The sequence below is a fragment of the Streptomyces sp. NPDC089424 genome (assembly GCF_044749345.1).
Taxonomy (GTDB): domain Bacteria; phylum Actinomycetota; class Actinomycetes; order Streptomycetales; family Streptomycetaceae; genus Streptomyces.
The window spans coordinates 56,223-111,097 of sequence record NZ_JBIVHU010000012.1; the positions used below are offsets into that span (position 1 = coordinate 56,223).

A 54,875-nucleotide genomic window follows, 5' to 3' on the forward strand; every position below is an offset into this window, starting at 1 on the left:
GCGGTCGCCCTCGGAGACCAGACCCGAGTGCTCCCCGACCACCCCGGGCGCGGCGGCCTCCTCGGCCGCGGCACGGGCTAGGTCCACTGCCTCGGCGCACAGGCGGTCGGTGGTGCGGCTTCGCGTTGTCGCTGCGCTCACAGGTATCGCTTCTCTCCTACGCCGTCGCTCGGTGCGCCTGCCTGAAGGCGACGGGCCGGACGGAGCGGACCTGGGGACCGCGTCGACGTCCGCGCCCTGTCGCGCTCGGGCGCACCTGTGTCATCCATTCTGCGGGATGGCCGAGAGGCGCGCGGCCGAGAACGTTCGCCACGGCGCGCTACGCACGCTACCCCTTCACCGCCGCTGGGCCTACACCGACGGGACATGATCGCCACTAAGTGCGCGTCCATACGCGCCGGAACCGCACTACTGACGCCCATCTCAGGGCACTATGAACGTCGTGGCAACCGCAAGGTCGCACCAAGGCACCTCCAGGACCGGGGGAGTCGAGGGGCACCACCGAAGCGGCGGAACGGGCCGTAGGGGCGGCCGGCTCCGCTCGTTCACCCGTGCTCTGCACTTCCCGGTGACCGGCACCGCCCGCGGAATCCGCAAGGCCACGCACGCCCACGGCGCCGGCGAGTCCGGCCTCGGCAAACTGATCGAACTGCACGCCGTGAACGGCGCGGGCGACGTCATGATCACGATCGCCCTCGCCTCCACCGTCTTCTTCTCGGTCCCCACCGACGAGGCGCGCGGCCGTGTCGCGCTCTATCTGGCGATCACGATGGCGCCGTTCACCCTCCTCGCCCCCGTGATCGGCCCCCTGCTCGACCGCGTCCCGCACGGCCGGCGCGCGGCGATGGCGGGCGCGATGCTGGCGCGGGCGCTGCTCGCGCTGGTGCTGTCGGGCGCGGTGATCACCGGTGGCATCGAGCTGTATCCGGCGGCGCTCGGCGTGCTGGTCGCCTCGAAGGCGTACGGCGTGGTCAGAAGCGCCGTCGTGCCCCGGCTGCTGCCACCCCGGTTCTCCCTGGTGAAGGCCAATTCCCGGGTCACGCTCGGCGGCCTGCTGGCCACCGGCGTCGCCGCGCCGATCGGGGCGGGGCTCCAGGCGCTCGGTCCGCGCTGGCCGCTCTACGGCGCCTTCGTCATCTTCATTGCCGGAACGGTTCTCTCCTTCACCCTGCCGCACACGGTCGACTCGGCGAAGGGCGAGGACACGGCGCTGCTCGCCGCGGACGAGGAGCATCTGCACGGCCCGCACCGCAAGCCCGTCAAACGGCCCGGTCTGCGCACGGTCGGCATCGCGGTCACGCACGCCCTCGGCGTCAACGCGGCGATCCGCTGCCTGGCCGGGTTCCTGATCTTCTTCCTGGCGTTCCTGCTCCGTGAGCACCCGCTGGCCGGACAGAGCGCCGCCGTGTCACTGGGCATGGTGGCGGTCGCCGCGGGGGTCGGCAACGCGCTCGGCACGGCGGTCGGGGCGTGGCTGAAGGCGCGCGCGCCGGAGCTGATCATCGTGACGGTCGTCGCGGTCGAGCTGGCCGTCGCGGTCACGGCGGCGCTGTTCTTCAGCGCCTTCCTGGTGGCCTGCCTGGCGGCGGTGGCCGGGTTCGCGCAGGCGCTGGCCAAGCTGTCGCTGGACGCGCTGATCCAGCGGGACGTGCCGGAACTGGTGCGCACCTCGGCGTTCGCCCGCTCGGAGACCCTGCTCCAGATGGCGTGGGTGCTGGGCGGCGCGATCGGCATCGCCCTGCCGCTGAACGGCACCCTCGGCATGTCGGTGGCCGCCGTCGTACTCGCCGCCGGCTGGCTGACCACCGTCCGCGGACTGCTCAGCTCCGCGCGTCACGGCGGGCGCACCCGACCGCGAGTGGCCTAACCCACGGCACGCCCCGTACCCCGCATGGGGAGGCGGCCGGGCCTGCCCGATAGCCTTCGCCCATGACCACGCAATCCGCTGTGCGACGCCGCCGCGCCGTCGCCGCCGCCGGCGCCGTTTCCGCCGGACTGCTCGTCCTGTCGGCGTGCGACAAGCCGTCGCCCATGTCGACGATCACCGTCGGTTCCAGCTCGGTCAGCGCCGAGGCGAGCTGCTACGACGACGGTGCCGCCCTGAAGACCACGGAGCTGGCCGGGTGTCTGAAGGACACCGGCATCAAGACCATCTCCGTCGACCCCGACGAGACCGTCCGCTTCGGGGTCGACCCGAAGATCGCGGACCAGGGCTGGACGATCCTGATGAACGGCCAGCCGCTCACCGACGCCAGCACCAAGACCTACCGGACCATCCCGGGCAGCGTGTTCTTCAACGCCCAGTACGGCGCCCAGGGCAACTCCACGCTGGTCTCCATCAAGGAGGGCGAGCAGGACGTCACCGGCCTGTGGTCGTTCAAGCTGAAGAAGGACGCCTGACCACGTCCACCGCAAGGATCCTCGTAGCCACCGCGGTGCCCGCCGAACGGGACGCGGTGGCACGGGCGTTCCCGGGCGCCGCCACCGAGGTCCCGCTGCCCGGCGCGGGCGCCCTGCACCGCCTGGCGGGCGGACCCGACCTGCTGGCCGCGGGTGTGGGCCCCGCCCTGGCCGCGGCCCGCACGGCGACCGCACTCACCGCCGCCGCCCTGGGCGACAGCCCCTACGCCCTGGTCGTCTCGGCCGGCATCGCGGGCGGCTTCGCCCCGCCGGCACCCGTCGGGTCGCTGGTCGTCGCCGACGAGATCACCGCCGCCGACCTGGGGGCGGAGACCGCCGACGGTTTCCTCCCGGTCACCGAACTGGGATTCGGCACCGTCACCCACCGTCCGCCGGAAGCACTCGTACGGGACGCGGCGACCGCCACCGGTGCCCGGACCGGCGCGATCCTCACCGTCTCCACGGTGACCGGCACCGCCGCCCGCGCCGCCGCCCTGCGGGCACGCCACCCGCGTGCCCTCGCCGAGGCCATGGAGGGCTTCGGGGTCGCCGAGGCCGCCGCCGCGCACGGCACGCCCGTCCTGGAGCTGCGCGCGATCTCCAACCCCGTCGGCCCGCGCGACCGCGCCGCCTGGCGGATCGGCGAGGCGCTCGCCGCGCTCACGGACGGCTTCGGGAAGCTCGCCCCCGTACTGGAGAGTTGGAGAACGGCATGAGCCGACTGCACATCGCGTACTCGCCCTGCCCCAACGACACGTTCGTCTTCGACGCCCTCGCCCACGGCCGGGTCCCCGGCGTGCCGGGGCTCGACGTGACCTTCGCGGACATCGACATCACCAACGGGATGGCCGAGCGCGGCGAGTTGGACGTGCTGAAGGTGTCCTACGCCGTGCTGCCGTACGTCCTCGACACCTACACCCTGCTGCCGTGCGGCGGCGCGCTGGGCCGGGGCTGCGGCCCGCTGGTGCTGACCCGGGAGCCGGGCGCCGACCTCACCGGCCGTACGGTCGCGGTCCCGAGCGAGCGGTCGACGGCGTACCTGCTGTTCCGGCTGTGGGCCGCCGACACGCTCTCCGGCGGGGTCGGCGAGATCGTGGTCATGCCCTTCCACGAGATCATGCCGGCGGTGCGGGACGGGAAGGTCGACGCGGGCCTGGTGATCCACGAGGCGCGCTTCACCTACCAGAACTACGGCCTGCACAAGCTCGCCGACATGGGCGAGCACTGGGAGGACACCACCGGGCTGCCGATCCCGCTGGGCGCGATCATCGCCAAGCGGTCGCTGGGGGCGGACCGGCTGACGCGGCTCGCCGACGCCATCCGCACCTCCGTGCACCTGGCCTGGGAGAACCCCGAGGCGTCCCGCCCGTACGTCATGGCGCACGCCCAGGAGATGGACCCGGCCGTCGCCGAGCAGCACATCGGCCTCTACGTCAACGAATTCACCGCGGGTCTCGGTGAGGACGGCTATGCGGCCGTACGCGGTCTGCTCACACGTGCGGCGGCCGAGGGGCTCGTTCCGCCCCTCGGCCCGGATGCGCTGGATTTCCCGTAGAAGCGTTTATACGTCGAGCTGGTCGGCGACCGCGCGCAGCAGACCGGCGATCTGCTTGCCGGAGGTTTTGTCGGGGTAACGGCCCTTTTCGAGCATCGGCGTGATGTTCTCCAGGAGCGTGGTCAGATCCTGGACGATGGAGGCGAGTTCGTCCGGCTTCTTGCGCTGGGCGGCCGCGACCGACGGGGTCGGGTCCAGGATCGTCACCGAGAGGGCCTGGTCGCCGCGCTGCCCGGCGACGACCCCGAACTCCACGCGCTGGCCCGGCTTGAGGGTCTCGACTCCGGCGGGGAGAACCGAGGAATGGACGAAGACGTCACCGCCGTCGTCACGGGAGAGAAAGCCGAAGCCCTTCTCGCTGTTGAACCACTTGACCTTGCCGGTAGGCACGTCTGTCCTCGTCCTCGTACTCGTCGGAAAACTGCTTCTGAAACGGCTCTTGATAGCACTTGGGCGGGTCGTCCGTGACCCGCCGGTACCAAGGCTAATGGTCTTCAGGCCGGTGACAAGACGTCGCCCGGTTGTTCCTTCGCGCTGGGAACTACCCTGGTCCGGTGCGTGACAAAACCCAACCGAATTCCGCCGGGCCCGGTGACCGACTGATCCGTGCCGGTGCCGTGGTCTTCCTCCTCGGAGCCGTGGCCACTCTGGTCACAGTGGCTCCGCTGTTCCTCGGTACGACGCCTTTTCCGACATACATGTTCGGATTGAGCATGCTCATGGGGGTCGGCTTCCTGATCGCCGGAGCGGGGATGCTCCAGGCGATCGCGGCGGGCCGGCGTCAGGCGCGCGGGGCGTCGAGATAGGCCGAAAGCCAGTCCGGGAACTCGCCGAGGCCGGTGAGCACGGCGTCGGCGCCCGCCAGCCGCAGTTCCTCGGGGTCGCACGGGCCGGTCGCCACCGTCACCGACAGCGCTCCGGCGGCGCGGGCGCCACGGACGTCACCGGTGTGGTCGCCGACGTACACCGTCGCGCCGTGCTCGCGCAGCGCCGCCGCCTTCGCCTCCGCCCAGAGGTCGCCGACCACGGCGTCGGGCTCGATGCCGAGGTGGGCGAGGTGCAGCTTGGCGTTGGGCTCGAACTTGGCGGTGACCACGACCGTGCGGCCCCCGGCGGCACGTACCGCCGCCATCGCCTCGTGCGCGCCGGGCATGGCCGGGGTGGCGGCGATGGCGATGTCCGGGTACATCCCCCGGTAGACATCGGCGATCGCGGCGACCTCGTCCGCAGGGAACCAGTGCCGCAGCTCCTCCTCCAGCGGCGGCCCCAGCCGGGTGATCGCGAGATCGGCGTCGATGTACGTCCCCGTGCGCTCGGCCAGCGCCGTGTAGCAGGCGTGGATGCCGGGGCGGGAGTCGATGAGCGTCATGTCGAGGTCGAATCCGACGGTGAACGGGCGCGAGGTCATACCCCCCATTGTCCCGAGCCCCCACCCACCCGAATGACCGGGGTACAGCCACAGGGGCGCGGGGAACTGCGCAACCAGCCACAACGCCGCCGCACCACACCACACACCGCACCCCCCACCACCCAGGGGCGCGGGGAACTGCGCGACAAGCCACGACGGCGCCGCACCAGACCACTCACCACACCCCCCACCACCCAGGGGCGCGGGGAACTGCGCGACAAGCCACGACGGCGCCGCACCAGACCACTCACCGCACCCCCCACCACCCAGGGGCGCGGGGAACTGCGCGACAAGCCACGACGGCGCCGCACCAGACCAGCCGGCTCACACCTTCCGCTGCGACCGCCACACCAGAAACAGCGCCGACGCCACCGCCGCCCCCCGCACCACCCACGGCCACGTCTCCGACAGCGCTTCGTTCATCTGCCCTTCGGCGACCGGCGCACCCCAGCGCCCGTCGAGCCTGCCCCACAGCCACCCGAACCCGGCGACGACAGCCGCACCGGGCAGGACCATCACCGCCCACTTCATCTCCCACCTGGTCAGCCGCCGCGAGGCATACGCGATGAGCCAGCCGACGGCGAGCGGCAGCAGACTGCCGAGCACCGCACCGGCGACCAGCAGAGCGGCGGCGAGCAGCAGGAGCGGGTTGCTCCACTGCCCGGGCGACGGCAGGAACCGCCGCCGCGCCGCGGCACCACCGGCGCCGGACTCCCCCTCGGCCGCCGGCGCGCCGCCCTCCACCGGCCCCGCCTCAACGCCCTTCCCCTTCGCAGGCCCCGTCCCCTTCTCCGGCTCCTTCGCCGTCTCCCGCTCCGGCGGCCTGAGCAACTCCGGGATCTCCACGCCCCCCACGAACCCGGGCACGCTGTCACCGATACCGAAAGGGCTGCTGTCCACGCGCCACCAGTCGGGCTGGGCCGCGCTGTCGCCGAGTTCGTCCTCTCCCGCGCGGTGCGGTGGGGCGGGCGCCGCGGACGCCGGAGGCGGCTCCTCCCGTTCGGCGGGCCGGGGCCGCGGCACGACCCTGCGCAACCCCCTGGCCTTCGCCTCCGGCGCCTCCCGCGGCTCGGGCACCTCGGCCGCCCGGATCTCCACCGTGCCGTTCCCGGCCGCGTCGACGACCTCGTCCGGGCTGCCGAGGCGGGACAGGATGCGCCGTACGGCGGCGGGGCTGTCGACGACGGATCTGGCACGGCGCCGGCCGATCTCGTCGCGCAGTTGGGAGACCAGGCGCATCCGGGTCGCGGAGGGAAGCTGCCGCTGCTGCGCCACGTCACCGACGCGGCTCAGATACTCGTAGACGACCTTGTCGCTCTCGATCCCCACGCTGTCCCCTCCGGGGCGGGTGTGCCGGTTTCCCCGTAGCGCACGACGGTAGCGCAGCGCGGCGGCACGCCCGACGCCACGGGCGGCCGCCGCCGCACCTGCCGGGGCCCCGGCGGTCGGCCCCGGCCGACCGCCGACCCGCTACCGTGGACCGGATGAGCACCGAGGAGAAGCCGGCGGCCCCGCGTTCCCTCGCGGAGGCGCTTCGCGCGCGGGACGACGACTCGCTGTCCGCGCTCCTGCGCGCCCGGCCCGATCTCATCACGCCCGTCCCCACCGACCTGACCCAGCTCGCGACCCGCGCCGGCACCCGCGCCTCGGTGGTGCGCGCCCTGGAACGCCTGGACCGCTTCGCCCTCCAGACCGCCGAGGCGCTGGCCGTGGCGGCCGACCCGGCGACCTACCCGGAACTGCTCGGGCTCATGGCGGGCGACGACGGCGACCCCCTCGTGACCGCCGCCCTGCCGCGCGGCCTGGGCATCCTGCGCGAACAGGCCCTGGTGTGGGGTCCCGACGACCGGCTGCGCCTGGTGCGCACGGCACGTGAACTGCTCGCCCCGACCCCGCAGCATCCGTCCCCGACCGGACTGGGCCCGACCGTCCAGGAGGCAACTGCGGGGATGTCGCCGGGCCGGATCCAGGACCTCGTCACGGCCGCCGGGCTGCCCTCCACGCACGACGCCGTCTCCGCGACGGCCGCGCTCGCCGGTCTGTTCACCGACCGCACCCGGATGTCCGCGCTGCTCGACGAGGCCCCGGCCGACTCGGTGGAGGTGCTGGAACGGCTCGTGTGGGGCCCGCCGTACGGCCAGGTCACCGCCGATCCGGCGCCCCGGCTGCGCTGGCTGCTGGACCGCGGGCTGCTGCTGCCGACGGCGCCCGGCACGGTCGTGCTCCCCCGCGAGGTCGCCCTGCATCTGCGGGCCGGCCGGGCGCACCGGGTGCCGGAGCCGGTGGCCCCGCCCGTGGAGGCGGCGGCCACGCACCGTCCACAGGTTGTGGACGCCACGGCGGCCGGGCAGGCGTACACCACGCTCGCGACCGTCGAGGAGCTGCTGAAGGACTGGGACGAGGGCGGCCCCGCCGTGCTGCGGGCGGGCGGTCTCAGCGTCCGTGACCTGAAGCGGACCGCTGTCGCGCTCGACGTGTCCGAACCGGTCGCGGCGTTCTGGGTCGAACTGGCCTACGCCGCGGGCCTGATCGCCTCGGACGGCGAGGCCGACGAGCGGTACGCGGCGACCCCCGCCTACGACGAGTGGCTGGAGCAGCCCGCCGGCACGCGCTGGGCCCGGCTGGCCGAGACCTGGCTGACGGGGACCCGGACGGCAGGGCTCGTGGGCGGCCGGGACACCAAGGACCGTGCGCTGGCCGCCCTGGGTCCGGGCCTCGACCGCTCGGCCGCCCCGGAGGTGCGGCACCGGGTGCTGGGCCTGCTGGCGGAGCTGCCGGAGGGAGCGGCCCCGACGGGCGAGTCGGTGCTCGCGCGACTGCGGTGGGAGCGTCCGCTGCGGCGGGACCAGCAGCGGGACCCGCAGCGCGATCCGCAGCGGGACACCGGCCCCGACGCCGACCTGCGGGTGCGGCTCGCCCGATGGGCGCTGTCCGAGGCCGAGTTGCTGGGCGTGACCGGACGAGGGGCGCTCTCCGCGCACGGGCGGGCGCTGCTCGGGGCGTACGCGCCGGTGCACACGCCCGCCGAGGAGCCCGAGGGCCCCGGCGACAAGCTGCCCGTGCACCACCGTCCCGCCCCGCGTCTCAAGCCCCTCGCCCCGGCCGAGCAGTCCGTCGCCTCCGCGACGGCCGCCCGGCTGCTCGCCCCGCTGCTGCCCGAGCCGCTGGACCACGTGCTGCTCCAGGCGGATCTGACGGCGGTGGCGCCGGGCCCCCTGCAGCGGCACCTCGCCGACACGCTGGGCGTGCTCGCGGACGTGGAGTCCAAGGGCGGCGCGACCGTCTACCGCTTCACCCCCGCCTCGGTACGCCGCGCCCTGGACGCCGGCCGCGCCGCCTCCGACCTGCACGCCTTCCTCACCGAGCACTCCCGGACGCCGGTGCCGCAGCCGCTGGCGTACCTGATCGACGACGTGGCGCGCAGACACGGGCATCTGCGCGTGGGCGCCGCCTCCGCGTACGTGCGCTGCGACGACGACGCGATGCTGAGCGAGATCCTCGCCGACAAGCGGTCCGCCGGACTGCGGCTGCGCCGTCTCGCGCCGACCGTGCTGGCCGCGCAGGCCGACCCGGCGGCCCTGCTGGAGGGACTGCGGGCGATGGGCTTCGCGCCCGCCGCCGAATCCGCCGAGGGCGACGTGCTGATCACGCGGGCGCACGCCCACCGCACCCCGCCGCGCACCCCGCCCGAGCCGGTCCCCGAGGGCCCGCCCGCGCCCGACGCGACGCTGCTCGCCGCCGCGATCCGCGCGATCCGGGCGGGCGACCTGGCCTCGACGACGCCGCGGAAGTCCCCGGAGCCCGCCGCCGGCCGCGGTCTGCCGCGCACCGGCTCCGCCGAGACCCTCGCCACCATGCAGGCCGCCGTGCTGACCGGCCAGACCCTGTGGATCGGGTACGTCAACGCCGAGGGCGCCGCCAGCCAGCGGGTGATCGCCCCGGTGCGGGTGGAGGGCGGGTTCGTGACGGCCTACGACCACACCGCGGACGAGGTCCGCACCTATCCCCTGCACCGGATCACGGGCGTGGCGGAACTGGCGGAGGACTAGGGCCTGTCTGACAATTCGCGTCGTCGCCCGGAGGGCGGCCGGACGGCGTCAGGTGCGTGCTCTCGGGGCGCCGGGCCCTGACCTGCGTACTGGACGTACTCGGGTCAGGGCCCGGCGCGGCGAGAGTGCGTGCATGGCGCCGTCTGGCAGACGGAAATTGTCAGACAGGCCCTGGGGCCTCACCCCTGCGGGGGTACGCCGCGATCCATGCACGCCACGCCGGACACTTCCCACCCATGAGGGAGCTTGGGCGGCCTCCCGCATCGCCGTGCCGCGCGCCGGGCAGCCACCGGGAGTCCTGATCAAGCCCGGGCCGGCCCACGCAGGGGACCCGGGCGAGCACATCCGAGAGGAAACACCCATGCGAGCTGCCCGTCGTGTCGCCGCCGTGCTGACCACCACCGCCGTGATGCTCGGCGCCCTCACCACCCAGGCCGCTGCCATCGCGATCGACGTCGCCGGACTGGTGCTGGAGACGCCGCAGATCTGACCCGCCGCGCGTCCCTCGGGCCGGGTCCCGCGTCCCGGGCCCGGCCCGCCCCGACAGATCCCCGGAAAGGCCTTGACCGCCCCATGCGTTCCAAGCTCCCCGCCCGCGCCCACTCCGCCATCGCCGTCACCGCCGCCGCCGTGGTGACCGCGGCCGCCCTGGTCGCCGCGCTCGCGCCCGAGGCCTCGGCGGCGCCGCTGCCGCTGCCCGCCGCGCAGGCGGGCGAGCCCCTGGTCAACATCGACGGGCACGTGTTCGCCCAGCCGCTGGTCAACAACCTCACCCTGCCCATTCCGAGGTAGCCCGGCGCATCCGGTAACTGTCCCCGTCGAGGCGGACGATCTCGGCGTGGTGGGCCAGCCGGTCCACCATCGCCGGGGCGGCGGGGCCGCCGAACACCTCGTCCCACCGCGCCGGGGGACGGTCGGCGGTCACGATCAGCGAACCCCGCTCGTAGCGGTGCGCGACCAGCCGGAAGAAGAGCTGCGAGGTGTCGGCGTCGAAGGGCAGGTAGCCGACCTCGTCCACGATCAGCAGCGCGTAGGCGTCGAGGCGGCGCAGTTCGTCGGTGAGCCGGCCGTCGGCGTGCGCCCCCGTCAGCCGCGCCGCCCACTCGCCGGCGGTCGCGAACAGCACCCGGTGCCCCGCCTGGCAGGCGCGCACCCCGAGGCCCAGTGCGAGATGCGTCTTGCCCGTGCCGGGTGGCCCGGCGAAGACGACGTTGCGGCGGGCGGTGACGAAGTCCAGCTTGCCGAGCCGGGCCACGGCCTCGCGGTCGAAGGACCTCAGGTGCTCGGCGTCGAAGTCCTCGAGCAGCCGGCGGGCGGGGAACCCGGCGGCCCGCAGCCGCTCCTCGGCGCTCGGCGCCTGGTCACGCTGGGCGGGGATGACGGCCTTCTCGGGCGGGGCGCCCCCGGGGCTCCGCTCCTGCGGTGGCTGGTGGGCGGGGTGGTGGGCGCGCTCGGCCTGCGCCGCCATCGGCCCCGACATGTACGCGAGGATCGCCGCCGAGGCGATGAACGCCATGTGGATCACCGTGCCCCACAACAGGGAGTGCCGGGGGGTGTGGTGGACGTCCACGAACATCTGGAGCAGATGCACCGAGGAGATGCCCACGATGGCGGTGGCCAGCTTGACCTTCAGCACGTTGGAGTTCACGTGGGAGAGCCATTCCGGCTGGTCGCGGTGGCCCTGGAGGCCGATGCGGGACACGAACGTCTCGTAGCCGCCGACGATCACCATGATCAGCAGATTGGCGATCATGACGACGTCGACGAGCTTGAGCACGGCGAGCATGACGTAGGTCTCTGTCGCCTGTCCGGTCACACACCGGAGAATTAAGGCCCAGAGTTCGTTGAAGAATTTGTAGACGTACACCCCCTGGGCGGCCACGAGGCCGAAGTACAGCGGAGCCTGCAGCCAGCGTGTGGCGAACAGCGCGTAGCCGAGCGTGGTGGACGGCGGGGACGAGGCACTGGTGATGTCCTGCACGCCGTGCACAACGATCAGGCACACTGGACGTTTGGCCCGCGCGGAAGGAATGTACGTACGTGAACGGTCCACTCATCGTCCAGTCCGACAAGACCCTCCTCCTGGAGGTCGACCACGAGCGCGCCGACGACTGCCGTCGCGTGATCGCGCCGTTCGCCGAGCTGGAGCGCGCGCCGGAGCACATCCACACCTACCGCGTGACCCCGCTCGGCCTGTGGAACGCGCGTGCCGCGGGCCACGACGCCGAGCAGGTCGTGGACGCGCTGGTGGAGTACAGCCGCTACCCGGTGCCGCACGCGCTGCTCGTGGACATCGCCGAGACGATGGACCGCTACGGACGCCTGACGCTGAGCAAGCACCCCGCGCACGGGCTGGTGCTCACCACCACCGACCGTCCGGTGCTGGAGGAGGTGCTGCGCTCGAAGCGGATCGCGCCGCTGGTCGGCACGCGCATCGACGCGGACACCGTGGCCGTGCACCCCTCCGAGCGCGGCCAGATCAAGCAGGTGCTGCTGAAGCTGGGCTGGCCCGCCGAGGACCTCGCCGGGTACGTCGACGGCGAGGCGCACCCCATCGAGCTGGACGAGGACGGCTGGGCGCTGCGGCCGTACCAGAAGCAGGCCGTGGAGAACTTCTGGCACGGCGGGTCCGGGGTCGTCGTCCTGCCCTGCGGTGCCGGCAAGACACTGGTCGGCGCCGGGTCCATGGCGCAGGCGAAGTCCACCACGCTCATCCTCGTGACGAACACCGTCTCGGCCCGGCAGTGGAAGCACGAGCTGGTGAAGCGGACCTCGCTGACCGAGGAGGAGATCGGCGAGTACAGCGGGACGAAGAAGGAGATCCGGCCCGTCACCATCGCCACCTACCAGGTGCTGACGACCCGGCGGAAGGGTGTCTACCCGCACCTGGAGCTGTTCGACTCCCGTGACTGGGGGCTCATCGTCTACGACGAGGTGCATCTGCTGCCCGCACCCGTCTTCAAGTTCACGGCCGACCTCCAGGCGCGGCGGCGGCTGGGACTGACCGCGACGCTGGTGCGGGAGGACGGCCGGGAGTCCGACGTGTTCTCGCTGATCGGGCCCAAGCGGTTCGACGCGCCGTGGAAGGAGATCGAGGCGCAGGGCTACATCGCGCCCGCGGACTGCGTGGAGGTCCGGGTCAACCTCACGGACTCCGAGCGGCTGGCGTACGCCACGGCGGAGCCCGAGGAGAAGTACCGCTTCTGCTCGACCACCCAGACCAAGCGCAAGGTGACCGAGGCGATCGTGCGCCGGTTCGCCGGGCAGCAGATCCTCGTCATCGGGCAGTACATCGACCAGCTCGACGAGCTGGGGGAGCATCTCGGCGCGCCGGTGATCAAGGGCGAGACGTCCAACGCCCAGCGCGAGAAGCTCTTCGACGCCTTCCGCGAGGGCGAGATCAGCGTGCTGGTCGTCTCCAAGGTCGCCAACTTCTCCATCGACCTGCCGGAGGCGACCGTCGCCATCCAGGTGTCCGGGACCTTCGGCTCGCGGCAGGAGGAGGCCCAGCGGCTGGGCCGGGTGCTGCGCCCGAAGGCCGACGGCCACCAGGCGCACTTCTACTCGGTCGTCGCCCGCGACACGCTCGACCAGGACTTCGCGGCCCACCGCCAGCGGTTCCTGGCGGAGCAGGGGTACGCGTACCGGATCATGGACGCCGACGAACTGCTCGCCGGGAGCTGACGCCCCAGCAGCGTGCGCAGGGCGACCGCGGTGAGCGCCGCCAGGCCCAGCAGCGGGTAGGGCGAGGCCAGCGGCTGCTGCCACCAGGGGAGCTGAAGGTCCAGGTCGCCCTGGTGGGGGACGAGCCACATGGTGCGCGCCGTGAACAGGAAGGCCACGGCGAGGGCCAGCCGGCCGCGGCCGTCGGCCAGCAGCACGGCCATGACGGGGACGCACCACACCCAGTGGTGGGACCAGCTGATCGGTGAGACCAGCAGCGCGGTGACGGCCGTCAGGAGCAGGGCGTGACGGTCGTCCGGCGTGCGGTGGACCAGCCACAGGGCGGCGGCCGCGACCACCAGCGCGAGCGCCAGCCAGGCGGAACCCGGCGCCGGGTCGCCGAGGGCGCGGGCGAGCAGGCCCTGGAGCGACTGGTTGTCGACGATCCAGGGCTTGCCCACCCGGTGGGTCTCGTAGAGGCGGCGCAGCCAGAAGTCGGCGCTGGCGGCGGGCAGCGCCAGCGCGCCGACGGCCATGGTCGCCGCGAGGGCGGCCGTCGCGGTGGCGGCCTCCCGGTACCGCCCGCGCAGCAGCAGGTACGCGATGAAGACGGCCGGAGTCAGTTTGATGCCGGCCGCGATGCCCACGGCCACGCCCTTGCCGGGAGCGCCGGCCCGTCGGGTCAGGTCCCACAGGACCAGGCAGGCGAGGGCGAGGTTGATCTGGCCGTAGAGCAGGGTCTGGAACACCGGCTCCAGCCAGAGGGCGAGCGCGGTGAGCGCGCAGAGGGCGGGAAGGCGCAGCGGGCGGCCGGCCAGCCGGGCGGAGAGGTGCACCAGCCAGGCGGTGAGCAGCATGTTCGCCGACAGGAAGGCGGCCTTGAGAGCCGCTACGGGGATCCAGGCGGCGGGGGTGAACAGGAGTGCGGCGAAGGGCGGATAGGTGGCGGGGAGGCGCCACCGGGTGACGGTGAAGCCGTAGAGGTCATGGCCGTGCAGGACGGCCGCGCCCTCGGCCCGGTACACCAGGGCGTCGGCCATGGCCGGGCGGTGCACGACGCACAGGACGGCGAAGGCCGCCGCGGAGACGGCCAGGAGTGTCACGGGCGCTGCCGAGCGTGGTCGTCTCGTCACGTCGTGACACTAGACGCTCACTTGCGGCGGACGCCCGCCTCCTCGCCGTACTCACCGAGGATGACCACATCGAACGCGGCGCCCGCGAACACCCGCACGGCACGCAGGGCTTCGCCGAGGCGATGCCGGTGGCTGCCGGTGAGGGCCGTCGCGCCGGACGGGCGGTGCGGGGCGGGGGCCGGGGTGAAAGTCGCTGCACTCATATGTCCATGGTGGATTTCGCACCCCGAAAGCGGCATCGGTCTCGGGACCGAACCTTGGCGGCCCCGGGGTAGCCCCTGAGAGGGACCGGTGGAGCCGAGGGGGGAGGAGGCGCGCGGCCCCGTCCCCTAGGGGCTGTGCCGGTGCGAGGGGCGCGGGAGCGGGCGGGAGAAATTCGTTGGCCCGTCCTGCGCCGCTCACCTAGAATCTCCGCTCTTGCCCGCCTCCCTCGGGGAGCGCCGCCACCCGGACGGAAACCGGGGGCACCCCGCATCGCATCCCTAGCTTTCCGGAGGCACCGCCGTGTCCACGCCCGCCGTCGATCCGCTCGCCCGTGAGCGCTCCCATCTGTCCGCGTCCCGTGCCGCGCTGCGGGCCATGCGGGAGGACGTCGAGTCCCTCGACATCGGCGACGTCACCGCGAACTGGGTCAACGCCCAGATCCTGGAACGCCAGATCGGCGAGCGCATCAAGGCCCTCGCCGACCTCAGCCACACCCCGCTGTTCTTCGGCCGACTGGACTATCTGCACGCCCCGGGCGCGGAGCGGGCCGAGGGCGCGGGTGGGGAACGCTTCTACGTCGGCCGCCGGCACGTGCACGACGCGGACGGCGACCCGATGGTGATCGACTGGCGCGCGCCGGTCTCGCAACCGTTCTACCGGGCCTCCAAGAAGGATCCGATGGACATCGGGCTGCGCCGCCGGTTCGGTTACACCGGCGGGGAGTTGACGGCCTACGAGGACGAGCACCTGTCCGACCCGGCCGAGGCGGCGCGGACCAGCAAGCTGCTCCAGCAGGAGATCGAGCGCCCGCGTGTCGGGCCGATGCGCGACATCGTCGCCACCATCCAGCCGGAGCAGGACGAGATCGTGCGCAGCGGGCTCGGCGGCTCGGTCTGCGTGCAGGGCGGGCCCGGCACCGGGAAGACCGCGGTCGGCCTGCACCGCGTGGCCTACCTGCTCTACGCGCACCGCGACCGGCTGGCCCGCACCGGCACCCTGGTGATCGGTCCGAACCGCTCCTTCCTCCACTACATCGAGCAGGTGCTCCCGGCGCTGGGCGAGTTGTCGGCCCGGCAGGCGACGGTCGACGACCTGGTGGCGCACGTGGAGGTGCGCGGCACGGACGACGCGGCGGCGGCGCTGGTCAAGGGGGACGCGCGGATGGCGGAGGTCGTCCGCCGGGCGCTGTACGCGCACGTGACGATGCCGACGGAGCCGGTCGTCGTGGTGCGCGGGTCACGGCGGTGGCGGGTGCCGGCGTACGAGGTCGAGGAGATGGTGCGGGAGTTGCTGGACCGGGGCATCCGGTACGGCGCCGCACGCGAGGCGCTGCCGCAGCGGATCGCGCACGCCGTGCTGGTGCAGATGGAACGGTCGGGTGAGGCGCCGGACGACCGCGTGCAGGACGCGGTGGCCCGCAACAGCGCGGTGAAGGCGGCCGTCAAGGAGATCTGGCCGGCGGTGGATCCGGCGAAGCTGGTGCTGCGGCTGCTGACCGACGCGGACTTCCTGGCCGAGCACGCGCAGGGGGTGCTGGACGAGGGCGAGCGCAAGACGGTGCTGTGGGCGCGGGCGGTGCGGTCGGTGAAGGCGGCGAAGTGGTCGGCGGCGGACGCGGTGCTGATCGACGAGGCGAAGGACCTCGTCGAGAGGACCCCGTCCCTCGGGCATGTCGTCCTCGACGAGGCGCAGGACCTCTCCCCCATGCAGTACCGGGCGGTCGGCCGCCGCTGCACCACCGGCTCCGCGACCGTGCTCGGCGACCTGGCGCAGGGCACCACGCCGTGGGCGACGCGCAGCTGGCAGGAGGCGCTGGCCCACCTGGGCAAGGACGACGCGGTGGTGGAGGAGCTGACGGCCGGTTTCCGTGTCCCGACGGACGTCATCGCGTACGCGTCCCGGCTGCTGCCGCACATCGCGCCCGGCCTGACGCCGGTGGCGTCGGTGCGGGAGAACCCCGGGACGTTCGAGGTGCGGCCGGTCGGGAGCGACGCGGACGTGGTGGCGGCCTGCGCGGAGGCGCTCCGGCACGAGGGGTCCATCGGCCTGATCGCCGCGGACGCGCGGATCCCGGCGCTCGCGCAGGCGCTCGGTGCGGCGGGGATCGACCACCTCGCCCCCGGCGAGGAGACGTCGTACGAGACCCGGCTGACCCTGGTCCCCGCCTCCCTGGCCAAGGGCCTGGAGTACGACTACGTCGTCCTCGACGAACCCCGGGCCGTGGTCGACGGCGAGCCGGACGAACGCACCGGGCTGCGCCGCCTGTACGTGGCCCTGACACGAGCCGTGTCGGGACTGACCGTGACGCACACGGCACCCCTGCCACCCCAGCTCACCTGAGGCACCCGCCGGTCCCGGCACGGCACGGGTCACCCGGCGTCTAGGACTTCCCGCCACTCGGCGACCGCCGCCGTCGAGACCGGGCCCTCCCAGCCGTGCGGCCGGGCCGCGCCGCCGATGTGGAAGGCGTCGGCCCCGGCGGCCACCAGTCGCGGCACGTGCTCCAGCCGCAGGCCGCCGCCGACCAGGATCTGCTGCTCGTACCCCGGCTCGCCGCGCCGCCCCGCCTCGGCGAGCAGCACGGGCAGTCCCTCGTCCACGCCGGCGGCCGCACCCGCCGTCAGATAGGTGTCCAGGCCGGGCAGGCCGTCCAGCGTCTTGCGCAGCGCGTCCCGGTCCGCCGCCCGGTCGATGGCGCGGTGGAACGTCCACCGGCATTCCTCCAGCACGCCGACCACCCCCTCCACGGCGTCCAGGTCCACCCCGCCGTGGGCGTCGAGGAACCCGAGCACGAACTCCTCGGCCCCGGCCTCCCGCATCCGTCCGGCCACCTCGACGAGCCGCGGGACCTCACCGGCCGCGAACCCGTCCGCCAGTCGCAGCATCACGCGCAGCGGAATGTCTACGGCGGCCCGGATCGCGACGAAGGTCTCGACGGACGGCGTGAGTCCGTCCGCCGCCATGTCGGTGACCAGTTCGAGGCGATCCGCGCCTCCGGCCTGGGCGGCGATCGCGTCCTCGGCGTCGAGGGCGATCACCTCCAGGACTGCACGCGTGCTCATGGCACCCCTTTCTTGGGCATTCCCCGATGCGGCTACAGGTCTAGTCCAATATCAGGGTACGCCCGCGGGGATCGCGCCCGCGAGACGGCGTCGCGCCGACAACGGCCGGAAACCGGCGTGCCGCCGCGCCGCTCAGCCGAACAGGTTCAGCTCCCCCACCTGCACCCCGGCGAGCTCGAACCCGGCCGCGTCCACCGACCGCCCCGAGTACAGCCGTACCAGCGTCGACGCGTCGCCGATGTAGCGCCCCGGCGGCCGGTCCCCGCTCACCTCGCCGAGCCGCAGCGGCTCGTCCAGGTCGTCGAGGTCGGCGTGCAGCGCCACGTGCCCGCGCTCCCGCGTGATCCGCGCCAGCAGTTCGAGCGCGTACGGCAGCCCCTTCCCGGCGTACGCCTCCGGCTCCCCGAGCGCCGCGCGCACGTCTCCCGCGTGCACCCACTCGCCCAGCGCGAGCCCGTCCAGCGCGCCGCCCGCCTTCGCGACCACCGGCCCCGCCTCGGTCATCCCGCGCTCCAGCTCGTCGACGACCCGCGCGTCGGTCCAGCCGGCACGCTCCGCGATGTCCCGGTCGTTCGACTCGGGCGAGAACACCCCGTCCTCGAACCGGCCCTCGACCGCGCGCACGAGCGCCGACGAGCAGTGCGCCAGCACATCCCGCACCGTCCACCCCGGGCACGCCTCCACCGGCCGCGCGAAGTCCCCCTCCGTCCGCCCCCGCAGCCACGGGATCAGCTGATCCCGCTCCACCACCAACAGCCTCCCCGGCAGCTCCGGGTCCCGTACCGCGCCGTGCATGTCAGCAGAAGTCATGCCCCCACGCTAGGGCCACAATTGACGGTATGCCCGAACCCAGCACGCTTCGCGTCCGCTTCCGTCGAGCGCTGGAGGCCGCCCGGGGCCCCGAGGGCGGTCCCGATCCGGTCCCGTACGCCGACAACCTGATCGCCCGCTGGCAGGAACCGCAGCGGCACTACCACACGCTGACCCACCTCACCGCGGTCCTCGACCACGTCGACGCGCTGGAGGAGTACGCCGACGATCCCGACCTCGTCCGGCTCGCCGCCTGGTTCCACGACGCGGTCTACCTCCCGGACCGCTCCGAGAACGAGGAGCGCTCGGCCCGGCTCGCCGAACGCGCCCTCCCCGAGGCCGGCCTGGCCGAGGCGGCCACCGCCGAGGTCGCCCGCCTGGTCCGCCTCACCGCGGGACACGCGGCGGCCGACGACGACCCCAACGGCCAGGTCCTGTGCGACGCCGATCTCGCCATCCTCGGCTCGCCCCCGTCGGTGTACGCCGCCTACACGGCCGCCGTCCGCGAGGAGTACGGCTTCGTCCCGTCGGACGCGTTCCGCGCGGGCCGGTCCGCCGTCCTGCGCGACCTGCTCGCCCTGCCCCGCCTGTACCGCACCCCCTACGGCGCGGAGCACTGGGAGGCGACGGCCCGTTACAACGTCGGCTCCGAGCTGGAAATCCTGTCGTCCTGAGGGCGTCTCCTCGCCTAATCTGCGCCGCATGGCAGACACGGGTGGGGACATGGTGCAGCGGGCCGTCGAGGACGCCGTCGCGGTACTGCGGACGGCGACGGACCGCGACTGGCGCGCGGTCGACGCGGGCCGTACGACGTGGAGTTGCCGCCGGACGGCCGAGCACGTCGCGAGCTGTCTGCTGGCGTACGCGGGGCAACTCGCCGGACGCGCGCGGGACGCCTACGTGCCGTTCGAGATCACGCTCGACGGCGACGAGGACGGCCTCGACCCCGCCGACAACGAGGGCGTCCTCCACGTCGTCGAGACGACGGGTGCGTTGCTCACGGCCGCGATCCGCACCACGCCCCGCGAGGTGCGCGCCTTCCACCCGTACCCCTTCCGCAGCGCGAACCGCGAGGGCTTCGCCGCGATGGGCGTCGCCGAGGTCCTGCTCCACACCCACGACATCGCCCAGGGACTCGGCCTCGCCCACGAACCGCCGGCCGACCTGTGCACGTACGTCCTCGGCACGATCTTCCCGCACGTCCAGCCCGCCGCCGACCCCTGGCGCACCCTCCTGTGGGCCACCGGCCGCGGAGACCTGCCGGGCCGCGCCCCGGTCACCGACTGGCGCTGGAGCAACAACCTCGTCGTCCCGGCCGACCGGCTCACCCTGGAGGGCGTCACCCCGCTCGCGGCCGCGGACCTGGCCGCGGGCGGTGACGGCGGCTTCGTGTGGGTCGAGGGCGGCCCCTTCGAGGGCACCCGCGAGGCGGCGGTGATGACGGCGAAGGCGTACGAGGCGGGTGTGCACCGCCCCGAGTTCGGGCTGTTCGTCCTGGTGCGCCACGAGGACGGCCGCGCGATCGGCGGCATGGGCTTCCACGGCGCTCCCGACGAGGACGCCCGCGCCGAGATCGGCTACGACCTCACCGAGCGGGCCCGCGGCCACGGCTACGCCACGGAGGCCCTGCGCGCCCTGGCGGACCGGGCCCTGGCCCGGGAGGACGTACGGTCCCTGTTCGCGACGGTGGAGTTGGACAACGTGCCGTCGCAACGGGTGCTGGAGCGGGCCGGGTTCGTCCGGGTGAGCGAGGGCGAGGACGAGCTGTACGCCTACGAGCTGCGGCGGAACTGAGCACGGCCGTACGGTCCACCCGCCGTACGCGCTACCGGCCCTTCGGCCTGCGCAGTCCGGACCCTTGCAGCAGGCGCACCACTTCCCGGCTGCTGACCTCCACCGCGCCGGCGGTGACCGCGTCGGCGTAACGGTGCGACGGGATGTCGTAGTGGTCCCGCTCGAAGGCGCGGCGCGGGACGCCCAGCGTCTCGGCGAACGCGTGCAGCTCGTCGTAGGACAGATCGCTGACGAGGTGGGACCACATGCGTCCGTGGCCGGGCCAGGTCGGCGGGTCGATGTAGATCGTCACGAGGCGGCGGCCCCGCCCGGGCCCGTCCCCAGGGAGCCGACCGCCGCGACCTTGACCCCGGCCTTGTGGCACACCCAGTGCGGGTCGGGTCCGAGCTCGGGTTCCACGTCCAGCGCGTGCGGGTCGCCGGAGCCGCAGACCGGGCACAGGGGCCAGCGCCCGTAGCGGTCGAGCAGGGCGTCCTGCACGTCCTGGGCGATCAGACCGGCGACGTACTCCGCGCCGTCCGGCCACTGTTCCACCCACCAGCGCCGCTGTACGACGGACTCCTCGACCAGCGAGACGACGTCCGCCTCGGCGACCTGGCCCGCGACGAGGTCGGCCAGCACGAGGGCACGGGCGGCGTGCAGCGCCTGCTCCAGGGGGCTGATGGGGTCCATGCCCCCATTGTGCGCACTCTTGACCACAACGCCGAGCCGAAAATATCTTTCACCTGTGACCCGTGAAGTGAAGGAAACTTTCGGCAGCGGCGGCCGGGCCCGGCCCGGTGCGGCCTCCGGGCCCGGCGCGGCTCCCCGCACGAGTCCGCCCGCGCCCGCCGCCCTCGCCGCCAAGGTGCGCACCCTGGCACCCTCCATGACCCGCTCCATGCAGCGCGTCGCCGAGGCCGTGGCGAGCGACCCGGCCGGCTGCGCGGCCCTCACGGTCACCGGCCTCGCCGAGCTCACCGGCACCAGCGAGGCGACCGTCGTACGCACCGCCCGCCTCCTCGGCTACCCCGGTTACCGCGATCTGCGCCTCGCCCTCGCCGGCCTGGCCGCCCAGCAGCAGTCCGGGCGCGCCCCCGCCATCACCACCGACATCGCCGTGGACGACCCTATCGCCGACGTCGTCGCCAAGCTCGCCTACGACGAGCAGCAGACCCTGGCCGACACGGCGGCCGGGCTCGACACCGCGCAGCTCGGCGCGGCGGTCACCGCGCTCGCCGCCGCCCGGCGCACCGACGTGTACGGCATCGGCGCCTCCGGACTGGTCGCGCAGGACCTCACCCAGAAGCTGCTGCGCATAGGGCTCATAGCCCACGCCCACAGTGATCCGCACCTCGCCGTGACCAACGCCGTGCAACTGCGCGCCGGGGACGTCGCCATCGCCATCACCCACTCGGGCTCGACCACGGACGTCATCGAGCCGCTGCGGGTGGCCTTCGAGGGCGGCGCCACGACCGTGGCGATCACCGGCCGCCCGGACGGGGCCGTGACGCAGTACGCCGACCACGTCCTGACGACCTCCACGGCCCGCGAGAGCGAGCTGCGGCCGGCGGCCATGTCGTCGCGGACCAGTCAGCTGCTGGTCGTGGACTGCCTGTTCGTGGGGGTGGCGCAGCGTACGTACGAGCGGGCCGCACCGGCGCTGTCGGCGTCGTACGAGGCGCTGGCCCACCGGCACCGCAGTGGGTCCCGGCAGCCGTGACGCCGGCCCCGCCGGGCCCGCGCTCCGCCGGCCCGTCCGGCCCTTACCGAGAAGTCGCCGACCAGACATCGAAAAGAGCCGCTTCCCCATGACCTCCACCTCCGGCCCCCGTGATGTGCAAGCGCAGTTGGAGACCCTGACCACCGAGGCGTTCCGGCCCGAGCTGGCCGAGATCGACCGGCTGCCCACCCTGGAGATCGCACGGCTGATGAACGGCGAGGACGCCCTGGTGCCCGCCGCCGTCGCCGAGCGGCTGCCCCGGATCGCGGCGGCGATCGACGACATCGCCGCCCGGATGGCCCGCGGCGGCCGGCTCGTCTACGCCGGCGCCGGTACCGCCGGCCGCCTCGGCGTGCTGGACGCCTCCGAGTGCCCGCCCACCTTCAACACCGACCCCACCAGGGTCGTGGGCCTGATCGCGGGCGGCCCCGAGGCCATGGTCACCTCCGTCGAGGGCGCCGAGGACTCGGGGGAGCTGGCGCGGCAGGACCTGGACGCGCTGCGGCTGACCCCCGACGACACCGTGGTCGGGATCTCCGCCTCCGGCCGCACCCCGTACGCCGTGGCCGCCGTCGAGCACGCCCGGTCGCACGGCGCCCTGACCGTCGGCCTCTCGTGCAACGCGCACAGCGCCCTGGCCGCAGCCGCCGACCACGGCATCGAGATCGTCGTCGGCCCCGAACTGCTCACCGGCTCCACCCGGCTGAAGGCCGGCACGGCACAGAAGCTGGTCCTGAACATGCTCTCGACGATCACGATGATCCGGCTGGGCAAGACGTACGGGAACCTCATGGTCGACGTCCGCGCCTCCAACGAGAAGCTGCGCGCCCGCTCCCGCCGCATCGTCGCCCTGGCCACGGGGGCGTCGGACGAGGAGATCGAGCAGGCCCTCGCCGCCACCGACGGCGAGGTCAAGGCGGCCATCCTGGCGATCGCCGGCGGGGTGGACGGGGGCACGGCGGCCCGTCTTCTGGAGGAGTCCGGCGGCCACCTGCGCGCGGCGCTCACGGCTGCGGCGCGCTGACCCCGGATCCGGCCCCCTCGCCCGATCGCCCGGCGGGTGCCACGGACTCGTGTCCGGTCACCCTTGCCTCGTACCATCGCAGGTCCGCGTCATACGGGACGGACCACCGGGAAGGATCACAGGCGACCGCTCATGAATCACGCTCAGCTCACCGCCCTGGGGCGCGCTCTTCGGTTGCTCGGCGAGCACGGCGAGGCTCTCGGCGGGGACACCCCGGACGCGCGGTTGCACGAGGTCAGGGCCGATCTGCGGCGGGCCCTCGAGCTGTTGGAGGAGAGCGTCACCGGCGCCGCTCCCAGCACGCGCTGCGCGGAGCATCCGACGGGTCCCGTCGACGAGAGCGCGCCCGACCGGTGCCTGCTGTGCGAGACGCGGCGCCGGACCGCCCGCAGGGCCGAGTTCAACGGGCCCGCCGCCCCCGCCCCGTCGAGCGGCTCCACGCCGTCCCGGTACGGCGTGCGCGAGGACCGGCCGCAGCCCCAGCAGCGGTGGCTGCCGGAGCTGTGGAACGGGCAGGAGTGGCAGTTGTGCGGGACCCCGCGCCGGGACCGCCGCGAGGCCGAGCTGTATCTGGCGGCCCAGCGGCGGGGTTCGCGGCCCGCGACGGCGTACCGGCTCGTGCACGAGTTCACCGACTACGAGGTGCTCCGGGTCTGGGGCACCCCGGTACGGGTCGACATCGAGCCGATGGGGAATCTGTGAGCGAGGGCGCTCACGCCTTGGCGGACTCCGGCAGCGGCTGCGGCGCCGCCGAGGGCGATCCCAGGGACGCACGTCCGCCGGGGATCTGACGCGGCAGGAACGTCGCGACCACGAACGCGAGGAGCGCGGCCCCGGCACCGATCGCCAGCACCGTGCGGAAGCCGTCCCGCGACGGCAGCGCGAACGAGCCGAACGTCGTCGTCATCTGGGCCAGGATCACGCCCGCGACGGCGCTCGCCACCGACGTACCGATGGACCGCATCAGCGTGTTGAGGCTGTTCGCCGCGGCCGTCTCCGACGCCGGTACGGCGCTCATGATGAGCGCGGGCATCGAGCCGTAGGTGAAGCCGATGCCGGCGCCGATGACGCAGGAGACCAGGACGAAGTGCCACACCTGGTCCATGAGGGCGATGTTGAGGACGTAGCCCGCCGCGACGATCAGGGCGCCGATCATCAGGGTGACCTTGGGGCCCTTCGCCTTGGAGACGGCCGCCGACACCGGCGCCGTGGCCATCATGACCAGGCCGGACGGGGCCATGACCAGACCCGCCGCGAGCATCGACTGGCCGAGGCCGTAGCCCGTCGCCGACGGCAGTTGCAGCATCTGCGGGATGACCAGCGACATCGCGAACATCGCGAAGCCGACGGCCACCGAGGCCAGGTTCGTGACCAGGACCTGGCGACGGACCGTGGCACGCAGGTCGACCAGCGGCTGTCCGACGCGCAGCTCCCACCGGCCCCAGACGAGAAGGACCACGACGGCCACCCCGAACAGGCCGAGGGTGGTGGCGCTGGTCCAGCCCCAGTCGGCGCCCTTGGAGATGCCGAGCAGCAGGCAGACCAGTCCGGTCGCCATGCCGAGGGCGCCGACCAGGTCGAAGCGGCCACCGGTGCGGACCTGGGACTCCGGGACGAGGGCGAGCACCAGACCGCCGGCCACGACGCCCAGCACGGCCGAGGTCCAGAACAGGGTGTGCCAGTCGAAGTTGTCGGCGATCAGCGCGGCCGCCGGCAGACCGAGGGCGCCACCGACGCCCAGGGAGGCGCTCATCAGGGCGGTGGCGGAGCCGAGGCGTTCGGCGGGGAGTTCGTCGCGCATGATGCTGATGCCGAGCGGGATCACACCCGAGGCCAGGCCTTGGAGGGCCCGGCCGACGATCATCGGGCCGAGGGTGTCGCTGAGGGCGGCGGTCACCGAGCCGGCGACCAGCATCACCACGCTGACCAGCAGCATCCGCCGCTTGCCGTACATGTCGCCGAGCCGGCCCATCACGGGGGTGGCCACGGCGGCGGCGAGCAGCGTGGCCGTGACGGCCCAGGCGGTGTTCGACGAGGAGGCGTTCAGCAGCCGCGGCAGCTCGGGCACGATCGGGATGACCAGCGTCTGCATCAGGGACACGACGATTCCCGCGAAGGCCAGCACCGCCACCACGGCGTTCGACCTCGGCGGGGCGGATCCCCCGGTCGGGGCGGGGTGGGCAGGGGTGTCGGGCATGGATGGCCTCCGTGACGGCATGACGAAGTACTTGACTTAGGCAACCTTAAGTCAGTTGATTGACTTACTCAAGAAAACCAGGTCAAGGTCACGCAAAGAGGGGCGGTACCCGGATCACCCCGGGTACCGCCCCTCACCCGCCGCCGTACGCGCACGCGTCGCACTCGTACGCGCCGCGCGGCAGGCGCCCGCTCAGCTCAGCGAGCCGAGCGCCCCCGCGTCCCACGCCGTCAGCTCGTCGAACCGCCCCGTCAGCACCTTCCGGGCCCACAGCGGATCCTGGAGCAGCGCCCGCCCCACGGCCACCAGGTCGAACTCGTCCCGCTCCAGCCGGTCCAGCAGGTTGTCGATGCTGCCCACCCCGGCCCCCTCACCGGCGAACGCCCTCAGGAACTCGCCGTCCAGGCCGACCGACCCGACCGTGACCGCGGCCTTGCCGGTGAGCTTCTTGGTCCAGCCGGCGAGATTGAGGTCCGACCCCTCGAACTCCGGCAGCCAGTAGCGGCGCGTCGAGGCGTGGAAGCCGTCGACGCCGGCCGCCACCAGCGGGGCGAGGAGGGCCTCCAGCTCCTGCGGGCTCTCGGCGAGCCGCGCGTCGTAGGCGTCCTGCTTCCACTGCGAGTAGCGGAAGAGGATCGGGAAGTCCGGCGAGACCGACTCGCGGACGGCGGCCACCACCTCCGCCGCGAACTTCACGCGGGCCACCGGGTCGCCCCCGTAGGCGTCCGTACGCCGGTTGGTGCCGGCCCACAGGAACTGGTCGAGGAGGTAGCCGTGGGCCCCGTGCAGCTCGACGCCGTCGAAGCCGATCCGCTCGGCCGCGGCGGCCGCCTCGGCGAAGGCCCCGGCGACGTCGTCCAGGTCCCGCCGGGTCATGACCCGGCCGGTGCCCTCGGTGCCGTCCGTGCGCACCCCCGAAGGGCCGACCGCCGGAGCGTCGGGGTACGGCGGCTGACCCTGACGGCGCACCATGCCGATGTGCCACAGCTGCGGCACGATCTTCCCGCCGGCCGCGTGCACCTCTTCGGCGACCTTCGCCCACCCCGCGAGTTGCTCCTCGCCGTGGAAGCGCGGCACGTCGTCGCTCTCCCCGGCCGACTCGTGCCCGACGTAGGTGCCCTCGGTGACGATCAGGCCCACGCCCGCGCCGGCTCGGCGCGCGTAGTACGAGACCACGTCCGCGCCGGGTACGCCGCCCGGTGAGAACTTGCGGGTCATCGGCGCCATCACGATCCGGTTGGGGACGGTCAGGCCGCCCACGGTGAAGGGACGGGCGAGGACCTGGGCCGCTCGGGAGGTGTCGGGGGAGGCGGTGACGGTCACGTGGGGGCTCCTCGGGATTTGCCGGTCGGCGGTCGGGCACACGCGGGGCGCTGCACAACGGATCCATGCGTGTGCGAATTATGCGTATGCATGGAATCACACTCCCGCGACAACCACACACCGCCGCCCGCCATTCCGGCCCACCCCGTGCCCTCTGGTGTGACCCGGGTCACTCACCTGCTCCCGTCGGGGCGGAAGAATGCCCGCATGACGAAGCCCGCCGCCCTGGTGTCCCCGCAGGAGCTGGAGCGATCCGCCGTGGTGGCCAACAACACGATGAACCGGGAGCGCGGCCTCACCGGCGTCAACAGCTACGCACGCGAACTGGGCCTCGACCCGCTGAGCCGGCTGGCCTGCCGGTCCGCGCCGTCCTGGCTGGACCTGTGCAGCGGGGAGGGCCGCGCCCTGCGCGAGGCGGCCTCGGTCCTGCCCGGCGACGCCGTGCTCACCGGAGTGGATCTGGTGGGCCCGCTGGTTCCCGTGCCGGCCCCGCCCACCGTGCGGGAGGTCGTCGCCTCGGTCGCGACCTGGACGCCGGAGCGGACGTACGACCTGATCACCTGCGTCCACGGGCTGCACTACGTCGGCGACCAGCTCGGACTGCTCGCCCGCGCGGCCTCCTGGCTCGCCCCGGACGGGCTGCTGATCGCGCACTTCGACCCGGACTCGGTGCGCGGCCCGGACGGCTCACCCGCCGGACGGGCGGCGCTCACGGCACTGCGGCGGGCGGGGTTCGGTTACGCCCCGCGGCGTCACCGGCTGACCTTGGCGGGTGGACGGGCGGTGCGACTGCCGTTCCGCTATCTGGGTGCCGACCCGGCGGCGGGGCCGAACTGGACCGGACAGCCCGCCGTCGCCTCGTACTACGCCCCCACACCCTGAGAACGCCCGAGGGCGGCACCCCCTGTCTCCAGGGGGTGCCGCCCTCGGTACCTACGGACGGATCCGATCCTCGAAGGGATCAGAAGTCCATGTCACCGCCCGGCATGCCGCCGCCGGCCGGGGCCGCGGCCTTCTCCGGCTTGTCGGCGATGACGGCCTCGGTGGTGAGGAAGAGCGCGGCGATGGAGGCGGCGTTCTGCAGGGCAGAGCGGGTCACCTTCGCCGGGTCGATGATGCCCTCGGCGATCATGTCGACGTACTCGCCGGTCGCGGCGTTCAGGCCGTGGCCGACCGTCAGGTTGCGCACCTTCTCGACGACGACGCCACCCTCGAGACCACCGTTGACGGCGATCTGCTTGAGCGGGGCCTCCAGCGCGAGCTTCACGGCGTTGGCGCCGGTCGCCTCGTCACCCTCGAGCTCCAGCTTCTCGAACACCTGGGAGGCCTGGAGCAGGGCCACGCCACCACCGGCGACGATGCCCTCCTCGACGGCCGCCTTCGCGTTGCGAACGGCGTCCTCGATGCGGTGCTTGCGCTCCTTGAGCTCGACCTCGGTGGCGGCACCGGCCTTGATGACGGCCACGCCGCCGGCCAGCTTCGCCAGACGCTCCTGGAGCTTCTCGCGGTCGTAGTCCGAGTCGCTGTTCTCGATCTCGGCGCGGATCTGGTTGACGCGACCCGCGACCTGGTCGGCGGAGCCGGCACCGTCGACGATGGTGGTCTCGTCCTTGGTGATGACGACCTTGCGGGCGCGGCCCAGGAGGTCCAGGGTCGCGTTCTCCAGCTTGAGGCCGACCTCCTCGGAGATGACCTCGCCGCCCGTGAGGATGGCGATGTCGCCGAGCATGGCCTTGCGGCGGTCACCGAAGCCCGGGGCCTTGACGGCGACGGACTTGAAGGTGCCACGGATCTTGTTGACGACCAGGGTCGACAGGGCCTCGCCCTCGACGTCCTCGGCGATGATCAGCAGCGGCTTGCCCGACTGCATGACCTTCTCCAGGAGCGGGAGCAGGTCCTTGACGTTGGAGACCTTGGAGTTGGCGATGAGGATGTAGGGGTCCTCGAGCGACGCCTCCATGCGCTCCATGTCGGTGGCGAAGTACGCCGAGATGTAGCCCTTGTCGAAGCGCATACCCTCGGTGAGCTCCAGCTCCAGACCGAAGGTCTGGGACTCCTCGACGGTGATGACGCCTTCCTTGCCGACCTTGTCCATCGCCTCGGCGATGAGCTCGCCGATCTGGGTGTCGGCGGCGGAGATGGAGGCCGTGGAGGCGATCTGCTCCTTGGTCTCGACCTCCTTGGCCTGGTCGAGCAGCGCGCCGGAGACGGCCTCGACGGCCTTCTCGATACCGCGCTTGAGGGCCATCGGGTTGGCACCGGCGGCCACGTTGCGCAGGCCCTCACGGACCAGCGCCTGGGCGAGAACGGTGGCGGTGGTCGTACCGTCGCCGGCGACGTCGTCCGTCTTCTTGGCGACTTCCTTGACCAGCTCGGCGCCGATCTTCTCGTACGGGTCCTCGAGCTCGATCTCCTTGGCGATGGAGACACCATCGTTGGTGATCGTGGGGGCGCCCCACTTCTTCTCGAGGACGACGTTGCGGCCCTTGGGGCCGAGCGTCACCTTCACGGCGTCCGCGAGCTGGTTCATGCCGCGCTCGAGGCCGCGCCGCGCCTCCTCGTCGAACGCGATGATCTTGGCCATGTGAAGTGGTCCCTCCAGGACTGGGGGTGATTCCTTCGGACCGCGCCCGCGCCCGCGACGGACGGCTCGCCTGCCTCGTGGTTCCTTGCCCCACCCGGCTTGCGGCCTCACCGACCCGGTCCTTCTTTTGTCACTCTCACCTTCAGAGTGCTAACGCCAATGATTAGCACTCGCCCCTGCCGAGTGCAAGCGCCTCCCGGGATCCGGGCGAGGTCTGCGCCGCCCGCGAACACGCCCCCGGCCGCGCACGCCGAAGGGCCCGCGCCCCCCGGGGGAGGCACGGGCCCTTCGAACAGAAACGTCACATACGGTGGTCGCGCGCTTAAGCGGTGAGACGAACCATGTCGGCCTGCGGGCCCTTCTGGCCCTGCGAGATCTCGAACTCGACCCGCTGGCCCTCTTCGAGGGTCCGGTAGCCGTCCATCTGGATCGCGCTGTAGTGGACGAAGACGTCCGCACCACCGTCGACCGCGATGAAGCCGTACCCCTTCTCCGCGTTGAACCACTTGACGGTGCCCTGAGCCATGCCTAACTCCCCTATTACTGGCCCTTGCACAGATCCACACTTCGCGGATCCGGGTCAGACCTCGCCCGCCATTTGCTGTGAGGGGCGTGCGCCGGAACGCGTCGACCGCGGCTGAATGTATCTGTCCAACTGCCGTCTGCAACAGGTCAATCGGACGAGAAATCTGGGCGCCAACGGTCGGTAATTTAGGGAGAATTCACCCGAATTCAGGGCAAGTCGGGCTCCACAAAAGGAGTGAAAGACGCAAAAGAGCCACACACTTTGGCTACTTCTCATCGCATCGGAGCCGGAACTCATATGCGTCCGGCATGTGGAGCCGCGACGCGTTCCCCAACTCTACCGCGCTCAACCACACTGAATTGCCCCCTCCGCTTCTCTCACGGAGGGGGCAATTCGATGAACATCGCGTAACCGGAGTTACTCACGGTAACGCAACGGCGTGTCCAGCGGGCGGTTCAGCCGCCGGCGACCGCCGGAATGATGGACACGCCGGCACCGTCCGGAGTGACCGTCTCCAGACCCTGCTCGAAGCGGACGTCGTCGTCGTCGACGTACACGTTGACGAACCGCCGCAGCTTGCCCTGGTCGTCCAGGACCCGGGCGGCGATGCCGGTGTGGTTCTTCTCCAGATCGGCGATCACCTCGCCGAGGTTCGCACCCTCGGCGGGGACCTCGGCCTGGCCACCGGTGTAGGTGCGCAGGATGGTGGGGATGCGGACGGTGACGCTCACGGGGGAAACCTCCGGTGGGATGGCGGACCTGAGAGGGCGGGGCGGGGTCAGACGAGGCCGGCTTCGCGGAACGACTCCAGGCTGGGCCGGATGGTGGCCGTCAGACCCGTGCCCGCCACCGCGTCCAACGTCTTCAGGCCGTCCCCGGTGTTCAGCACGACGGTCGTCAGCGACGGGTCCAGCACGCCGAGTTCGACCAGCTTGCGCGTCACCCCGACGGTCACCCCGCCCGCGGTCTCCGCGAAGATCCCCTCGGTCCGCGCGAGCAGCTTGATCGCGTCCACGACCTGCTCGTCCGTCACGTCCTCGACCGCGCCGCCGGTGCGCCGCGCGATGTCCAGCACGTACGGCCCGTCGGCCGGGTTGCCGATGGCCAGCGACTTGGCGATGGTGTGCGGCTTCTGCGGCCGCACGACGTCGTGCCCGGACTTGAAGGCGGTCGACACCGGCGAGCAGCCCTCCGCCTGCGCCCCGAAGATCTTGTACGGCCGGTCCTCGACCAGCCCGAGCCTGATCAGCTCCTGCAGCCCCTTGTCGATCTTCGTGAGCTGGGAGCCGGAGGCGATCGGCACCACGATCTGGTCGGGCAGCCGCCAGCCGAGCTGCTCGCAGATCTCGTACGCCAGGGTCTTGGACCCCTCCGCGTAGTACGGCCGCAGGTTGACGTTGACGAAGCCCCAGCCCTCGCCGGCCGGGTCGCCGATCAGCTCGGAGCAGAAGCGGTTCACGTCGTCGTAGTTGCCCTCGATGCCGACGAGTTCGCCGCCGTAGACCGCGGCCATGACGACCTTGCCCTGCTCCAGGTCGTGCGGGATGAACACGCAGGAGCGGAAGCCCGCCCGGGCGGCGGCGGCGCCGACGGCGCCGGCGAGGTTGCCGGTGGAGGAGCAGGAGAGGGTGGTGAAGCCGAAGGCCCGCGCGGCCTCCAGCGCCTGGGCGACCACCCGGTCCTTGAAGGAGTGGGTCGGGTTGCCGGAGTCGTCCTTGACGAACAGCTTGCCGGGCTCGACGCCGAGTTCGCCGGCGAGGCGGTCGGCCTGGACCAGCGGGGTCCAGCCCGGGTTCAGATTCGGCTTGCCGGCCACGTCGGCGGGGACGGGCAGCAGCGGCGCGTAACGCCAGATGTTCGACGGACCCGCCTCGATGCGCTTGCGGAGCTCCTCGGCGTCGTACGCGGAGAAGTCGTAGGCGATCTCCAGCGGGCCGAAACACTCCTCGCACGCGAAGACCGGGCCGAGCGGAACGCGGTGGCCGCATTCACGGCAGGACAGCGCCGTGGCGGGACCGAGATCGACGGTGGGATTGCTGGTGCTGCTTTCGACAGTCTGCACAGCCATGTGAGGCGAGGCCCTTTCTCCTCATCTTCCTCACGACGCATCTCGCCGTGAGACGGAATTGGCACCTTCCCTAGCCGGGAGCCTCGCGGAACGATCGAGAACGATCTACGAGAACCGACTGGAGGGTTGCCGGGGCTTCAACGGGCCGTTTCCCTCTGCCCCTCTGGATGAGCTGTATGTGGTTGTTGTGCCGTGGTGCGCGCCGACGACCCCCGACATGCGACGGGCACCAGCGTTGTTCAAGACTGTAACCGAAGGCCAGGACAGTTGAGATAGTCGTCCGAACCGCGAGATGGATCACAGAGAACGCGTCCGCCCGCAAGAGAACGCAGAGGAGCACCGGACTGTGCTGGAGGAAGTCGAGCGCTGGCTGAGCACCCGCTCCTGGTCGCTGGCCGACCGCCCGCTCCAGACGATCCTGGCCGCGAAGCGCGGCACGGGCCAGTCGATCAGTGTCGTGCTGCCCGCGCTGGACGAGGAGGAGACGGTCGGCGACATCGTCGCCGCGATCCGTCGCGACCTCGTGGAGCGGGTCCCGCTGGTCGACGAGATCGTCGTGGTCGACTCCGGTTCGACCGACCGCACCTCCGAGGTGGCCGCGGCGGCGGGCGCCCGGGTGGCCCACCGCGACGCGATACTCACCCGCCTCCCGGCCGTTCCCGGCAAGGGCGAGGTGCTGTGGCGCTCCCTGCTCGTCACCCGGGGCGACATCGTCTGCTTCATCGACGCGGACCTGAAGGAGTTCACCTCGGACTTCGTCACGGGCATCGTCGGCCCGCTGCTCACCGACCCGGACATCGCCCTCGTGAAGGGCATGTACGACCGCCCCCTGGGCGGCGCGGCCGGGCAGGGCGGCCGGGTGACCGAGCTGGTGGCCCGCCCGCTGCTGAACCTGCACTGGCCGCAGCTGGCCGGCTTCGTGCAGCCGCTCGGCGGCGAGTACGCGGCCCGGCGCTCGCTGCTGGAGCAGCTGCCGTTCCCGGTCGGGTACGGCGTGGAGCTCGGCATGCTGGTCGACTCCCTGCATCTGGTCGGGCTCGACGCCCTCGCCCAGGTGGACGTCGGGGTGCGCAAGCACCGGCACCAGGACGGTCAGGCGCTGGGCCGGATGGCGGCGGCGATCTACCGCACGGCCCAGCTGCGGCTGGCCCGCGGCCACCTCGTCCGCCCGAGCCTCACCCAGTTCGAACGGGTGGAGGACGGCTTCGAGCCGCGCACCTACTCCGTGGACACGGAGGAGCGGCCGCCGATGGTGGAGATCGCGGAGTACGCGGCCCGGAAAGTGGCCTGACCGTGGGATACGGCTGTATACGGTCCCGTTTCGGGCTCGAACCGTACGTTTGAGCGGATCAGGAGAGGGCTAGGTTGAGGCGTATGGCTTCGACGTTCGGTCCCGCGCAGGTACTGGTCGCCTCCAACCGGGGCCCGGTCTCGTACGAGGTACGCGACGACGGCTCGCTGCACGCCAGACGCGGTGGCGGCGGGCTCGTCTCCGGCCTCTCCGCGATCGGTCCCGACGCGGGCGCGCTGTGGGTGTGCTCCGCCCTCGGCGACGGCGACCGCGAGGCGGTGCGGCGCGGTGTCGGGGAGTCCGGCGTGCGGATGCTGGACATCGCGGCGGACGTGCACGCCGACGCGTACAACGGCATCGCCAACTCCGTGCTGTGGTTCGTCCACCACATGCTGTACCAGACGCCGCTGGAGCCGGTCTTCGACGCGGAGTTCCGGCGGCAGTGGGCGTCGTACGAGGCCTACAACCGGTCGTTCGCCGAGGCGCTGGCCGAGGAGGCCGCCGAAGGGGCGGCCGTGCTGGTGCAGGACTACCACCTGACGCTGGTGCCTGGAATGCTGCGCGCGCTGCGGCCGGACGTGCGGATCAGCCACTTCTCGCACACCCCGTGGGCACCGCCGGAGTACTTCCGGATGCTGCCGGACGACATCGCCGGGCAGGTGCTGCGGGGCATGCTCGGCGCGGACCGGCTCGGCTTCCTCACCCGGCGGTGGGCGGACGCCTTCACGGCGTGCTGCGAGGCCTTCGCCGGCGGGCTCGGGGACACCCGGATCGGTGTGCACGGCCTCGGGGCCGACGCCGACTTCCTGCGCGAGCGCGCCCACGAGGCCGACGTGGAGGAGCGGATGACCGCGCTGCGCACGGAGATCGGCGAGGGCCGCAGGACGATCGTCCGCGTCGACCGGACGGAGCTGTCCAAGAACATCGTGCGGGGGCTGCTCGCCTACCGGCAGCTCCTCGACGACCGCCCCGAATGGCGTGAACGGGTGGTCCACGTCGCCTTCGCCTACCCCTCGCGGCAGGACCTCGCCGTCTACCGCGACTACACGGCCGAGGTGCGGCGGGTGGCCGACGAGATCAACGAGCGGTACGGGACCCCGGGCTGGACGCCGGTCGTGCTGCACGTGAAGGACGACTTCGCCCGCTCCCTGGCCGCCTACCGGCTCGCGGACGTGGCGCTGGTGAACCCGATCCGCGACGGCATGAACCTGGTCGCCAAGGAGGTGCCCGTCGTCTCCGACGAGGGGTGCGCGCTGGTGCTGTCCCGGGAGGCGGGTGCCTTCGAGGAGCTGGGCGAGGACGCGATCGAGGTGAACCCGTACGACGTCACCGGCACGGCCGCCGCGCTCCACGAGGCCCTGTCGATGCGCCCCGCCGAACGCACCGAGCGGGCCAAGCGGCTCGCGGCGACCGCCACCGCGCTGCCTCCGTCCCAGTGGTTCCTCGACCAACTCCACGCCCTGCGGGACCAGGCGGGGGACTGAGCTCCGGGCGGCCGGGGGCCGCGCCGGTCCTGCCGCTGCCGCCCGGCGCGCTCACGCCTTGAGGTGGGTCGCGAGTCCCGCGAGGAGTTCCACGACGCCCTGCGGGCCCGCGACCACCAGGTCCGCGCGCTCGCGCAGCTCGGTCACCTCGTCGCTGCCGCTGCAGACCAGCAGGCCGGGGGTGCCCTCGGAGCGGAGGGTGTCGACCGCCGCGTAGGCCGGGAGGTCGCCGAGGTCGTCTCCGGCGTAGAGGACGGACTCGGCGCCGAGTCCGCGCACGTGGTCGAGCAGGGCCACGCCCTTGTCCATGCCGGGCGGGCGCAGTTCCAGGACCAGGCGGCCGGGCTCGACGATCAGGCCGTGCCGGGTGGCGAGGTCCGTCAGGGCGGGACGCAGGGCCTCGAAGGCGGCCTGCGGGTCCTCGGCGCGGCGGGTGTGGACGGCGATCGCGTGGCCCTTGTCCTCGGTCCACGTGCCCGGTCCGACGCCGGACCCGTCGAGCAGTCCGGGCAGTTCGGCACGGACGGCGGCGACGCCGGGGTGCGGGGCGGGGGCGCTGACCTCGCCGCTGACCGCGTCCCAGCGCTCGGCGCCGTAGTGACCGAGGACGACGAGGTGCTCCAGACCGGCGACGCCCGCGAAGCCGCCGTGGCGCACGGCGACGGCGGCCGGGCGGCCGGTGACCACCGCGACGGCGGCGACCCGGGGCGCCAGGGCGGCGAGCGCCGGTACGGCGTCCGGGTGGGCGCGGGCCTGCTCGGGGTCGGGCACGATCGGGGCGAGGGTCCCGTCGAAGTCGAGCGCGATCACCGCCTTGCCGGGCCGCGCGAGGATCGCGTCGAGCCCGGCCCGCCCGGCGGAGGTGGCGGGCTTCGGAAGAGTCTTGCCGGTCTCGGTCTCATGACTGCCCATGGAGCGACCCTATCGACCGGCTGGGCGGACCCTAGGGCCTGTCCGACGATTCCCGGCTGCCGGACGGCGCCATGCACGCACTCTCGCCGCACCGGGCCCCGACCCGAGTACGTCCAGCACGCGGGTCAGGACCCGGCACTCCCCCAGCCTTCGGCCGGGGGGACCCCAGAGCACGCACCTGACGCCGGACGGCCGCCCTCCGGGCGACGAGGCGAATCGTCGGACAGGCCTAGCGCTCCGCCCGGCGCCGCTCCCGTATCCGCCGCAGCCGGTTGACCGTCACCGGGTCGTGCGCCAGCGCGCGCGGATCGTCGAGCAGGGCGTTGAGCAGCTGGTAGTAGCGGACCGGGGCCAGGCCGAGCTCCTCGCGTATCGCGCGCTCCTTGGCGCCGGGGCCCGCGAAGCCCCTGCGCTCCAGGGCGAGGATGTCCTGCTCCCGTCGCGCGAGCTGCTCCTGGTCCATGCCCCGCACGGTAGCCGCCCCCACCGACAACGGCGTCACCCCGCCGCCGAGCTCTCCGCCGTCGTGGCCGTCGACTGCAACTGGCCGAGGATCGCCGCCGGACTGCCGCCCGGCGCCACGGCGGTGCCGATCCGGTTCTTGACCTCCGCGCTGATCGACGCCCAGGACGTCTTGCCCACGGGGTAGATCTCGGCGAGGTCGAGCTCGTCCAGGAAGGGCTTCAGGTCCCGGTCCTGGGCCGCCCCGCTCATCGCCTCGGAGGCGGGGTTGGTGACCGGCAGCAGGTCGTACCGGCGGGAGAAGTCGAGGACGTTGCGCTCGCTGTAGACGAAGTCGAGGAAGTCGCCGACCTGCTCCTTGTGGCCGTTCTGCCGGAAGGCGAGCATCCAGTCGGCGACGCCCATGGTGGCCTTGGACTCGCCCTCCACGCCGGGCAACGGCACCATGCCGTACCGCACGCCCTGCTTCTCGGCCATCTTCATCAGCGACGGATGGCCGTTCAGCATGCCGACCTCGCCCTTGGCGAAGGCGGCGAAGGCGTCGGCGCGGTCGAGCTTTCCCGGGGCGACCGGGCCGGTGAGCTGCTCGCCGACCAGTTCGTCGCGCAGCCAGGTGAAGGTCGCGACGTTCTCCGCGGAGTCGATGGTGTACCGGCCGACCGGGTCGGTGTAGCCGCCGCCCCCGCTGAGGAGCCACAGCATGGTCTCGGCCTGCGCCTCCTCCGAGCCGAGCGGCAGCGCGTACGGGTACTTCACACCGTCCGCCTTCAGCGCCTCGGCGGCGTCGGCCAGCTCCTGCCAGGTGGTCGGCGGCGTGACGCCGGCCTCCTCGAAGAGCTCCTTGTTGTAGAAGAGCAGCCGGGTGGAGGCGGCGAACGGCATGCCGTACTGCACCCCGTTGACCTGCCCGGCCCCCGCGAAGGCGGAGGAGAAGCCGGCCTGGACGGGTATGGAGAGCAGGTCGTCCGCGGTGTAGAGCAGATCGTCGGCCGCGTAGTCGGCGTACGCCCCGATCTGCGCCATGTCGGGCGCCTTGCCGGCGTCGACCATCTCCTTGACCTCGCGGTCGACGTCGCTCCAGGAGTAGACGCTGACCTCGACCCGGACGCCGGGATGGTCGGCCTCGTAGGCGTCGACCAGCTGCGCCCAGTACTTCTTCGAGCTGTTCGCCGCGTTGTCGCCGTAGTCCGCGGCCACGAGTCTCAGCGTGACGTCGTCGGAACCTCCGGTGAGGCCGCAGCCACCCAGCACCGCTGTCATGCCCAGTGCGGACATCACCGCGATCATTCCTTTTCTGCGCCGCCGCTGCACGCTGTAACCCACCCTGTCCATACGTCGTTCACGTCGTCCGAATTACGGATTAAGGTCTACACCACGCAAGTGGACTAGACCTCTTCCGGGTACACGGGCCACACTGTCCCCCGTGAGACACGTCATCGCCCTCGATGTGGGCGGCACCGGGATGAAGGCCGCCCTGGTCGGGGCGGACGGCACCCTCCTGCACCAGGCACGCCGCGCCACCGGCCGCGCCCGCGGGCCCGAAGCCGTCGTCGACGGCATCCTCGACTTCGCCGCGGAGCTCCGCGAGCACGGCGAGCGGCACCTCGGCGCCCCCGCCGTCGCCGCCGGGGTCGCCGTGCCCGGCATCGTCGACGAACAGCGGGGCATAGCCGCCTACGCGGCCAACCTCGGCTGGCGTGACGTTCCCCTGCGCGCGCTGGTCGGCGAGCGGCTCGGCGGCCTGCCCGTCGCCCTCGGCCACGACGTGCGCACCGGCGGCCTCGCCGAGGGCCGCATCGGCGCCGGGCAGGGCGCCGACCGCTTCCTGTTCGTGGCGCTCGGCACCGGGATAGCGGGCGCCATCGGCATCGACGGCCGGGTGGAATCGGGCGCGCACGGCTTCGCGGGCGAGATCGGCCATGTCGTCGTACGCCCCGGCGGCACCCCCTGCCCCTGCGGCCAACACGGCTGCCTGGAGCGCTTCGCCTCGGCGTCGGCGGTCAGCGAGGCCTGGGCCGCCGCGACCGGCGCCCCCGAGGCGGACGCCGCGGACTGCGCGAAGGCCGTCGAGTCCGGCGACCCCCGCGCCGCGCGCGTCTGGCAGCAGGCCGTCGACGCCCTGGCCGACGGCCTGGTCACCGCCCTCACCCTGCTGGACCCGCGCACGCTCGTCATCGGTGGCGGGCTGGCGGAGGCGGGGGAAACCTTGTTCACACCACTGCGCGACGCGGTCCAGCGGCGCGTCACCTTCCAGAAGCTGCCGACGATCATCCCCGCGGCCCTCGGGGACACCGCGGGATGCCTGGGAGCCGGCCTGCTGGCCTGGGATCTCCTCGACCTCACCGACCGCAAGGAGGCAACACCCTGATGGCAACCCCCACAGGGGCGCGGGGAACTGCGCGACCAGCCACCACGCACCCGCAGCCCGCGACGGCCGGAGCACCCCTGGTGCTGACCGGTGCCCGCGTGGTCCTCCCCACCGGAACCGTCGAGAACGGCCAAGTGGTCGTCGAGGGCACCCGTGTGGCCGCCACCTCCGCACCCGGCGTCCAGGGGGTCGACCTCACCGGCCACTGGATCGTCCCCGGCTTCGTGGACATCCACAACCACGGAGGCGGCGGAGCCTCCTTCACCTCCGGCACCGTCGACGAGGTCCTCCAGGGCATCCGCACCCACCGCCTGCACGGCACGACCACCCTGGTCGCCTCCACCGTCACCGGCGACATGGACTTCCTCGCCCACCGCGCCGGCCTGCTGTCCGAGCTGGCCGAGCAGGGCGAGATCGCCGGCATCCACTTCGAGGGCCCGTTCATCTCGCCCTGCCGCAAGGGCGCCCACTCGGAGGAACTGCTGCGCGACCCGCAGCCGGCGGACGTGCGCAAGCTGATCGACGCGGCGCGCGGCCAGGCCAGGATGCTGACCCTCGCCACCGAACTGCCGGGCGGCATCGACTCCGTACGGCTGCTCGTGGAGCACGGCGTGATCGCGGCGGTGGGGCACACGGACGCGACCTACGAGCAGACGGCCGAGGCGATCGACGCGGGCGCCACGGTCGCCACGCATCTCTTCAACGCGATGCCCACGCTCGGCCACCGCTCCCCCGGCCCGATCGCCGCCCTGCTGGAGGACGAGCGCGTCACGGTCGAGCTGATCAACGACGGCACGCATCTGCACCCGGCCGCCCTGGAACTGGCGTTCCGTCACGCGGGCGCGGAGCGGGTCGCGTTCATCACGGACGCGATGGACGCGGCCGGCTTCGGCGACGGCCGCTACATGCTGGGTCCGCTGGAGGTCGAGGTCAGCGAGGGCGTCGCCCGGCTGGTCGAGGGCGGCTCCATCGCCGGCTCCACACTCACCCTGGACCGCGCCTTCAAGCGGGCGGTGACGATCGACCGCCTGCCGGTCGAGGACGTCGTACGGGCCCTGTCCGCCAACCCGGCGCGACTGCTCGGGGTGGACGACCGGATCGGCTCCCTGGAGCCCGGCAAGGACGCCGACCTGGTGGTCCTGGACGCGGACTTCGACCTCAAGGGCGTGATGCGCCGCGGAGAATGGGTGGTCGGTCCCCAACTGGACTGAATGTTCCGCCAGTAGAGAGCCGCCCGGGAGACGGTGGCCGACCCGGGGACTGGGCGGTCCGCCGTCTCTTTGGCATGATCGACCCTCCGGAAAACGAGAGACACATCCTCGGGGGAGGTCGGCACGGGTGATCCTCACGGTCACGCTGAACACCGCTCTCGACATCACCTATCGCGTACGGTCCCTGCGGCCCCATGCCACCCACCGCGTCTCGGAGGTCACCGAACGGCCGGGCGGCAAGGGCCTCAACGTGGCCCGGGTGCTGGCCGCGCTCGGCCACGAGGTGACGGTCACCGGGTTCGCCGGGGGCGGCACCGGCCGGATCGTCCAGGAGCGGCTCGCGGTCACGCCCGGCGTGGTCGACGCGCTGGTCCCGATCGGCGGCGCGACCCGGCGCACGATCGCGGTGGTCGACGAGCGCACCGGCGACACCACCCAGCTCAACGAACCCGGCCCGGCGATCACGCCGCCCGAGTGGTCCGCCTTCCAGGAGGCCTACGAGGACCTGCTCACGCCGGCCTCGGCGGTCGCCCTGTGCGGCAGTCTGCCGCCGGGGGTGCCGGTCGGCGCGTACGCGGGCCTGATACGCACCGCCCGCGCGGCCGGCGTGCCCGTGCTGCTGGACACCAGCGGCGAGCCGCTGCGCCGCGGGGTCGCCGCCCGGCCCGACGTGGTCAAGCCCAACAGCGAGGAACTGGCCGAACTCACGGGCTCGCACGAGCCGTTGCGCGGCGCGCAGGCCGCCCGCCGGCGCGGCGCCCACGCGGTCGTCGCCTCCCTGGGCCCGGAGGGCCTGCTGGCCGCCACCCCGGAGGGCACCTGGCGCGCCACCCCACCGACCCGCGTCCACGGCAACCCGACCGGAGCCGGCGACTCCGTCACGGCGGGCCTGCTGGCGGGGCTGGTGGAGCACCGGCCGTGGCCGGAGCGGCTGGGCCGCGCGGTCGCACTCGCGACGGCCACGGTGCGCGCCCCGGTCGCGGGCGAGTTCGACCGGGGGACCTACGAGGAACTGCTGGCGCGGGTCGCGGTGACCGGGGAGGTCAGCGCGGCCTGAGCGCGCCGGGGGCCGCTACTCGACCCAGTCCTTGACGAGCCACACCTGGTCGAGGTTGGCGTCGCACTGGTTGCCCTGCTCGCAGGAGATCTTGACGGTGTTCGTGCCCTTGTTGAGCTCGATGTAGTTGTACGTGCGCGTCCAGCCCTTGGCGTAGTCGCCCTCGGCGGCGTTCGCGTAGTTCTTCATCTTGACCGGCGCGGACGAGGCGGTGCCGTTGACCGTGAGCGTGGCGTCGGCGTCCTTGCCGGGCACGCCGTAGCCGACGTACAGGGTGTACTTGCCGGAGTCGGGGATGCCGTTGACGGTCCAGGTGACCGAGGCGCCGACGGCGTTGAAGCCCGTCACGTAGACACCGCCGTCGGCCTTGGCGCCCTGGATGTCGGACGCCGTCGTGGCGCCGCCGCCGAGCTGGAGCGCCTTGGCGTCGATCGTCGGCAGCTCGGCCTCGGTGTCGGCGCTGCTCTCGCCGGACGGGGTCGACTCCGCGCTCTGCGAGGTGGACGGCGTGGCGGCGGGGTCCTCACCGGCCTGCTTGTCGTCGTCGCCGCCCAGCATGGCCACGCCGATGCCGATGACGACCGCGGCGACCACGGCGATCGCGCCGATCAGCAGGCCCTTGGTGTTGGGTCCGCGACCGCGGCCGCCGCCCCCGCCGGAGCCGTGTCCGGGCATCGGCGACTGGGTGGTCTGCGCGCTGCCCGGGAACGTCTCGGGTGCCGCGTAGTGCGCGTTCGGCCGGCCGTAGGTGCCCTGGGGCTGCTGCGGCGGCACGTTCGGCTGACCGTAGGCCTGCTGAGCGTACGGCCGCTCGCCGACCGTACGCACCCTGCTGACCGAGTTCGGGTAGCCGTAGCCGCCGGACGGGGGCTGGGCGCCGTTGGCCTGACCGTCGGCGTAGAGGTAGCCGAACGGGTCGTCGTCCTCGGGCGTGCTCGCGCCGTTGTTGCCGGGCGTCATCCCTTGGTACTCCTCAACAGGTGCGGAACGGATGCGTACGTGTGGTGAGAATGGCGAGCCTACCCGCTCCCGGTGGCCCAAACGGGTGACCCGGGTCGCATCACCCCGTCGACCTGCGGATCATCCCGCGCGTCGATGTTGTTTGGGACGAGATCGTTTCTCGACGTACATCCGTTCATCGGCGGATTTCAGCACCTCGTCCGCCGTCATGCCGCAGTGCGCCCAGCCGATGCCGAAACTGGCCCCGACGCGCACGGCCCGGCCCTCGGCCCGGATCGGCTGGATGATCTCGTTGCGCAGCCGTACGGCCAGGTCCTGGGCGTCCGCCCGGCCGAGCCCGTCGGCGAGGATCACGAACTCGTCGCCGCCGAGGCGGGCGACCGTGTCGCCGTCCCGGACGCCGTTGCCGAGCCGCCGGGCGACCTCGATGAGCACGGCGTCGCCCGCGTTGTGGCCGAAGCGGTCGTTGATCGACTTGAAGCCGTCGAGGTCGCAGAAGAGCACCGCGAGCCCCTTGGTGCCGTCGTCCGCCTCACCCTCGGGGGCGACGGTGTGCACGTGGTGGTCGTAGACCTCGTACGAGTCCGCGCCGCCCGGCACGAAGTCGAAGCCGTGCCCGCCGGCGTCGTAGACCGGGTGGCCGAAGGCCTCCTGCGAGTCGAAGGCGCCGTGGTAGCCGGTCTGCGGGCGCTGGCAGAGCCGGGCCGCGAGGCGGGCCCGCAGCTCCGCGGAGTTCGGCAGGCCGGTGAGGGAGTCGTGGGAGGCGCGGTGGGCGAGCTGGAGCTCGCGGCGCTTGCGCTCCTCGATGTCCTCGACGTGGGTGAGCAGGAAGCGGGGGCCGTCGGCGGCGTCGGCGACGACGGAGTTGCGCAGGCTGACCCAGACGTAGGTGCCGTCGCGGCGGCCGAGGCGCAGCTCGGCCCGGCCGCCCTCGGCGGAGGTGCGCAGGAGCGTGCCTATGTCCTCGGGGTGGACGAGGTCGGAGAAGGAGTAGCGGCGCATCGCGGAGGCGGGGCGGCCCAGGAGGCGGCACAGCGCGTCGTTGGTGCGGAGTATGCGCCCGTGCTGGTCGCCGCCCATCTCGGCGATGGCCATGCCGGAGGGCGCGTACTCGAACGCCTGCCTGAAGCTCTCCTCGCTCGCCCGCAGGGCCTGCTGCTCGCGCTCCAGGCGGACCAGGGCGCGCTGCATGTTCGCACGTAGACGCGCGTTGCTGATCGCGATGGCGGCCTGGAAGGCGTACATCTGGAGCGCCTCGCGGCCCCAGGCGCCGGGCCGGCGGCCGTTGCGCGGGCGGTCCACGGACAGGACGCCGATCAGCTCGCCGGAGGCGGGGCCGCCCTGGGCGCCGGGCTTCGCGTACATCGGGGCGAAGAGGCGGTCGGAGGGGTGCCACTCGTCCTCGAAGCGCGGCGCGGGCCCCTCGGTGTACCACTGCGGTACGTCGTCGTCGTCGAGGACCCAGCCCTCGGTGTGCGGGATGAAGACGAGGTCGCCCCACTGCTCGCCCATGTTCAGCCGCCGGTCCCAGGACTCCCGGGAGCCGGCCCGGCCGGTGATGAGCGCCTCGGCGGCCGGGTTGCCGGAGAAGGCGGCGACGACGAGGTCGCCGTCGGGGCGCACGAGGTTGACGCACGCCAGCTCGAAGCCGAGGGCGCTGACGACCCCGTTCGCGACCGTCTGCAAGGTGTCCGCCAGGCTGCGGGCCGTGTTCATGTCGGCCATGACCTGGTGCAGTTGTCGCAGGGACGCAAGGCGGACGTACGGCTCCGACTCGGTCTCCATGCTCGCCCTCCCCCCGAGTTCTCGCAGCGAATCAAGGGTTCTCTTCGGCGCCCTTTTCTGAGTGGTGCCCTTACAGCTTCCGGTACAGCGTCCCGCCACTGAATCACAGCGCGCTGCTCACTCGGTACACAGGGTCAACAATTAATGCCCCTTGTGACTCAAGTCACAGGAGAACATGAACAATTGAGTGGAGTTTCTGCGTTTTTCCCGTGCGTTTAACGAACGCAAAATTTGTGCGGGTGTCCATCAACTGTCCACAGTCGCCCGTCGCAGGTCCTAGGACCGCCTTCGGGCCGAGGTCCGATGCGGCGCGCACGCACCGGAGATTAGCGTTTCGGATGTGCCGAACACACCCGCAGCCGCGCCGCCCGTCCCCGTTCCCGCCCAGCCCGCCCCGGCATCGCCGGTTGGGCATGCTGTGGGGGTGACCGACGACGAGTTCCGTGCCGCGATGTCCCGGCTGGCCGCAGGGGTGGTCCTGGTGACCGCGTGCGAGCCCGCGCTCGACCCCGACGACCCGCAGGCGCCGGTCGGCGAGGACGTCGGCATGACGGCGACGGCCTTCATGTCCGTCTCCCTCGACCCGCCGCTGGTCATGGTCAGCCTGCGCGACGGCTCCCGCATGGACGACCTGCTCGCCGAGCAGCCCGACTGGGCGGTCTCGGTCCTGTCCGAGAGCCAGCGGCACATCGCCGGCCGGTTCGCCATGAAGGGCCGCATCAGCGACCGCCTGCTCTTCGAGGACATCCCTTACGTCCGCGGCGAGGTGACCGGCGCCCCCCTCGTGGGCGGGGCGCTGGCGACACTGGAGTGCCGGACGGAGCAGCGGGTGCCGGCCGGGGACCACACGCTCGTGATCGGGCGGGTCCTGACGGCCCGGGTGCCCAGCGCGGACGGCGGCCCGCTGATGTACTTCAAGGGCCGCTACCGGCACCTGGGGTGAGCCGCGGCGGCCTTGTCGGCCCACCCCCGCCGGGCGACGTGCCCCAGGTCACGGTGACGTCGATCCCGGACAGGAGCGCGACGTCGCTCACGATCTCGATGACGGCGATCCGCTCCCCCACCAGGGTGAAGCGCAGCACCTGCACCAGCCGCCGCCCGTCGTCCGAGAACACCGCGAGCCCCGGTGCCCCGTCGAGCAGGGCGTGCCGGGCGACGCGGGCGAGGTGCGCGAAGCGGGTCGCGCCGGAGGCGACCCCGGCGGCGCCGGTGGTCACGCCGGCCTCGCTCCTGGCCACGACATCCGGGTCGAGCACCCTCAGCAGCCCGTCGAAGTCGCCGCCCCGTGAGGCGGCGAGGAACGCGTCGACGACCGCCCGGCGCCGCGCGAGGTCCGCGTCGGGCGCCGGAGCACCCCGCACCCGCCGCCGCGCCCGGCTGGCCAGCTGCCGCGCCGCGGCCGGCGTGCGTCCCACGACGGCGGCGACCTCGTCGTAGGGCACCGCGAACATGTCGTGCAGCACGAAGGCGAGCCGTTCTGCGGGGGTCAGCGTGTCGAGCACGACGAGCAGGGCGATACCCACGGAATCGGCCAGCAGGGCGTCGCGCTCGGGATCGGGGGCGGCGACGGCAGCACGGTCCGGGGAGTGCTCCAGCGGCTCCTCCGCCCGGGACCTGCGCGAGCGAAGCATGTCGAGGCAGACCCGGCCGACGACGGTGGTCAGCCAGCCTCCGAGGTTGCCGACCTCGCGCGTGTCGCCGCGGCTCAGCCGGAACCACGCCTCCTGCACGGCGTCGTCGGCCTCCGCGAGGGAGCCGAGCATGCGGTGGGCGACGGCACGCAAGTGCGGGCGGTGCGCCTCGAAACGCTCGGCGAGGAAGTCGTCGTCACTCATCGGTCCCGTTCACCAGCCCTCGTCGTGGATGCCCTCGGGACTATGACGGAGGGGGTGCGGGAAATGTGACGGGAGGCCTCGGGCGAGGGGGCGGATTATCGCGCCGGGCGGGTCGGGCGCCGACTGATTTTTTGTTCAGTACATGCTGACCAATTGTTTAGTAGCCGCGTAATGCCCACCGCGCTCCGGTCAATGCCAGTCGCGGCCGGAGCGTCCCCGCTTGGTGTCGGAGCGCTGCTTCTTCTGACGCAGCCGGCGTTCGTTGATGCCGCGGGGGATCCGGGTCGGCGTGCGGGGCTTGGGCGGGGGCGCGGTGGCCTCCGCCAGAAGTGCCGCGAGGCGTACGGCCGCGGCCTCGCGGTTGCGCCACTGGGAGCGGTGCTCGGAGGCGCGGACCGTCAGGACACCGTCGACGAGCCGGCCCGCCAGCCGTTCCAGGGCGCGCCGCTTCCACACCTCGGGCAGGGCCTCGGTGCCGGCCAGGTCGAAGCGCAGCTCCACGCTGGTGTCGCTGGTGTTGACGTGCTGGCCACCGGGCCCGGACGAGCGCGAGAAACGCCACTGGAGCTCGGACTCGGGCAGCGAGACGGAGCCGCGGATGACGTGAGGACGACCGGACATGACTGACATGTTCCCGCCTGAAGGGGTGGGAGTCACCCGAATATCGCCACCGGACGCGGCAGCCGGGTAAAGAAAGTAAAGCGCGGGGAACCCATGGCACCACCTGCGGCGTTCATACGGGTAGCTGTAGCTTCAGCAACGGCACCGCATAGCGCACGCTTCGAGGGAAGGAACTCCCGACCATGGCTGTAAGCCTGTCCAAGGGTGGCAACGTCTCGCTCACCAAGGAGGCTCCGGGCCTGACCGCCGTCACCGTGGGCCTCGGCTGGGACGTCCGGAGCACCACCGGTACCGACTTCGACCTCGACGCGTCCGCGATCGCGGTCAACGCGCAGGGCAAGGTCTTCTCGGACCAGCACTTCGTCTTCTTCAACAACAAGCAGACGCCGGACCAGACGATCGTCCACACCGGTGACAACCGCACGGGCGAGGGCGCCGGCGACGACGAGCAGATCAACGTCAACCTGGCCGGCCTCCCCGCCGACATCGACAAGATCGTCTTCCCGGTCTCGATCTACGACGCGGAGACCCGCTCGCAGAACTTCGGCCAGGTCCGCAACGCCTACATCCGCATCATCAACCAGGCCGGCGACACGGAGATCGCCCGCTACGACCTCTCCGAGGACGCGGCCACCGAGACCGCCATGGTCTTCGGCGAGCTCTACCGCAACGGCGCCGAGTGGAAGTTCCGCGCCGTGGGCCAGGGCTACGCCTCGGGCCTGGTCGGCATCGCCCAGGACTTCGGTGTGAACGTCTGAGCGACGGCCACCCCCACCGCCTGACCACCGGGCCCCTCGGCGACCGCGCCGAGGGGCCCGTGGCGTGTCCGACGCTGTGACCGCGAAGGGCTCGCCCCCGGCACCGCCCGGCTTCAGCGCGGTCCGGGCTTCGGCTTCCCCTCCCCGTACAGCCAGTCCTCCCAGACGCGGTCGAAGTCCTTGTCCGGCGCCCGTTCCTCGACGTAGCGCGTGAAGTCCTCCGTGCTCGCGTTCCCGTGGCGGTGGGCGGCGGCCCAGCCTCGCAGCAGGGCACCGAACGCGGCGTCGTCGTCGAGGGTCCGGCGGATCTCGTGGAGGACCATCGCGCCGCGGTCGTAGACCGGGCGGCCGGAGATGTGCTCGGCGCCGGGCGGATACGCGGGTGGGAAGAGCCAGACGGCCGCGTTCTCCTCGGGGGTGGCGTAGCGCGTGCCGGCGTAGAGCTCGTCGAAGGTGTGCTGGGCGGTGTCACCGCCGTGGCCCTCCGCCCACAGCCACTCCGCGTACGTGGCGAAGGCCTCGTTGAGCCACATGTCCCGCCAGGACCTGGGGGTGACGGAGTTGCCGTACCACTGGTGGGCGATCTCGTGGACGAGGAGCGGGACGTCCGGGGTGCCGGGGAAGAAGGGGCGGGTCTGGGTCTCCAGGGCGTAGGCGGCGTCCCCGGGGCGGGCGACGATCGCACCGGCGGAGGCGAACGGGTACGGGCCGAAGCGGTCCTGCGACCAGGCCAGCACCTCGGGCAGGCGCGCCAGGACCGCACGGCTCGCGGCGGCCTCGGCCGGGTCGACCGCGGTGTGCACCGGCAGGCCGTCCGGGGTCGCCGTGCGGCTGACGTCGTAGCGGCCCACGGCGAGGGTGGTGAGGTAGCTCGCCATGGGCCGGCCCATGTGCCAGCGGGCGGTCGTGCGGCCGCCGGTGGTGCTCTCGCCCCTCGGCTCGCCGTTGGAGATCGCTCGCAGCCCCTTCGGGACGGTGACCTCGATGTCGTACGTCGCCTTGTCCGAGGGGTGGTGGTTGCCCGGGTACCAGGCCATCGACCCGACCGGCTCGCCCAGCGCCAGCGCGCCGCCCGCCGTGGGCAGCCAGCCCTCCTGCGAGCTGTCCGGGTCGGTGATCGTGACCGGGGTGCCGGAGTAGCGGACCGCGACGCGGAAGGTGCGGCCCTCGGCGAGGTCGTCGGGCGGGCGGACGGTCAGTTCCTGCCCGGCGCGGTTCCAGCGGGCGGCGGTGCCGTCGACGGTGACCTTCTCCACCCGCAGTCCCCGCAGATCCAGGTTGAAGGCGGAGAGGTCCTGGGTGGCGCGGGCCGTGATCGTCGCCCGGGCGGCGAGGTGGCGGGTGCCGGGCGTGTAGGACAGGGCCAGGTCGTAGTGACTGACGTCGTAGCCGCCGTTGCCGGCCTTCGGGAAGTACGGGTCGCGCAGGCCCGCGCCGCCGGGGGTGCCGCCCTCGACGCCGCCGCTCGCGCACGCGGTCAGGGCGAACGCGAGGACGGCGGCGGGGACAACCGGTGCGAAACGGGACACGTCATTGATCCTACGAGTGGCGTGACACCATCACGTACGTGCTCGACATCGGCTACGCCCTCTCCAACCGCTTCCCGGACCCGCCCCAGACCGACTACCGCCGCGCTGACGTGCACGCCCTGCGGCACGACCTGTTCTGCGGTGACGTCTATCTCGCCGAGACCACGTCGGACCGGGAGCTGTCCACAGCCTGGGGATGGGTGCCGGTGCTCGACTTCGCGTGGGCCCTGTGCGACATCGTCGAGCAGCTCGACCGCGACCCGGCCGGCTCCCGCGCCTCCCGCCCCCAGCACGCGGAGCTGGACTTCACCGAGTCCACCGACCGTCTGCTCTTCGAGCGCCGCTTCGGCTGGGTCGACGTCGAGGCCGACTGGCAGCCGGCCGACGAGCCGCCGCTGAGCTTCTCCCATGCCGAACTCCGCCGTGAGGCACGCGACTTCCTGCACGATCTGGTCGCCGACCTGTGCGATCTGCACGAGGACCTGGCGGAGAACCCGGCGATCTGGTCGCTGCAGGCGAAGTTCCCCCGGATGCCGTGACACGGGCGGGCACGGACCCTCATCTCGCGGGCCTCGTCCCGGGCCTCATCCCGCCTCGACCCTGATCCCCAGCGCCCCCGCCAGCACGGGCGCCAGCTCCACCAGCTGGCCCGGGCTGATCACCGCGCCCGACAGCCGGTCCACGCCCCGCGTGATCTCCAGCGGCGCCGCCCCGCGCAGGTCCACGTCCACCAGGGTCGCCGTACCGAAGTCGGCCCCCTTCAGGGCGCAGTCGGCGAACTCGACCCGCTCCAGCGAGGCACCCCCGAAGTCCGGCTCCACAAGGACGCATCCCTCGAAGACCACGTCCCTCAGCCGGGCCCCCCGGAAGTTCAGGAAGTCGAGCTTGCCGCCCCGGACCAGCACCCGCTCCCACACCCCGCCGTGCAGTTGCGTGCCGCCGAGGCGGGCGTCGCGCAGCTCGACGTCACGCAGGGTGGCCTCCGCCAGGTTCGTCCCCACACCACGGGGCGCGGTCAGGACCGACTCCAGGAAGCGCGCCCGGTGCAGTCGCGTCTCGTCCAGCGCGCACCCGGTCAGCGCGCAGTCCATGAAGCGGGCGCCCCCGCCGTCCTGGCCGCCGAGCTCCGCGTCCCGGAACTCCAGCCCGTCGTAGTCCCCGTCCGCCTCCAGGCCACCCCCCTCGTATGCCACCAGCGCCGGCAGCCGCAGCTCCGGTCGCCGTGCCGCCTTCACGCCGCCCGACGCTCGCCTCACCATGCCCACCATCCTGCACCCCGCCACCGACAACCGCCCTGACCTGCGAAGACGCACCCCGGAAGGCAACGAGGGGGCCCGCACCTCGCGGAAGAAGTACCTGAGTTCCCGCCCCGATGTCACATTCCGGGCCCGGCATCGCGTCGTACTCCCGGAAACCGGAAGGCGAACCCCAGCAAGGGAGAGCGACCCATGCCCCACCTCACCGTCGTCGGCGGCGGCTTCGCCGGTCTCACCGCCGCCATCGCCGCCGCCGAAGCAGGCGCCAAGGTCACCGTCCACGAGTCCCACCACACCCTCGGCGGCCGGGCCCGCACGGCGCAGGGCCCGTACCGGACGAACGAGGGTCCGCACGCCCTCTACGACGGCGGCCCGCAATGGAGCTGGCTCGCGCGGCGGGACCTGATCGGGCCCCTCGCTGCCCTCCCGCCGCTGGAGGCCTCCCGGCTGCGGCTGCGCCACCGGGGCGCCCTGCGCCGGGTCCCGCCCCTGGCCATGCTGAGGCTGCTGCGCCGCCCCGCCCGGCGGGCCCCCGTCGACGTCGACTTCCTGACCTGGGCCACCCGGCAGGTGGGCGAGGAGGGTGCGCGGGCCGCCGCGCACTTCACGGCCGTCGCCCTCTTCCACCACGACCCCGGCGCCCTGTCCGCCGCGTTCGTGCAGGAACGGCTGCGCCGCTCCACCGCGTTGCCGCCCGAGGCGCACTATCCGCGCGGCGGCTGGGCGAGCGTCGTCGACCGGATGGCCGCCCGCGCCTGGAATCTCGGCGTCCGCATCGAGACCCTGTCCCGCGTCGACACCCTCCCCACCGACGCGCCGGTGATCGTCGCCACCTCGCTCGACGCCGCCCGCCACCTCCTCGGCGACGCCTCGCTGACCTGGCCGAGCGGTCGTACGACCCTCATCGACCTCGCCGTACGCACCCGGCGCGGCGACCCGTTCGTCCTGAGCGACCTCGACGCCACCGGCTGGCTCGAACGCTTCACCGCGCAGGACCGCACTCTCGCCCCCGCCGGCGAGCAACTCGTCCAGGGCCAGATCCCGATCGCCCCGCACGAGTCCCGCGCCGACGGCATCGCCCGCGCCGAGCAGTTGCTCGACCTCGGCTACGACGGCTGGCGCGACCGCGTCACGTGGCGGCGCGAGGCGATCGCGGCCGGCCGCACCGGCGCCGTCGACCTGCCCGGAGCCACCTGGCGCGACCGGCCCGCCGTGGACCGCGGCGACGGCGTGTACCTGGCGGGCGACCAGGTCGCCGCGCCCGGCGTCCTGTCGGAGGTGTCCTTCAACAGCGCGCTCGCCGCCGTGTCCCTGGCGCTCGGACAGCACGGCCCGCGATCACTTGACCTCAAGCGCGCTTGAGGTTGAACAGTGGCGGGACCAGTAGGCCACCAGTCACGGGGGACCCCATGCACGCCATCCGCCTCCACGCCTTCGGCCCCGCCGAGAACCTCACCGTCGAGGAGGTCGACGATCCCCTGCCCGCCCCCGGTCAGGTCCGCATCGCCGTCGCCGCCGCCGGCGTCCACCTGCTCGACACGGCGATCCGCGCGGGCCACGCCGGACCCGGCCCCGCGCCCACCCTGCCGACCGTCCCCGGCCGCGAGGTCGCCGGAGTGGTCGAGTCGCTCGGCGACGGCACCGACGAGGCATGGCTCGGCAGACGGGTCGTCGCCCACCTGGGCTTCGCCCCCGGCGGCTACGCCGAGCTCGCCGTCACCGACGCCGAACGCCTGCACGAGATCCCCGCGGGTCTCGACTTCGCCGAGGCCGTCGCGATGATCGGCACGGGGCGCACCGCGATGGGCATCGTGCAGTTCGCCGAACCGGGGCCGGACGACGTGGTCGTGATCCCGGCCGCCGCCGGCGGTCTGGGCACCCTCCTCGTGCAGTACGCCAAGAACGCCGGGGCCACCGTCGTCGGCCTGGCCGGGGGTCCGGAGAAGACGGAGCGGGTGGCCGCGAACGGAGCCGATCTCGCCGTCGACTACCGGGACCCCGCCTGGCCGGAGAAGGTCAGGGCCTACGACGGCGAGGTCACGATCGTCTACGACGGGGTCGGCGGGGACACCGCCCGCACCGCCGTCGGCCTGCTCGCCCCCGGCGGCACGCACGTCGTCTTCGGCTGGTCCGCCGAGGGCATCGCCGACGGCGGCCCGCTGATCGTGGAGGGGGTCACCGTGCAGGTCCTCGGCCCGCCGATGCTGGAGAAGGCGGGCGGTCCGAACCCGATGCGCACCCTGGAGCTGCGCTCGCTCGCCGAGGCCGCCGCGGGCCGGCTGGTCCCGGCGGTCCACCGCTTCCCGCTCGCCGAGGCCGCGGCCGCGCACCGGGCGCTGGAGAGGCGCGGCACGACGGGCAAGGTGGTCTTGGAACAGTAAAGACCTGACCGGGTGGGGCGTGGCATCACGAGAGGTTCGCCCCTGTTCATGGTCTTCTGTCCGAATGACCGCGCCTAGGACCGGAGACCCCAGGGCTTCCGCCGACGCCGACCCCCACCGCTGGTGGGGGCTGGTGGTGATCGCCCTCGCCCAGCTGATGGTCGTCCTCGACTCGACGATCGTGAACATCGCGCTGCCGTCGGCCCAGGACGAGCTCGGCATGTCCGACGGCAACCGCCAGTGGGTGATCACCGCTTACACCCTCGCCTTCGGCGGTCTGCTGCTGCTCGGCGGCCGGATCTCCGACCTGATCGGCCGCAGGCGCACGTTCGCCATCGGGCTGATCGGCTTCGCCGCCGCCTCCGCGCTGGGCGGCGCCGCCGTCACCCCGGGAATGCTGTTCGGCGCACGCGCCCTCCAGGGCGCCTTCGCGGCCGTGCTCGCGCCGTCCGCGCTGAGCCTGCTCGCCACGACGTTCACCGATCCCAAGGAACGCGGCAAGGCCTTCGGCATCTTCGGTGCCCTGGCCGGCAGCGGCTCCGCCATGGGCTTCATCGTGGGCGGGCTGCTGACCGAGTACCTCAACTGGCGCTGGTGCCTGTACGTCAACACCCCCATCGCGCTGCTCGCGCTGCTCGGCGCCTTCACCGTCCTGCGCGACCGGCCCGGGCGGCCGGGCGCCCGCCTCGACGTGCCCGGCGTGCTGCTCGGCTGCGGCGGACTGGTCGCGCTGGTCTACGGCTTCAGCGAGGCCGAGTCGCACGGCTGGGCCCACCTGTCGGTCCTCGGGCTGCTCGCGGCGGGGGTCGCGCTGCTCGCCGCGTTCGTGTGGTGGCAGACCCGGGCGCCGCTGCCGTTGCTCCCGCTGCACATCGTCCGGGACCGCAACCGTGCGGGCTGCTATCTGACGATGATGCTGGCCATCATGGGGATGTTCGGCCTGTTCCTCTTCATGACCTACTACTTCCAGGTCGTCCTCGGCTACTCACCGGCGTGGAGCGGTCTCGCCTTCGTCCCCATCACGGCCGCGACCGTCATCGGCTCCACCCAGATCGCGGGCCGCCTGCTCCAGCACGTCCCGCCCCGCACCATGATGGCGCCCGGCATGTTCCTGTCCGCCTGCGGCATGGTGCTGCTCACCCAGCTCACCGTGGACTCCTCCTACGTCGGCGACATCCTGCCCGGCCTGATTCTGGTCGGCCTCGGCATGGGCCTGACGTACATGCCGGTGTTCGCCACGGTGACGTCCGGCGTCGCCCCGCAGGACTCGGGCGTCACCTCGGCGACCCTCAACACCTCGCAGCAGGTGGGCGGTTCCATCGGTACGGCGCTGCTGAACACGATCGCCAACACCAGCACCGCCGCCTTCCTCACCGCCCATCTCACCCGGTCCGCCGACCCCGCGGAGGTGGCCCGCGAGGCCGTCGTCCACGGCTACACGGTCGCTCTGTGGTGCGCCGCCGGCGTCATGCTCATGGCGGGCCTGGTCACGGCCCTGATGGTGACGGCCCGAGCCCCGAAGCACGCGGCCCCGGCGCAGACACCGGTCCCGGAGACGGCCCGCTGACGCCGGCTCAGGCCGCTCCCGAACCCAGCGCGGCAAGCGCCCCGTCGGTCAGCCGGTACACCGTCCACTCGTCCTGCGGACGGGCGCCCAGGGCCTCGTAGAAGTCGATCGCGGGGCGGTTCCAGTTCAGGACCGACCACTCCAGGCGCTGGTAGCCGCGCTCACCGCAGATCCGCGCCAGTTCCCGCAGCAGCGCCTTGCCGTGACCGCCGCCCCGCGCGCCGGGGCGTACGTAGAGGTCCTCCAGGTAGATGCCGTGCACTCCGCGCCACGTGGAGAAGTTGAGGAACCACAGCGCGAAGCCGACCGCCTCGCCGGTGGTGTCGTCGGCCGCGATGTGCGCGTACGCGGCGGGGCGCTCACCGAAGAGCGCCTCGCGCAGCTGCTCCTGCGTCGCCTTCGCCTCCTGGGGCTCCTTCTCGTACGCGGCGAGCTCGCGCACCAGGGCGTGGATGACGGGGATGTCGTCGGGTGTGGCGGTACGGATCATGCCCGCAGGCTAACCACCCGGGCGCGCCGCGCGGTCCCGGCCCCCGGGCGTGGCCGGCACGCCCTTACGCGCGGTCCCGCAGCCGGCGCGCGATCTCCAGTTGGCCGGCCTGCACCGGGCGGCCGTCCTCGATCTCCCACAGGGTGTTCTGCAGCACGCGCGCGAGGGTCCACGCGCGGGCACGCGCGCGCTCCAGCCCGAGCACGTCCGTCATGGCGTCGAACCGCCAGCACACCTCCTCCGCCTCGAAGCGGTTGTCGAGCGCGGGCATCAGGTCGAAGCCGGGGTCGCCGGCGAGGGGTTTGGGGTCGATGGCGAGCCAGGGGGCGCGCTCGGAGGCGAGGACGTTCTCGAAATGCAGGTCCCAGTGCAGGAGCCGGTCCCCCGGCTCGTGAACCACCTCGCGTACGGCGGCGGCGCAGTCGGCGATCAGACGGCGCGCCCCCGGGTCGGGGACCCGTTCCAGCGCCCGCGGCGTCCGCTCCAGCATCCCGCGCGCGATGTCGCCGAGCCGGCGCATGCCCTCGGGGGCCGGCCCGCAGGACAGACGGGCCAGCAGCCGGGCGACGACCAGCACGGCCGCCCGGGAGTCGGGCAGGTGGGACAGCATCCGGGTGGGGTCGAGGCGTTCGAGGAGCGTCGTGCCCGTCGCCGGGTCGTGGTCCAGCAGCCGTACCGCGCCGTCCCCGTCCCAGACGCGCAGGGCGACCGGCTCGCCCGCGCTCTCCTCGTCGAGCGGCTGCAACTTCAGCGCCGCGCGCGTGCCGTCCGCGCCGACGACCGGCAGGACCAGCGCGCTCACGCCGTGCATCGCAGGGCCGTCGGTCCGCAGCTGCCAGCGGTCCAGGAAGTCCGCCGCCAGCCGGGGCAGTCCGGCGACGAAGGCGCTGCCCTCCTCGCCGTTGTACATCGCCTGGGACGCGGCCAGTTCCGCGGGCACCTCGATCACGGGACAGACCCTACGGACGGACCGGGTCCGCCTCGACCCGATATCGCGACGGAGCGGGCCGGAGGTGCGTGTCCCGCTGGGTGGTCCGGCCCCGAGATCGACGAAATCCGAAGGAGACAGGCCCCGTGCCCAGCGGTAACGTCCCGCCCATGAGCAGCTCGGCAGGCAGCACCGTCAACGGCGGCGTCTCCTTCTGGTACGCCCAGGAGGGCTTCCCCGCCCCGCGGGAACCCCTCGGCGGTGACGCCTCCGCGGACGTCGTGATCGTCGGCGGCGGGTACACGGGGCTGTGGACGGCGTACTACCTGAAGAAGGCCGCGCCCTTCCTCCGCGTCACCGTCCTGGAGCAGAAGTTCTGCGGCTACGGCGCCTCCGGCCGCAACGGCGGCTGGCTCTACAACGGCGTCGCGGGCCGCGACCGGTACGCGCGCGTGCACGGCCACGAGGCAGCCGTCCG

At 72.8% G+C, this 54,875-nt stretch carries 55 protein-coding genes, 1 pseudogene and 1 riboswitch (2 of these 57 cut by a window edge); of the genes and pseudogenes, 28 read left to right on the top strand and 28 right to left on the bottom strand.

Going from position 1 to position 54,875, the window contains the following annotated elements; genetic code table 11:
• Positions 1-141, bottom strand: the 5' end (the start) of a protein-coding gene (locus tag ACIP2X_RS36585; RefSeq protein ID WP_401682268.1) for a DUF3027 domain-containing protein. Its footprint begins 786 nt before the window's first position; the window shows 141 of its 927 coding nt (coding positions 1-141); the start codon lies at positions 139-141; its stop codon lies off the left edge, out of view.
• Between the two features lie 301 nt (positions 142-442).
• Here ACIP2X_RS36585 and ACIP2X_RS36590 point away from each other — a divergent pair, with 301 nt between their 5' ends.
• From ACIP2X_RS36590 to ACIP2X_RS36605, 4 genes are all read left to right on the top strand, one after another.
• Entirely contained in the window at positions 443-1,867 is a 1,425-nt protein-coding gene (locus ACIP2X_RS36590; protein ID WP_401682271.1) for an MFS transporter, read from the top strand.
• A gap of 62 nt (positions 1,868-1,929) precedes the next feature.
• Positions 1,930-2,400, top strand: a complete 471-nt coding sequence (locus ACIP2X_RS36595; protein WP_401682273.1) for a DUF2771 domain-containing protein — start codon at positions 1,930-1,932, stop codon at positions 2,398-2,400.
• Entirely contained in the window at positions 2,370-3,116 is a 747-nt protein-coding gene (locus tag ACIP2X_RS36600) for a futalosine hydrolase (protein WP_401682276.1), read from the top strand. Before ACIP2X_RS36595 ends, ACIP2X_RS36600 begins: the two co-directional genes overlap by 31 nt.
• A complete protein-coding gene (locus tag ACIP2X_RS36605; protein ID WP_401682279.1) occupies positions 3,113-3,955 on the top strand; it encodes a 1,4-dihydroxy-6-naphthoate synthase in 843 nt (280 codons plus the stop codon). The genes ACIP2X_RS36600 and ACIP2X_RS36605 overlap by 4 nt, the downstream gene beginning before the upstream one ends.
• A gap of 6 nt (positions 3,956-3,961) precedes the next feature.
• Here the strand turns inward: ACIP2X_RS36605 and ACIP2X_RS36610 are convergent, their stop codons facing one another.
• Positions 3,962-4,345, bottom strand: a complete 384-nt coding sequence (locus tag ACIP2X_RS36610; RefSeq protein ID WP_015659627.1) for a cold-shock protein — start codon at positions 4,343-4,345, stop codon at positions 3,962-3,964.
• Positions 4,346-4,509: 164 nt separating this feature from the next.
• On the opposite strand from ACIP2X_RS36610, the gene ACIP2X_RS36615 reads away from it, so the two are divergent.
• The gene (locus ACIP2X_RS36615) at positions 4,510-4,761 is read left to right on the top strand and encodes a hypothetical protein (RefSeq protein WP_401682282.1); all 252 of its coding nucleotides are present in this window, start codon (positions 4,510-4,512) and stop codon (positions 4,759-4,761) included.
• Here ACIP2X_RS36615 and ACIP2X_RS36620 read toward each other — a convergent pair.
• Positions 4,737-5,363: an HAD family hydrolase gene (locus ACIP2X_RS36620; protein WP_401682285.1), complete on the bottom strand. Its 627-nt coding sequence runs from the start codon at positions 5,361-5,363 to the stop codon at positions 4,737-4,739. The two genes, ACIP2X_RS36615 and ACIP2X_RS36620, sit on opposite strands and share 25 nt — an antisense overlap.
• Positions 5,364-5,687: 324 nt before the next feature.
• Complete coding sequence (locus tag ACIP2X_RS36625; RefSeq protein ID WP_401682288.1) at positions 5,688-6,692, bottom strand: hypothetical protein; 1,005 nt, start codon at positions 6,690-6,692, stop codon at positions 5,688-5,690.
• Positions 6,693-6,847: 155 nt separating this feature from the next.
• Here ACIP2X_RS36625 and ACIP2X_RS36630 point away from each other — a divergent pair, with 155 nt between their 5' ends.
• From ACIP2X_RS36630 to ACIP2X_RS36640, 3 genes are all read left to right on the top strand, one after another.
• Entirely contained in the window at positions 6,848-9,412 is a 2,565-nt protein-coding gene (locus tag ACIP2X_RS36630) for a helicase-associated domain-containing protein (protein ID WP_401682290.1), read from the top strand.
• Between the two features lie 361 nt (positions 9,413-9,773).
• Positions 9,774-9,902, top strand: a complete 129-nt coding sequence (locus ACIP2X_RS36635) for a hypothetical protein (protein ID WP_365451735.1) — start codon at positions 9,774-9,776, stop codon at positions 9,900-9,902.
• Between the two features lie 83 nt (positions 9,903-9,985).
• Entirely contained in the window at positions 9,986-10,204 is a 219-nt protein-coding gene (locus tag ACIP2X_RS36640; protein ID WP_401682293.1) for a hypothetical protein, read from the top strand.
• On the opposite strand, the gene istB is transcribed toward ACIP2X_RS36640, so the two are convergent.
• Positions 10,182-11,393 carry an IS21-like element helper ATPase IstB gene (gene istB / locus ACIP2X_RS36645; protein WP_401682296.1) on the bottom strand — a complete coding sequence of 404 codons (1,212 nt, stop codon included), beginning with the start codon at positions 11,391-11,393 and terminating at the stop codon, positions 10,182-10,184. The genes ACIP2X_RS36640 and istB overlap by 23 nt on opposite strands.
• 59 nt (positions 11,394-11,452) lie before the next feature.
• Between istB and ACIP2X_RS36650 the strand changes: the two genes are divergently transcribed.
• On the top strand, positions 11,453-13,096 hold the full coding sequence (locus ACIP2X_RS36650; protein ID WP_401682299.1) for a DNA repair helicase XPB: 1,644 nt from the start codon (positions 11,453-11,455) through the stop codon (positions 13,094-13,096).
• A 20-nt stretch (positions 13,097-13,116) separates the two neighbouring features.
• On the opposite strand, the pseudogene ACIP2X_RS36655 reads toward ACIP2X_RS36650, so the two are convergent.
• Positions 13,117-14,208 (bottom strand): annotated as a pseudogene (locus tag ACIP2X_RS36655) (glycosyltransferase 87 family protein); the annotation flags it as partial.
• 17 nt (positions 14,209-14,225) lie between these two features.
• Positions 14,226-14,411 (bottom strand): hypothetical protein, encoded by a 186-nt coding sequence (locus tag ACIP2X_RS36660; protein ID WP_365451729.1) that lies wholly within the window; start codon positions 14,409-14,411, stop codon positions 14,226-14,228.
• Positions 14,412-14,712: 301 nt separating this feature from the next.
• On the opposite strand from ACIP2X_RS36660, the gene ACIP2X_RS36665 reads away from it, so the two are divergent.
• On the top strand, positions 14,713-16,752 hold the full coding sequence (locus ACIP2X_RS36665; protein WP_401682302.1) for a HelD family protein: 2,040 nt from the start codon (positions 14,713-14,715) through the stop codon (positions 16,750-16,752).
• A gap of 29 nt (positions 16,753-16,781) precedes the next feature.
• On the opposite strand, the gene ACIP2X_RS36670 is transcribed toward ACIP2X_RS36665, so the two are convergent.
• Positions 16,782-17,474 carry a copper homeostasis protein CutC gene (locus ACIP2X_RS36670; RefSeq protein ID WP_401682305.1) on the bottom strand — a complete coding sequence of 231 codons (693 nt, stop codon included), beginning with the start codon at positions 17,472-17,474 and terminating at the stop codon, positions 16,782-16,784.
• Between the two features lie 132 nt (positions 17,475-17,606).
• Positions 17,607-18,284 (bottom strand): maleylpyruvate isomerase family mycothiol-dependent enzyme, encoded by a 678-nt coding sequence (locus tag ACIP2X_RS36675; RefSeq protein ID WP_401682308.1) that lies wholly within the window; start codon positions 18,282-18,284, stop codon positions 17,607-17,609.
• A gap of 29 nt (positions 18,285-18,313) precedes the next feature.
• Here ACIP2X_RS36675 and ACIP2X_RS36680 point away from each other — a divergent pair, with 29 nt between their 5' ends.
• Entirely contained in the window at positions 18,314-18,958 is a 645-nt protein-coding gene (locus ACIP2X_RS36680) for a hypothetical protein (protein ID WP_401682311.1), read from the top strand.
• Positions 18,959-18,986: 28 nt separating this feature from the next.
• Entirely contained in the window at positions 18,987-20,078 is a 1,092-nt protein-coding gene (locus tag ACIP2X_RS36685) for a GNAT family N-acetyltransferase (protein WP_401682314.1), read from the top strand.
• 31 nt (positions 20,079-20,109) lie between these two features.
• On the opposite strand, the gene ACIP2X_RS36690 is transcribed toward ACIP2X_RS36685, so the two are convergent.
• Positions 20,110-20,370: a DUF4031 domain-containing protein gene (locus ACIP2X_RS36690; RefSeq protein ID WP_401682317.1), complete on the bottom strand. Its 261-nt coding sequence runs from the start codon at positions 20,368-20,370 to the stop codon at positions 20,110-20,112.
• Positions 20,367-20,750 carry a hypothetical protein gene (locus ACIP2X_RS36695; protein WP_401682320.1) on the bottom strand — a complete coding sequence of 128 codons (384 nt, stop codon included), beginning with the start codon at positions 20,748-20,750 and terminating at the stop codon, positions 20,367-20,369. Before ACIP2X_RS36695 ends, ACIP2X_RS36690 begins: the two co-directional genes overlap by 4 nt.
• Positions 20,751-20,805: 55 nt before the next feature.
• On the opposite strand from ACIP2X_RS36695, the gene ACIP2X_RS36700 reads away from it, so the two are divergent.
• The 3 genes from ACIP2X_RS36700 to ACIP2X_RS36710 all read left to right on the top strand — a co-directional run bounded on the left by ACIP2X_RS36700 (position 20,806) and on the right by ACIP2X_RS36710 (position 23,506).
• Positions 20,806-21,780, top strand: a complete 975-nt coding sequence (locus tag ACIP2X_RS36700; RefSeq protein WP_401682322.1) for a MurR/RpiR family transcriptional regulator — start codon at positions 20,806-20,808, stop codon at positions 21,778-21,780.
• Between the two features lie 88 nt (positions 21,781-21,868).
• The gene (murQ, locus tag ACIP2X_RS36705) at positions 21,869-22,804 is read left to right on the top strand and encodes an N-acetylmuramic acid 6-phosphate etherase (RefSeq protein ID WP_401682325.1); all 936 of its coding nucleotides are present in this window, start codon (positions 21,869-21,871) and stop codon (positions 22,802-22,804) included.
• A gap of 132 nt (positions 22,805-22,936) precedes the next feature.
• The gene (locus tag ACIP2X_RS36710) at positions 22,937-23,506 is read left to right on the top strand and encodes a hypothetical protein (RefSeq protein WP_401682328.1); all 570 of its coding nucleotides are present in this window, start codon (positions 22,937-22,939) and stop codon (positions 23,504-23,506) included.
• Positions 23,507-23,516: 10 nt separating this feature from the next.
• Here ACIP2X_RS36710 and ACIP2X_RS36715 read toward each other — a convergent pair whose 3' ends face one another.
• On the bottom strand, positions 23,517-25,001 hold the full coding sequence (locus ACIP2X_RS36715) for an MFS transporter (protein ID WP_401682331.1): 1,485 nt from the start codon (positions 24,999-25,001) through the stop codon (positions 23,517-23,519).
• Between the two features lie 192 nt (positions 25,002-25,193).
• The gene (locus tag ACIP2X_RS36720) at positions 25,194-26,324 is read right to left on the bottom strand and encodes an NADH:flavin oxidoreductase (protein WP_401682334.1); all 1,131 of its coding nucleotides are present in this window, start codon (positions 26,322-26,324) and stop codon (positions 25,194-25,196) included.
• A gap of 207 nt (positions 26,325-26,531) precedes the next feature.
• Between ACIP2X_RS36720 and ACIP2X_RS36725 the strand changes: the two genes are divergently transcribed.
• Positions 26,532-27,206 carry a class I SAM-dependent methyltransferase gene (locus ACIP2X_RS36725; RefSeq protein ID WP_401682337.1) on the top strand — a complete coding sequence of 225 codons (675 nt, stop codon included), beginning with the start codon at positions 26,532-26,534 and terminating at the stop codon, positions 27,204-27,206.
• Between the two features lie 79 nt (positions 27,207-27,285).
• Here ACIP2X_RS36725 and groL read toward each other — a convergent pair whose 3' ends face one another.
• The 4 genes from groL to thrC form a co-directional block, all read right to left on the bottom strand.
• Positions 27,286-28,908: a chaperonin GroEL gene (groL, locus tag ACIP2X_RS36730; protein WP_401682339.1), complete on the bottom strand. Its 1,623-nt coding sequence runs from the start codon at positions 28,906-28,908 to the stop codon at positions 27,286-27,288.
• A 322-nt stretch (positions 28,909-29,230) separates the two neighbouring features.
• The gene (locus tag ACIP2X_RS36735; protein WP_219092312.1) at positions 29,231-29,434 is read right to left on the bottom strand and encodes a cold-shock protein; all 204 of its coding nucleotides are present in this window, start codon (positions 29,432-29,434) and stop codon (positions 29,231-29,233) included.
• A 455-nt stretch (positions 29,435-29,889) separates the two neighbouring features.
• The gene (locus tag ACIP2X_RS36740; protein WP_401682342.1) at positions 29,890-30,165 is read right to left on the bottom strand and encodes a MoaD/ThiS family protein; all 276 of its coding nucleotides are present in this window, start codon (positions 30,163-30,165) and stop codon (positions 29,890-29,892) included.
• 47 nt (positions 30,166-30,212) lie between these two features.
• Positions 30,213-31,502: a threonine synthase gene (gene thrC / locus ACIP2X_RS36745; RefSeq protein ID WP_401682345.1), complete on the bottom strand. Its 1,290-nt coding sequence runs from the start codon at positions 31,500-31,502 to the stop codon at positions 30,213-30,215.
• Between the two features lie 18 nt (positions 31,503-31,520).
• A riboswitch (SAM riboswitch) is annotated at positions 31,521-31,676 on the bottom strand.
• A gap of 172 nt (positions 31,677-31,848) precedes the next feature.
• On the opposite strand from thrC, the gene ACIP2X_RS36750 reads away from it, so the two are divergent.
• Both ACIP2X_RS36750 and ACIP2X_RS36755 read left to right on the top strand, forming a co-directional pair.
• Entirely contained in the window at positions 31,849-32,793 is a 945-nt protein-coding gene (locus tag ACIP2X_RS36750; protein WP_401682348.1) for a glucosyl-3-phosphoglycerate synthase, read from the top strand.
• Positions 32,794-32,876: 83 nt separating this feature from the next.
• Positions 32,877-34,277 carry a trehalose-6-phosphate synthase gene (locus ACIP2X_RS36755; protein WP_401682351.1) on the top strand — a complete coding sequence of 467 codons (1,401 nt, stop codon included), beginning with the start codon at positions 32,877-32,879 and terminating at the stop codon, positions 34,275-34,277.
• A 51-nt stretch (positions 34,278-34,328) separates the two neighbouring features.
• On the opposite strand, the gene otsB is transcribed toward ACIP2X_RS36755, so the two are convergent.
• The 3 genes from otsB to ACIP2X_RS36770 all read right to left on the bottom strand — a co-directional run bounded on the left by otsB (position 34,329) and on the right by ACIP2X_RS36770 (position 36,926).
• A complete protein-coding gene (gene otsB / locus ACIP2X_RS36760) occupies positions 34,329-35,189 on the bottom strand; it encodes a trehalose-phosphatase (RefSeq protein ID WP_401682353.1) in 861 nt (286 codons plus the stop codon).
• Positions 35,190-35,418: 229 nt separating this feature from the next.
• Complete coding sequence (locus tag ACIP2X_RS36765) at positions 35,419-35,652, bottom strand: DUF3263 domain-containing protein (RefSeq protein WP_401682355.1); 234 nt, start codon at positions 35,650-35,652, stop codon at positions 35,419-35,421.
• A gap of 35 nt (positions 35,653-35,687) precedes the next feature.
• Positions 35,688-36,926: an ABC transporter substrate-binding protein gene (locus ACIP2X_RS36770; protein WP_401682357.1), complete on the bottom strand. Its 1,239-nt coding sequence runs from the start codon at positions 36,924-36,926 to the stop codon at positions 35,688-35,690.
• Positions 36,927-37,074: 148 nt separating this feature from the next.
• Between ACIP2X_RS36770 and ACIP2X_RS36775 the strand changes: the two genes are divergently transcribed.
• The 3 genes from ACIP2X_RS36775 (at position 37,075) to ACIP2X_RS36785 (ending at position 40,287) form a co-directional block, all read left to right on the top strand.
• Positions 37,075-38,019 (top strand): ROK family protein, encoded by a 945-nt coding sequence (locus tag ACIP2X_RS36775; protein ID WP_401682360.1) that lies wholly within the window; start codon positions 37,075-37,077, stop codon positions 38,017-38,019.
• Positions 38,019-39,230, top strand: coding sequence for an N-acetylglucosamine-6-phosphate deacetylase (nagA, locus tag ACIP2X_RS36780; protein WP_401682363.1), 1,212 nt, complete (start codon positions 38,019-38,021; stop codon positions 39,228-39,230). Before ACIP2X_RS36775 ends, nagA begins: the two co-directional genes overlap by 1 nt.
• Before the next feature lie 127 nt (positions 39,231-39,357).
• Positions 39,358-40,287, top strand: coding sequence for a 1-phosphofructokinase family hexose kinase (locus ACIP2X_RS36785; RefSeq protein WP_401682366.1), 930 nt, complete (start codon positions 39,358-39,360; stop codon positions 40,285-40,287).
• A gap of 15 nt (positions 40,288-40,302) precedes the next feature.
• Here the strand turns inward: ACIP2X_RS36785 and ACIP2X_RS36790 are convergent, their stop codons facing one another.
• Both ACIP2X_RS36790 and cdgB read right to left on the bottom strand, forming a co-directional pair.
• The gene (locus tag ACIP2X_RS36790; protein WP_401682369.1) at positions 40,303-41,247 is read right to left on the bottom strand and encodes a CBM35 domain-containing protein; all 945 of its coding nucleotides are present in this window, start codon (positions 41,245-41,247) and stop codon (positions 40,303-40,305) included.
• Between the two features lie 120 nt (positions 41,248-41,367).
• Positions 41,368-43,032, bottom strand: coding sequence for a diguanylate cyclase CdgB (gene cdgB, locus ACIP2X_RS36795; RefSeq protein WP_401682372.1), 1,665 nt, complete (start codon positions 43,030-43,032; stop codon positions 41,368-41,370).
• 340 nt (positions 43,033-43,372) lie between these two features.
• Here cdgB and ACIP2X_RS36800 point away from each other — a divergent pair, with 340 nt between their 5' ends.
• Positions 43,373-43,975 carry a flavin reductase family protein gene (locus tag ACIP2X_RS36800; RefSeq protein WP_401682375.1) on the top strand — a complete coding sequence of 201 codons (603 nt, stop codon included), beginning with the start codon at positions 43,373-43,375 and terminating at the stop codon, positions 43,973-43,975.
• Here the strand turns inward: ACIP2X_RS36800 and ACIP2X_RS36805 are convergent.
• Entirely contained in the window at positions 43,947-44,867 is a 921-nt protein-coding gene (locus ACIP2X_RS36805) for a sigma-70 family RNA polymerase sigma factor (RefSeq protein WP_401682378.1), read from the bottom strand. The genes ACIP2X_RS36800 and ACIP2X_RS36805 overlap by 29 nt on opposite strands.
• A 189-nt stretch (positions 44,868-45,056) precedes the next feature.
• The gene (gene arfB / locus ACIP2X_RS36810; RefSeq protein ID WP_401682381.1) at positions 45,057-45,497 is read right to left on the bottom strand and encodes an alternative ribosome rescue aminoacyl-tRNA hydrolase ArfB; all 441 of its coding nucleotides are present in this window, start codon (positions 45,495-45,497) and stop codon (positions 45,057-45,059) included.
• Positions 45,498-45,670: 173 nt separating this feature from the next.
• Between arfB and ACIP2X_RS36815 the strand changes: the two genes are divergently transcribed.
• Positions 45,671-46,246: a TerD family protein gene (locus ACIP2X_RS36815; RefSeq protein WP_401682384.1), complete on the top strand. Its 576-nt coding sequence runs from the start codon at positions 45,671-45,673 to the stop codon at positions 46,244-46,246.
• A gap of 113 nt (positions 46,247-46,359) precedes the next feature.
• Here ACIP2X_RS36815 and ACIP2X_RS36820 read toward each other — a convergent pair whose 3' ends face one another.
• The gene (locus tag ACIP2X_RS36820) at positions 46,360-47,775 is read right to left on the bottom strand and encodes a M1 family metallopeptidase (RefSeq protein ID WP_401682387.1); all 1,416 of its coding nucleotides are present in this window, start codon (positions 47,773-47,775) and stop codon (positions 46,360-46,362) included.
• Between the two features lie 38 nt (positions 47,776-47,813).
• On the opposite strand from ACIP2X_RS36820, the gene ACIP2X_RS36825 reads away from it, so the two are divergent.
• Positions 47,814-48,314: a hypothetical protein gene (locus tag ACIP2X_RS36825; protein WP_401682390.1), complete on the top strand. Its 501-nt coding sequence runs from the start codon at positions 47,814-47,816 to the stop codon at positions 48,312-48,314.
• 45 nt (positions 48,315-48,359) lie between these two features.
• Here the strand turns inward: ACIP2X_RS36825 and ACIP2X_RS36830 are convergent, their stop codons facing one another.
• A complete protein-coding gene (locus ACIP2X_RS36830; RefSeq protein WP_401682392.1) occupies positions 48,360-49,034 on the bottom strand; it encodes a pentapeptide repeat-containing protein in 675 nt (224 codons plus the stop codon).
• Between the two features lie 189 nt (positions 49,035-49,223).
• On the opposite strand from ACIP2X_RS36830, the gene ACIP2X_RS36835 reads away from it, so the two are divergent.
• The 3 genes from ACIP2X_RS36835 (at position 49,224) to ACIP2X_RS36845 (ending at position 52,979) form a co-directional block, all read left to right on the top strand.
• Complete coding sequence (locus ACIP2X_RS36835) at positions 49,224-50,393, top strand: FAD-dependent oxidoreductase (RefSeq protein ID WP_401682395.1); 1,170 nt, start codon at positions 49,224-49,226, stop codon at positions 50,391-50,393.
• A gap of 47 nt (positions 50,394-50,440) precedes the next feature.
• Positions 50,441-51,412, top strand: a complete 972-nt coding sequence (locus ACIP2X_RS36840; protein WP_401682397.1) for a zinc-binding dehydrogenase — start codon at positions 50,441-50,443, stop codon at positions 51,410-51,412.
• Positions 51,413-51,476: 64 nt separating this feature from the next.
• Positions 51,477-52,979: an MFS transporter gene (locus ACIP2X_RS36845; RefSeq protein ID WP_401682399.1), complete on the top strand. Its 1,503-nt coding sequence runs from the start codon at positions 51,477-51,479 to the stop codon at positions 52,977-52,979.
• 7 nt (positions 52,980-52,986) lie between these two features.
• On the opposite strand, the gene ACIP2X_RS36850 is transcribed toward ACIP2X_RS36845, so the two are convergent.
• Both ACIP2X_RS36850 and ACIP2X_RS36855 read right to left on the bottom strand, forming a co-directional pair.
• Positions 52,987-53,469 (bottom strand): GNAT family N-acetyltransferase, encoded by a 483-nt coding sequence (locus ACIP2X_RS36850; protein WP_401682402.1) that lies wholly within the window; start codon positions 53,467-53,469, stop codon positions 52,987-52,989.
• A gap of 64 nt (positions 53,470-53,533) precedes the next feature.
• Positions 53,534-54,379 (bottom strand): aminoglycoside phosphotransferase family protein, encoded by an 846-nt coding sequence (locus ACIP2X_RS36855; RefSeq protein WP_401682630.1) that lies wholly within the window; start codon positions 54,377-54,379, stop codon positions 53,534-53,536.
• Positions 54,380-54,567: 188 nt separating this feature from the next.
• Here ACIP2X_RS36855 and ACIP2X_RS36860 point away from each other — a divergent pair, with 188 nt between their 5' ends.
• Positions 54,568-54,875 carry the start of an NAD(P)/FAD-dependent oxidoreductase gene (locus ACIP2X_RS36860; RefSeq protein WP_401682404.1) on the top strand. The gene runs 1,099 nt beyond the window's last position, so the window shows 308 of its 1,407 coding nt (coding positions 1-308); it begins with the start codon at positions 54,568-54,570; its stop codon lies off the right edge, out of view.

Bases quoted from the DNA above. Each gene is read 5' to 3' on its own strand.
- ACIP2X_RS36725 (WP_401682337.1), top strand. From the start codon at position 26,532: ATGACGAAGCCCGCCGCCCTGGTGTCCCCGCAGGAGCTGGAGCGATCC.
- groL (WP_401682339.1), bottom strand. From the start codon at position 28,908: ATGGCCAAGATCATCGCGTTCGACGAGGAGGCGCGGCGCGGCCTCGAG.
- ACIP2X_RS36695 (WP_401682320.1), bottom strand. From the start codon at position 20,750: ATGGACCCCATCAGCCCCCTGGAGCAGGCGCTGCACGCCGCCCGTGCC.
- arfB (WP_401682381.1), bottom strand. From the start codon at position 45,497: ATGTCAGTCATGTCCGGTCGTCCTCACGTCATCCGCGGCTCCGTCTCG.
- ACIP2X_RS36815 (WP_401682384.1), top strand. From the start codon at position 45,671: ATGGCTGTAAGCCTGTCCAAGGGTGGCAACGTCTCGCTCACCAAGGAG.
- ACIP2X_RS36790 (WP_401682369.1), bottom strand. From the start codon at position 41,247: ATGACGCCCGGCAACAACGGCGCGAGCACGCCCGAGGACGACGACCCG.
- ACIP2X_RS36685 (WP_401682314.1), top strand. From the start codon at position 18,987: ATGGCAGACACGGGTGGGGACATGGTGCAGCGGGCCGTCGAGGACGCC.
- ACIP2X_RS36595 (WP_401682273.1), top strand. From the start codon at position 1,930: ATGACCACGCAATCCGCTGTGCGACGCCGCCGCGCCGTCGCCGCCGCC.
- nagA (WP_401682363.1), top strand. From the start codon at position 38,019: ATGGCAACCCCCACAGGGGCGCGGGGAACTGCGCGACCAGCCACCACG.
- ACIP2X_RS36735 (WP_219092312.1), bottom strand. From the start codon at position 29,434: ATGGCTCAGGGCACCGTCAAGTGGTTCAACGCGGAGAAGGGGTACGGC.
- ACIP2X_RS36675 (WP_401682308.1), bottom strand. From the start codon at position 18,284: ATGACTTCTGCTGACATGCACGGCGCGGTACGGGACCCGGAGCTGCCG.
- ACIP2X_RS36620 (WP_401682285.1), bottom strand. From the start codon at position 5,363: ATGACCTCGCGCCCGTTCACCGTCGGATTCGACCTCGACATGACGCTC.
- ACIP2X_RS36830 (WP_401682392.1), bottom strand. From the start codon at position 49,034: ATGGTGAGGCGAGCGTCGGGCGGCGTGAAGGCGGCACGGCGACCGGAG.
- ACIP2X_RS36835 (WP_401682395.1), top strand. From the start codon at position 49,224: ATGCCCCACCTCACCGTCGTCGGCGGCGGCTTCGCCGGTCTCACCGCC.
- thrC (WP_401682345.1), bottom strand. From the start codon at position 31,502: ATGGCTGTGCAGACTGTCGAAAGCAGCACCAGCAATCCCACCGTCGAT.
- ACIP2X_RS36715 (WP_401682331.1), bottom strand. From the start codon at position 25,001: ATGCCCGACACCCCTGCCCACCCCGCCCCGACCGGGGGATCCGCCCCG.
- ACIP2X_RS36755 (WP_401682351.1), top strand. From the start codon at position 32,877: ATGGCTTCGACGTTCGGTCCCGCGCAGGTACTGGTCGCCTCCAACCGG.
- ACIP2X_RS36640 (WP_401682293.1), top strand. From the start codon at position 9,986: ATGCGTTCCAAGCTCCCCGCCCGCGCCCACTCCGCCATCGCCGTCACC.
- ACIP2X_RS36805 (WP_401682378.1), bottom strand. From the start codon at position 44,867: ATGAGTGACGACGACTTCCTCGCCGAGCGTTTCGAGGCGCACCGCCCG.
- ACIP2X_RS36635 (WP_365451735.1), top strand. From the start codon at position 9,774: ATGCGAGCTGCCCGTCGTGTCGCCGCCGTGCTGACCACCACCGCCGTG.
- murQ (WP_401682325.1), top strand. From the start codon at position 21,869: ATGACCTCCACCTCCGGCCCCCGTGATGTGCAAGCGCAGTTGGAGACC.
- ACIP2X_RS36660 (WP_365451729.1), bottom strand. From the start codon at position 14,411: ATGAGTGCAGCGACTTTCACCCCGGCCCCCGCCCCGCACCGCCCGTCC.
- cdgB (WP_401682372.1), bottom strand. From the start codon at position 43,032: ATGGAGACCGAGTCGGAGCCGTACGTCCGCCTTGCGTCCCTGCGACAA.
- ACIP2X_RS36770 (WP_401682357.1), bottom strand. From the start codon at position 36,926: ATGTCCGCACTGGGCATGACAGCGGTGCTGGGTGGCTGCGGCCTCACC.
- ACIP2X_RS36670 (WP_401682305.1), bottom strand. From the start codon at position 17,474: ATGAGCACGCGTGCAGTCCTGGAGGTGATCGCCCTCGACGCCGAGGAC.
- ACIP2X_RS36850 (WP_401682402.1), bottom strand. From the start codon at position 53,469: ATGATCCGTACCGCCACACCCGACGACATCCCCGTCATCCACGCCCTG.
- otsB (WP_401682353.1), bottom strand. From the start codon at position 35,189: ATGGGCAGTCATGAGACCGAGACCGGCAAGACTCTTCCGAAGCCCGCC.
- ACIP2X_RS36605 (WP_401682279.1), top strand. From the start codon at position 3,113: ATGAGCCGACTGCACATCGCGTACTCGCCCTGCCCCAACGACACGTTC.
- ACIP2X_RS36680 (WP_401682311.1), top strand. From the start codon at position 18,314: ATGCCCGAACCCAGCACGCTTCGCGTCCGCTTCCGTCGAGCGCTGGAG.
- ACIP2X_RS36855 (WP_401682630.1), bottom strand. From the start codon at position 54,379: ATGTACAACGGCGAGGAGGGCAGCGCCTTCGTCGCCGGACTGCCCCGG.
- ACIP2X_RS36845 (WP_401682399.1), top strand. From the start codon at position 51,477: ATGACCGCGCCTAGGACCGGAGACCCCAGGGCTTCCGCCGACGCCGAC.
- ACIP2X_RS36765 (WP_401682355.1), bottom strand. From the start codon at position 35,652: ATGGACCAGGAGCAGCTCGCGCGACGGGAGCAGGACATCCTCGCCCTG.
- ACIP2X_RS36710 (WP_401682328.1), top strand. From the start codon at position 22,937: ATGAATCACGCTCAGCTCACCGCCCTGGGGCGCGCTCTTCGGTTGCTC.
- ACIP2X_RS36840 (WP_401682397.1), top strand. From the start codon at position 50,441: ATGCACGCCATCCGCCTCCACGCCTTCGGCCCCGCCGAGAACCTCACC.
- ACIP2X_RS36630 (WP_401682290.1), top strand. From the start codon at position 6,848: ATGAGCACCGAGGAGAAGCCGGCGGCCCCGCGTTCCCTCGCGGAGGCG.